At 72.7% G+C, this 57,671-nt stretch carries 53 protein-coding genes; 41 read left to right on the plus strand and 12 right to left on the minus strand.

The genetic code is table 11. The features are described 5' to 3' along the window. Nucleotides 1-109 precede the first annotated feature (109 nt). The 3 genes from manD to FHR78_RS00025 all read right to left on the minus strand — a co-directional run bounded on the left by manD (nt 110) and on the right by FHR78_RS00025 (nt 3,200). Nucleotides 110-1,348 (minus strand): D-mannonate dehydratase ManD, encoded by a 1,239-nt coding sequence (gene manD / locus FHR78_RS00015; RefSeq protein WP_166758517.1) that lies wholly within the window; start codon nt 1,346-1,348, stop codon nt 110-112. Between the two features lie 95 nt (nt 1,349-1,443). Further along, a complete protein-coding gene (locus FHR78_RS00020) occupies nt 1,444-2,313 on the minus strand; it encodes an EI24 domain-containing protein (RefSeq protein ID WP_208392728.1) in 870 nt (289 codons plus the stop codon). A 32-nt stretch (nt 2,314-2,345) separates the two neighbouring features. After that, nucleotides 2,346-3,200, minus strand: a complete 855-nt coding sequence (locus FHR78_RS00025; protein WP_166758518.1) for an aldo/keto reductase — start codon at nt 3,198-3,200, stop codon at nt 2,346-2,348. A 136-nt stretch (nt 3,201-3,336) separates the two neighbouring features. Here FHR78_RS00025 and FHR78_RS00030 point away from each other — a divergent pair, with 136 nt between their 5' ends. Next, nucleotides 3,337-3,843, plus strand: a complete 507-nt coding sequence (locus tag FHR78_RS00030; protein WP_166758519.1) for a hypothetical protein — start codon at nt 3,337-3,339, stop codon at nt 3,841-3,843. A 92-nt stretch (nt 3,844-3,935) separates the two neighbouring features. Here FHR78_RS00030 and FHR78_RS00035 read toward each other — a convergent pair whose 3' ends face one another. After that, nucleotides 3,936-4,811, minus strand: coding sequence for an aldo/keto reductase (locus FHR78_RS00035; RefSeq protein WP_166758520.1), 876 nt, complete (start codon nt 4,809-4,811; stop codon nt 3,936-3,938). Between the two features lie 221 nt (nt 4,812-5,032). On the opposite strand from FHR78_RS00035, the gene FHR78_RS00040 reads away from it, so the two are divergent. The 3 genes from FHR78_RS00040 (at nt 5,033) to FHR78_RS00050 (ending at nt 7,447) form a co-directional block, all read left to right on the plus strand. After that, complete coding sequence (locus FHR78_RS00040) at nt 5,033-5,374, plus strand: PGPGW domain-containing protein (RefSeq protein ID WP_166758521.1); 342 nt, start codon at nt 5,033-5,035, stop codon at nt 5,372-5,374. 45 nt (nt 5,375-5,419) lie between these two features. After that, entirely contained in the window at nt 5,420-6,370 is a 951-nt protein-coding gene (locus FHR78_RS00045) for a DnaJ domain-containing protein (RefSeq protein WP_166758522.1), read from the plus strand. A 180-nt stretch (nt 6,371-6,550) separates the two neighbouring features. Next, nucleotides 6,551-7,447, plus strand: a complete 897-nt coding sequence (locus FHR78_RS00050) for an NUDIX domain-containing protein (protein WP_166758523.1) — start codon at nt 6,551-6,553, stop codon at nt 7,445-7,447. Nucleotides 7,448-7,529: 82 nt separating this feature from the next. Here the strand turns inward: FHR78_RS00050 and FHR78_RS00055 are convergent, their stop codons facing one another. Next, nucleotides 7,530-9,005, minus strand: coding sequence for a S1C family serine protease (locus FHR78_RS00055; RefSeq protein ID WP_166758524.1), 1,476 nt, complete (start codon nt 9,003-9,005; stop codon nt 7,530-7,532). A 234-nt stretch (nt 9,006-9,239) separates the two neighbouring features. On the opposite strand from FHR78_RS00055, the gene FHR78_RS00060 reads away from it, so the two are divergent. The 3 genes from FHR78_RS00060 to FHR78_RS00070 all read left to right on the plus strand — a co-directional run bounded on the left by FHR78_RS00060 (nt 9,240) and on the right by FHR78_RS00070 (nt 11,187). Then, a complete protein-coding gene (locus FHR78_RS00060; protein WP_166758525.1) occupies nt 9,240-9,785 on the plus strand; it encodes an FHA domain-containing protein in 546 nt (181 codons plus the stop codon). Further along, the gene (gene ftsR / locus FHR78_RS00065) at nt 9,785-10,483 is read left to right on the plus strand and encodes a transcriptional regulator FtsR (RefSeq protein WP_166758526.1); all 699 of its coding nucleotides are present in this window, start codon (nt 9,785-9,787) and stop codon (nt 10,481-10,483) included. The genes FHR78_RS00060 and ftsR overlap by 1 nt, the downstream gene beginning before the upstream one ends. 155 nt (nt 10,484-10,638) lie before the next feature. Then, nucleotides 10,639-11,187, plus strand: coding sequence for a MerR family transcriptional regulator (locus tag FHR78_RS00070; protein ID WP_166758527.1), 549 nt, complete (start codon nt 10,639-10,641; stop codon nt 11,185-11,187). A gap of 123 nt (nt 11,188-11,310) precedes the next feature. Here FHR78_RS00070 and FHR78_RS00075 read toward each other — a convergent pair whose 3' ends face one another. Further along, nucleotides 11,311-12,123, minus strand: coding sequence for an AAA family ATPase (locus FHR78_RS00075; protein WP_166759606.1), 813 nt, complete (start codon nt 12,121-12,123; stop codon nt 11,311-11,313). A gap of 166 nt (nt 12,124-12,289) precedes the next feature. Here FHR78_RS00075 and FHR78_RS00080 point away from each other — a divergent pair, with 166 nt between their 5' ends. Then, nucleotides 12,290-12,787 (plus strand): peptide deformylase, encoded by a 498-nt coding sequence (locus FHR78_RS00080; RefSeq protein WP_166758528.1) that lies wholly within the window; start codon nt 12,290-12,292, stop codon nt 12,785-12,787. Between the two features lie 98 nt (nt 12,788-12,885). Here FHR78_RS00080 and FHR78_RS00085 read toward each other — a convergent pair whose 3' ends face one another. Beyond that, the gene (locus FHR78_RS00085) at nt 12,886-14,742 is read right to left on the minus strand and encodes an AMP-binding protein (RefSeq protein ID WP_166758529.1); all 1,857 of its coding nucleotides are present in this window, start codon (nt 14,740-14,742) and stop codon (nt 12,886-12,888) included. Between the two features lie 123 nt (nt 14,743-14,865). Here FHR78_RS00085 and FHR78_RS00090 point away from each other — a divergent pair, with 123 nt between their 5' ends. The 3 genes from FHR78_RS00090 to FHR78_RS00100 all read left to right on the plus strand — a co-directional run bounded on the left by FHR78_RS00090 (nt 14,866) and on the right by FHR78_RS00100 (nt 17,975). Next, complete coding sequence (locus FHR78_RS00090; RefSeq protein ID WP_166759607.1) at nt 14,866-15,816, plus strand: ROK family glucokinase; 951 nt, start codon at nt 14,866-14,868, stop codon at nt 15,814-15,816. 29 nt (nt 15,817-15,845) lie between these two features. Continuing rightward, on the plus strand, nt 15,846-16,535 hold the full coding sequence (locus FHR78_RS00095) for a lysophospholipid acyltransferase family protein (RefSeq protein WP_166758530.1): 690 nt from the start codon (nt 15,846-15,848) through the stop codon (nt 16,533-16,535). Nucleotides 16,536-16,646: 111 nt separating this feature from the next. After that, nucleotides 16,647-17,975 (plus strand): class II 3-deoxy-7-phosphoheptulonate synthase, encoded by a 1,329-nt coding sequence (locus tag FHR78_RS00100; protein WP_166759608.1) that lies wholly within the window; start codon nt 16,647-16,649, stop codon nt 17,973-17,975. Nucleotides 17,976-18,093: 118 nt separating this feature from the next. Here FHR78_RS00100 and pknB read toward each other — a convergent pair whose 3' ends face one another. After that, nucleotides 18,094-20,049 carry a Stk1 family PASTA domain-containing Ser/Thr kinase gene (pknB, locus tag FHR78_RS00105; RefSeq protein WP_166758531.1) on the minus strand — a complete coding sequence of 652 codons (1,956 nt, stop codon included), beginning with the start codon at nt 20,047-20,049 and terminating at the stop codon, nt 18,094-18,096. A gap of 90 nt (nt 20,050-20,139) precedes the next feature. Then, complete coding sequence (locus tag FHR78_RS00110) at nt 20,140-21,498, minus strand: LysM peptidoglycan-binding domain-containing protein (RefSeq protein ID WP_243861993.1); 1,359 nt, start codon at nt 21,496-21,498, stop codon at nt 20,140-20,142. Nucleotides 21,499-21,687: 189 nt separating this feature from the next. Between FHR78_RS00110 and FHR78_RS00115 the strand changes: the two genes are divergently transcribed. After that, complete coding sequence (locus FHR78_RS00115) at nt 21,688-22,044, plus strand: Rv2175c family DNA-binding protein (protein ID WP_347877974.1); 357 nt, start codon at nt 21,688-21,690, stop codon at nt 22,042-22,044. Nucleotides 22,045-22,141: 97 nt separating this feature from the next. Here FHR78_RS00115 and FHR78_RS00120 read toward each other — a convergent pair whose 3' ends face one another. Continuing rightward, complete coding sequence (locus tag FHR78_RS00120; protein ID WP_166758532.1) at nt 22,142-23,263, minus strand: polyprenyl synthetase family protein; 1,122 nt, start codon at nt 23,261-23,263, stop codon at nt 22,142-22,144. A 98-nt stretch (nt 23,264-23,361) separates the two neighbouring features. Between FHR78_RS00120 and FHR78_RS00125 the strand changes: the two genes are divergently transcribed. The 21 genes from FHR78_RS00125 to dnaE all read left to right on the plus strand — a co-directional run bounded on the left by FHR78_RS00125 (nt 23,362) and on the right by dnaE (nt 47,799). Continuing rightward, nucleotides 23,362-23,769, plus strand: coding sequence for a DUF3040 domain-containing protein (locus FHR78_RS00125; protein ID WP_166758533.1), 408 nt, complete (start codon nt 23,362-23,364; stop codon nt 23,767-23,769). Between the two features lie 373 nt (nt 23,770-24,142). Further along, nucleotides 24,143-24,574 (plus strand): division/cell wall cluster transcriptional repressor MraZ, encoded by a 432-nt coding sequence (gene mraZ, locus FHR78_RS00130; protein ID WP_166758534.1) that lies wholly within the window; start codon nt 24,143-24,145, stop codon nt 24,572-24,574. A 101-nt stretch (nt 24,575-24,675) separates the two neighbouring features. Beyond that, the gene (gene rsmH / locus FHR78_RS00135; RefSeq protein ID WP_166758535.1) at nt 24,676-25,626 is read left to right on the plus strand and encodes a 16S rRNA (cytosine(1402)-N(4))-methyltransferase RsmH; all 951 of its coding nucleotides are present in this window, start codon (nt 24,676-24,678) and stop codon (nt 25,624-25,626) included. Further along, nucleotides 25,623-26,207 (plus strand): hypothetical protein, encoded by a 585-nt coding sequence (locus tag FHR78_RS00140; RefSeq protein WP_166758536.1) that lies wholly within the window; start codon nt 25,623-25,625, stop codon nt 26,205-26,207. Before rsmH ends, FHR78_RS00140 begins: the two co-directional genes overlap by 4 nt. 73 nt (nt 26,208-26,280) lie before the next feature. Next, on the plus strand, nt 26,281-28,071 hold the full coding sequence (locus tag FHR78_RS00145; protein WP_347877975.1) for a peptidoglycan D,D-transpeptidase FtsI family protein: 1,791 nt from the start codon (nt 26,281-26,283) through the stop codon (nt 28,069-28,071). A gap of 14 nt (nt 28,072-28,085) precedes the next feature. Then, the gene (locus tag FHR78_RS00150; protein WP_166758537.1) at nt 28,086-29,636 is read left to right on the plus strand and encodes a Mur ligase family protein; all 1,551 of its coding nucleotides are present in this window, start codon (nt 28,086-28,088) and stop codon (nt 29,634-29,636) included. Continuing rightward, entirely contained in the window at nt 29,633-31,042 is a 1,410-nt protein-coding gene (locus FHR78_RS00155; protein WP_166759612.1) for a UDP-N-acetylmuramoyl-tripeptide--D-alanyl-D-alanine ligase, read from the plus strand. Before FHR78_RS00150 ends, FHR78_RS00155 begins: the two co-directional genes overlap by 4 nt. Beyond that, nucleotides 31,039-32,142: a phospho-N-acetylmuramoyl-pentapeptide-transferase gene (mraY, locus tag FHR78_RS00160; protein ID WP_166758538.1), complete on the plus strand. Its 1,104-nt coding sequence runs from the start codon at nt 31,039-31,041 to the stop codon at nt 32,140-32,142. Before FHR78_RS00155 ends, mraY begins: the two co-directional genes overlap by 4 nt. Further along, nucleotides 32,121-33,707, plus strand: coding sequence for a UDP-N-acetylmuramoyl-L-alanine--D-glutamate ligase (murD, locus tag FHR78_RS00165; RefSeq protein ID WP_432207132.1), 1,587 nt, complete (start codon nt 32,121-32,123; stop codon nt 33,705-33,707). The genes mraY and murD overlap by 22 nt, the downstream gene beginning before the upstream one ends. Beyond that, nucleotides 33,664-34,959, plus strand: a complete 1,296-nt coding sequence (gene ftsW, locus FHR78_RS00170; protein WP_166758539.1) for a putative lipid II flippase FtsW — start codon at nt 33,664-33,666, stop codon at nt 34,957-34,959. Before murD ends, ftsW begins: the two co-directional genes overlap by 44 nt. Next, nucleotides 34,956-36,128: a glycosyltransferase gene (locus FHR78_RS00175; RefSeq protein ID WP_166758540.1), complete on the plus strand. Its 1,173-nt coding sequence runs from the start codon at nt 34,956-34,958 to the stop codon at nt 36,126-36,128. The genes ftsW and FHR78_RS00175 overlap by 4 nt, the downstream gene beginning before the upstream one ends. Then, a complete protein-coding gene (murC, locus tag FHR78_RS00180; protein ID WP_166758541.1) occupies nt 36,125-37,555 on the plus strand; it encodes a UDP-N-acetylmuramate--L-alanine ligase in 1,431 nt (476 codons plus the stop codon). Before FHR78_RS00175 ends, murC begins: the two co-directional genes overlap by 4 nt. Before the next feature lie 37 nt (nt 37,556-37,592). Then, nucleotides 37,593-38,729, plus strand: coding sequence for an FtsQ-type POTRA domain-containing protein (locus FHR78_RS15490; RefSeq protein WP_347877976.1), 1,137 nt, complete (start codon nt 37,593-37,595; stop codon nt 38,727-38,729). A 140-nt stretch (nt 38,730-38,869) separates the two neighbouring features. Beyond that, nucleotides 38,870-40,036, plus strand: coding sequence for a cell division protein FtsZ (ftsZ, locus tag FHR78_RS00190; RefSeq protein ID WP_166758542.1), 1,167 nt, complete (start codon nt 38,870-38,872; stop codon nt 40,034-40,036). 3 nt (nt 40,037-40,039) lie between these two features. Next, nucleotides 40,040-40,738, plus strand: coding sequence for an alanine racemase (locus FHR78_RS00195; protein WP_166758543.1), 699 nt, complete (start codon nt 40,040-40,042; stop codon nt 40,736-40,738). Between the two features lie 37 nt (nt 40,739-40,775). Then, nucleotides 40,776-41,321 (plus strand): cell division protein SepF, encoded by a 546-nt coding sequence (locus FHR78_RS00200; RefSeq protein ID WP_166758544.1) that lies wholly within the window; start codon nt 40,776-40,778, stop codon nt 41,319-41,321. A gap of 74 nt (nt 41,322-41,395) precedes the next feature. Beyond that, on the plus strand, nt 41,396-41,686 hold the full coding sequence (locus FHR78_RS00205) for a YggT family protein (RefSeq protein WP_166758545.1): 291 nt from the start codon (nt 41,396-41,398) through the stop codon (nt 41,684-41,686). Nucleotides 41,687-41,841: 155 nt separating this feature from the next. After that, nucleotides 41,842-42,669, plus strand: a complete 828-nt coding sequence (locus tag FHR78_RS00210) for a DivIVA domain-containing protein (RefSeq protein WP_166758546.1) — start codon at nt 41,842-41,844, stop codon at nt 42,667-42,669. 4 nt (nt 42,670-42,673) lie between these two features. After that, entirely contained in the window at nt 42,674-43,321 is a 648-nt protein-coding gene (gene lspA / locus FHR78_RS00215; RefSeq protein ID WP_208392729.1) for a signal peptidase II, read from the plus strand. Further along, the gene (locus FHR78_RS00220; RefSeq protein ID WP_166758547.1) at nt 43,318-44,241 is read left to right on the plus strand and encodes an RluA family pseudouridine synthase; all 924 of its coding nucleotides are present in this window, start codon (nt 43,318-43,320) and stop codon (nt 44,239-44,241) included. Before lspA ends, FHR78_RS00220 begins: the two co-directional genes overlap by 4 nt. 42 nt (nt 44,242-44,283) lie before the next feature. Continuing rightward, nucleotides 44,284-47,799, plus strand: a complete 3,516-nt coding sequence (dnaE, locus tag FHR78_RS00225; protein WP_166758548.1) for a DNA polymerase III subunit alpha — start codon at nt 44,284-44,286, stop codon at nt 47,797-47,799. An 86-nt stretch (nt 47,800-47,885) separates the two neighbouring features. Here the strand turns inward: dnaE and FHR78_RS00230 are convergent, their stop codons facing one another. Beyond that, nucleotides 47,886-48,407 carry a flavin reductase family protein gene (locus tag FHR78_RS00230; protein WP_166758549.1) on the minus strand — a complete coding sequence of 174 codons (522 nt, stop codon included), beginning with the start codon at nt 48,405-48,407 and terminating at the stop codon, nt 47,886-47,888. 83 nt (nt 48,408-48,490) lie between these two features. Between FHR78_RS00230 and hisD the strand changes: the two genes are divergently transcribed. The 3 genes from hisD to FHR78_RS00245 all read left to right on the plus strand — a co-directional run bounded on the left by hisD (nt 48,491) and on the right by FHR78_RS00245 (nt 51,420). After that, nucleotides 48,491-49,801, plus strand: coding sequence for a histidinol dehydrogenase (gene hisD, locus FHR78_RS00235; RefSeq protein ID WP_166758550.1), 1,311 nt, complete (start codon nt 48,491-48,493; stop codon nt 49,799-49,801). Between the two features lie 99 nt (nt 49,802-49,900). Continuing rightward, nucleotides 49,901-50,383, plus strand: a complete 483-nt coding sequence (nrdR, locus tag FHR78_RS00240; protein ID WP_166758551.1) for a transcriptional regulator NrdR — start codon at nt 49,901-49,903, stop codon at nt 50,381-50,383. Further along, entirely contained in the window at nt 50,380-51,420 is a 1,041-nt protein-coding gene (locus FHR78_RS00245; RefSeq protein ID WP_166758552.1) for a quinone-dependent dihydroorotate dehydrogenase, read from the plus strand. Before nrdR ends, FHR78_RS00245 begins: the two co-directional genes overlap by 4 nt. A 114-nt stretch (nt 51,421-51,534) precedes the next feature. On the opposite strand, the gene FHR78_RS00250 is transcribed toward FHR78_RS00245, so the two are convergent. Further along, a complete protein-coding gene (locus FHR78_RS00250) occupies nt 51,535-52,110 on the minus strand; it encodes a DUF3043 domain-containing protein (RefSeq protein ID WP_347877977.1) in 576 nt (191 codons plus the stop codon). Nucleotides 52,111-52,152: 42 nt separating this feature from the next. Between FHR78_RS00250 and FHR78_RS00255 the strand changes: the two genes are divergently transcribed. From FHR78_RS00255 to FHR78_RS00275, 5 genes are all read left to right on the plus strand, one after another. Beyond that, nucleotides 52,153-53,568 carry a dipeptidase gene (locus FHR78_RS00255; protein ID WP_166758553.1) on the plus strand — a complete coding sequence of 472 codons (1,416 nt, stop codon included), beginning with the start codon at nt 52,153-52,155 and terminating at the stop codon, nt 53,566-53,568. A 109-nt stretch (nt 53,569-53,677) separates the two neighbouring features. Beyond that, a complete protein-coding gene (erpA, locus tag FHR78_RS00260; protein WP_166758554.1) occupies nt 53,678-54,058 on the plus strand; it encodes an iron-sulfur cluster insertion protein ErpA in 381 nt (126 codons plus the stop codon). 201 nt (nt 54,059-54,259) lie between these two features. Next, nucleotides 54,260-55,147, plus strand: coding sequence for an aa3-type cytochrome oxidase subunit II (gene ctaC, locus FHR78_RS00265; RefSeq protein ID WP_347877978.1), 888 nt, complete (start codon nt 54,260-54,262; stop codon nt 55,145-55,147). Nucleotides 55,148-55,160: 13 nt separating this feature from the next. After that, the gene (gene ctaD / locus FHR78_RS00270) at nt 55,161-56,903 is read left to right on the plus strand and encodes an aa3-type cytochrome oxidase subunit I (protein WP_166758555.1); all 1,743 of its coding nucleotides are present in this window, start codon (nt 55,161-55,163) and stop codon (nt 56,901-56,903) included. 4 nt (nt 56,904-56,907) lie between these two features. Continuing rightward, a complete protein-coding gene (locus FHR78_RS00275) occupies nt 56,908-57,324 on the plus strand; it encodes a cytochrome c oxidase subunit 4 (RefSeq protein WP_166758556.1) in 417 nt (138 codons plus the stop codon). Nucleotides 57,325-57,671: the final 347 nt, after the last annotated feature.

Raw genomic sequence — 57,671 nt, forward strand, 5'->3', positions numbered from 1 at the left:
CGGTCGCCCATGCGGGGGCGCCTCGCGCGGGCCCCGCCCCCCCCCCCTTTGGCCCCCCCCCCCCCCCCACCCGCGGGGGTCCACCCCCCACTTCGGGGTGCGGGGCCGCCTACCAGTCGTGCACGGTCCCGTCGGCCAGGCGGTTGTACGGCAGGTAGGCCTGCTCGTACGGGTACTTCCCGGCCTCGTCGACGTCGAGCTCCACGCCGATCCCGGGCTGGTCGCCGGGGTGCAGCATGCCGTCCTCGAAGGTGAAGCTCTGCCGGAACACCGAGTCGGTCCTCGAGCCGTGCTTCATGTACTCCTGGATCCCGAAGTTGTGGATCGCCAGCCCGAGGTGCATCGCGGCGGCCATCCCGACCGGCGAGATGTCGGTCGGCCCGTGCATGCCCGACTTGATCTGGTACTGCGAGGCGTAGTCGAGCACCTTGCGCAGGTGGGTGATCCCGCCGGTGTGGGTCACCGCGCTGCGCACGTAGTCGATCAGCTGCTCGCGGATGATCTGCTGGTAGTCCCACACGGTGTTGAAGATCTCGCCGATCGCGAGCGGCGTCGTCGTGTGCCGGCGGACGAGCCGCAGCGCCTCCGGGTTCTCGGCCGGCGTCACGTCCTCGAGCCAGAACAGGTCGTAGGGCTCCAGGCTCTTGCCGAGCTGTGCCGCCTGGATCGGCGTCATGCGGTGGTGGCCGTCGTGCAGCAGGGGGATCTCGGGCCCGAACTCGTTCCGGACGGCCTCGAAGACGGTGGGCACGTGTCGCAGGTACGACCGGGTGTCCCAGTCCTCCTCGTTCGGCAGGGAGCCCCGCTGGGCGGGCTCGTGGTCGTAGCGGACGCCCGCGTTCGCGTCGAAGGTGGCGTTCGAGGCGATGCCGTAGATCGAGGCGAGCCCCGGCACGCCGGTCTGCACGCGGATCGCCCGGTAGCCCTGCTCCTGGTGGTCGCGGACGCTGTCGAACAGCTCGTCGAGGTCCTTGCCGGAGGCGTGGCCGTAGGTGAGCAGACCGGTGCGGGACGCGCCGCCCAGCAGCTGGTAGAGCGGCATGCCGGCGACCTTCGCCTTGATGTCCCAGAGCGCGACGTCGACGGCGGCGATCGCGGCCATCGTGACGGGGCCGCGCCGCCAGTAGGCGCTGCGGTAGAGGAACTGCCAGGTGTCCTCGATGCGCGCGGGGTCGCGGCCGAGCAGCAGGGGCACGACGTGCTCGTCGAGGTAGGCGACGACCGCGAGCTCCCGGCCGTTGAGGGTGGCGTCGCCGAGCCCGGTGACCCCTTCGTCGGTCGTCAGCTTCAGCGTGACGAAGTTGCGGTCCGGGCTGGTGACGACGACCTCGGCCTTGTCGATCCTCATCTGGTCTCCTTCGACGGTGCGGGCACGGGGGCGACCCGCCGCCCGTCGGCGGTCCGGCGTCGTCGCCCTCTCCGACAGCCTGGCGCACGACGCGCTCAGGCGCCAGGTGCCGTCGTCCCCGTCGAGGCCGAGGAGGCGTCGGCCGGCCCGTCGGGGACGAGACCCGCCCCGGGCACACCGGCTCGCACCCCGGCCGGCGCGCCGCCTCCGGTGCCGTCCTCCGCCCTGGCCGCGTCGCGGGCGAGCAGCGTCGCCGCGGCGACCGCGGCCGGCATGACGACGACGGCGCCGAGGGGGACGAGGAAGGAGAGCCAGGTCGCGGTGCCGAGGCCGAGGGTCCGCGCCCGGTTCACGGAGAGGGCGCGTCGCCGTTGGCGCAGCGTCCGGCCGCGGGCGTCGAAGGCCCAGCCGGTCAGCTCGACGGCGAGGAACCACCCGCCCGTGAGCGCGCCGAGCACGGGCACCACCGTCTGCCCGACGACGGGGACGAAGCCCCCGACGAAGAGGCACGCCCCCACGGCGGCGGCCGCGGCGAGGAGCCGCAGCGAGTCGCCGGCGCTCCGCAGCAGGCCCCGCCAGAAACCGCGGTCGTCGTCGGGCGGTGCGTCGCCCTCCTGCTGCTCGACCCGCCGCCAGATGCGCTCGTAGAACGGGTCGCCGACGAGCAGGGTGACGGCCGTGAAGGTGACCACGGCCAGCAGAACCGAGAGCAGGGCGATCGCGGCGGCGACGCCGGTGCGCACGACCAGGCGGCCGGCGTCGGGCCACCGGTCGGCGAACGGCGTGGCCGCGACGGCGAGGTCGTCGGCGACCCCGTTCACGAGCACCAGCAGGCCGACGAAGACGGCCCCGACGATCAGGGCGGGCACGGCCCCGAGCAGCATCAGCCGCGGCGACGAGCCCCAGAGCCGCAGGCCGCGGCCGAGCAGGGCAACGCCCGACCCGAACTCGCGGAGCGCCGACACGTCAGCGTCCCCCGGCCGTCCGGCGGCCCACGTCAGCGCACCTCGAGCGGCACCGGGCCGGTCGGCGCGGGGAAGGCCCGCTCGAGCTGCGCGACGGCCTGGTCGTCGATGTCGACGGCGAGCGCCGCCGCGTCCTCGCGCACGTGCTCGACGCTGCCGGCCTTGACGGCGAGCAGCACGTCGGGCGCGAGGCGCAGCACCCAGGCGACCGCGAGCTGGGCGGGCGTCACCCCCAGCTCCGCCGCCACGGAGGCGACGACCGGGTGGTCGAGCAGCTCGCCGTGGTCGACGGGGGAGTACGCCATGAGCGGCGTCCCCGTCTCGCGCAGGCGCGGCAGGAGGTCGTGCTCCGGGCCGCGACGCGCGAGGTTGTAGAGCACCTGGTCCGTCTGCGGCACCGAGGACGATCCGGTGACGCGGGCGAGGTCGTCGAGGTCGTCGACGTCGAAGTTGCTGACGCCCCAGCCGCCGATCGCGCCCTCCGCGACCAGCGCCTCCATGGCCTCGACGGTGTCCTCGAGCGGGTTGCCGCCACGCCAGTGCAGCAGGTAGAGATCGAGCCGGTCGGTGCCGAGGCGGGCGAGGCTGGCGTGACAGGCCTCGACGGTGCCCCGGCGGCTCGCGTTCGAGGGCAGGACCTTGCTGACGAGGAACACCTCGTCGCGCCGTTCCGCGATCGCCTCGCCGACGAGCGTCTCGGAGGCGCCGTGCCCGTACATCTCGGCCGTGTCGACGAGGGTCATGCCGAGGTCGAGGCCCTCGCGCAGCGCGGCCAGCTCGCCCTCGCGGCGGCGGGGGTCGTCGCCGAGCTCCCAGGTGCCGAGGCCGAGGGCGGGCGCGGTGCGCCCGTCGGGGAACGTGACGCGGGGGTTCTCGTGCGCAGACATGCGCCCAGTGTGCCCTCCGCGTCGTCCCCAGGCCCGGCGTCGTGACTCCTCCACAGGGCGGCGCCGCCGCGACGGTCGTCCCCAGTCGAGGAGGTGCGGGTCGACCCTGCGTCACCGCTCCGGCACCGTGGTCCCCATGACCACCACAGACCGGACCGTCCCGCCCCTGCCCAGAAGCTCCTCCGAGTCCGCCCTCGCCCAGTGGGCGAGCGTCGTGTGCGACGAGCCCTGCGACGAGGACCTCGCCTACGTCGTCCTCTTCGACGCGCGGGGCCGCCTCTGCGCGTCCGTCATCCGGCTCCGCGGGCTGCCGCGGCTGCCGTACGGCCGTGACGTCGCCGTCCTCGAGCGGGTCGTCCGTGACCAGGCGAGCGACGTGCGCGCCCGGTCGGTCGTCCTCGTCTGGCAGCGCGAGCGCGAGACGGCGCTCGACGAGCTCGCCGTCTCGACCTGGGCGAGCGGCCTCGACGACCGCCTCCGTCGGGGTCCGTTGACCCTCCGCGGCCAGGTCCGTCGGTCGCCCGGCGGCTTCGACCCAGCCCCGCGGCTCGAGGGGCGCGTGACGGCGTCCGACCTGCCCGACGGGTTCGACGTGCCCGGCGAGGGCCCCGAGCTCATCCCCATGCGCAACCCGCACCACTGACACGACTGCCCGCCCGGCGCCTCTCGGCACGGGGCGGGCAGCGATCGTCGACGGTCGGCGGGCCCCTGTCGGGGAGCCGGCTCGTCGGTCCGTCAGGCGGCGTCGGCGGCCGCGTCGAGCCTCTGCACCTCGTCGGCCGAGAGCTTGATCGTGGCGGCGGTGGCCGAGTTCATGATCGTCTGCGGGCGCGTCGACCCCGGGATGGGGATGACGAGCTCCGAGGCGTGCAGCTCCCAGGCCAGGGTGAGCACCTGGGGCGTGATGCGCCGCGCGTTGGCGATCTCGGCGAACACGGCGTGCCGCGACCCGAGGTCCGCGGCGCCCGAGATGCCGCCGAGCGGGCTCCACGGCAAGAAGGCGATGCCCATCTCGTCGCAGAGCGCGAGCTCGTCGCGACTCGACCGGAACGCGGGCGAGTACTGGTTCTGCACCGAGACGAGGCGCCCGTCGAGCACCTCGTTCGCCTCGCGGATCTGGTCGACGGTCGCGTTCGAGATGCCGGCCATGCGGATGACGCCCTCGTCGAGCAGCTCCGCCAGGGCGCCGACCGAGTCGGCGTACGGCACGGCGGGGTCCGGGCGGTGGAACTGGTAGAGGCCGATGGTCTCGACGCCGAGCCGGCGGGCCGACGCGCGCGCCGCCTCCTTCAGGTAGGCAGGGTCGCCGTTCTGGGCCCAGGCGCCGGCCTCGGGGCGGAGGTGCCCGCCCTTCGTCGCGACGAGCACGTCCGACGTGTCGCCGTGGAAGCTCTCGAGCGCCCGGGCGATGAGCGACTCGTTGTGGCCGATCTCGTGCGTGCCGGGCTGGTGGTACGCGTCGGCGGTGTCGATCAGGGTGATGCCCTGCTCGAGCGCGGCGTGGATCGTGGCGATCGCCTGCTTCTCGTCCGGGCGGCCCTCGATCGACAGGGGCATGCCGCCCAGGCCGATCGCGCTCACCGTGACGTCTCCGATGGTCCTCGTCTTCATGGGTCCTCCTCGTGCCGCGGCGTCGCGGCTCTCGTGGTCGTCGCGGCCCGTCCGTCCCGGGCGGGCCTGCCCTCCCTGGGTACGCCCGATCCGCGCCGGGCGTTCACAGGAACGGTGCACCCGGCGGGACGCCGCCCGTCGGGCGACGCCGCCCGCCGGTGCCCAGGTGCCTGGCAGGAGCCACGGCGGAGCCTGCCAGGCCGGTCGCCTACGGTCGTCTCATGACCTCCGACACGGCCCTCGCCGCAGCCCGCCCCGCCGGCCGGCGCGAGCGGGCACGGGCCCGCTGGCGTGCCGCCCGGCTCCGGCTCGACGCCTACCCGCGCCTCCGCGTCGCCTACAAGGTGGGCGTCGCGCTCGTCGGCGTCCTCGTCATCGTCGTCGGGCTCGTCCTCGTGCCCCTTCCCGGGCCGGGCTGGCTGATCGTCTTCGTCGGCGTGGCCGTGCTCGGCACCGAGTTCCCGGCCGCCCACCGGGTCACGCAGGCGGTGCGTCGCCTCGCGCGGCGGGCGCTCCTCCGGTGGCGCGCCTGGCGCGCGAGCCGGGCCGCCGCCCGCGCCTGACGGCGAGCGACGGAACCCCCCAGCCCGGGCCGGTATCGTCGAGACGTGACGCCCAGTCCTGCCTCCGCGACCGCCTACGAGGTCCTCGGCGTCCCGCCGTCGGCCTCCGACGACGAGCTGCGACGGGCCTACCGTCGCCTCGCCCGCGAGACGCACCCCGACCTGGGCGGCAGCGCCTCCGCGTTCCGCGAGCTCCAGATCGCGTGGGAGGCGGTGGGCACGCCCGAGGCGAGGGCCGCGTACGACCGGCGCCGCCCCTCCTCCTCGTCCCCCTCGAGCCGTGCCGGCTCGTCGTCCACGGCGCCCTCGCCCGGGTGGGCCCCGCCGCCGCGCGACCCGCAGCGCACCGACTCCCGTCCCCGTGCCCGCGTGCACGGGCACCCCGGCGGCGCGAACCGCGAGCGCTACCTGTCCCTGATGCGCGAGTGGGTCGGGCGCGGCGTGCCGCTCGACGACCCCTACGACGAGGCCCTCGTGCGCAGTGCCCCGCCCGAGATCCGGCACGTGCTCGCCGACGCCCTCGCCGAGGAGGCGACGGTCGCCGTCGTGACCGAGCTCGGCATCGGGTTCACCATCTGGAGCGACGTCGACGCCGGGTCCGAGGGCAAGCTCGACCACATCGTGCTCGGCCCGTCCGGCCTCTTCGCGGTGCAGTCGTCCGACTGGGGCAGCGAGGTCACCGTGTCCAAGGGCGAGCTCGTCGGCCCCGGCATCCCGCTCGACGAGCAGCCGGTCCGCGACCTGACGCGGCAGGCCCGTGCCGTCCGCCGCGAGACCCGGGTCTCGTTCACGCACCAGCTCGTGGTCGTCCCGGACGACGACCTCCCCACCGCCCTCGAGCAGGTCGGCCGCGGACGCCGGGGCAGCACGTGGGTGCTCCGTCGCTCGCTGCTGGCGCACGTGCTCCGGCACGGGCCCGAGCTCGGCGACCGCACGGGCCTCTCCGACGTCTTCGAGGTCCGGGAGCGCCTGCAGCAGGCGGTCCGGTTCGTCTGAGGCGGGCGCGGGGGAGGGCTGGCCCGACATCGGGTTCCGGGCCAGCCCCGTCGGGTCGTTCGGAGTGCCCGCCGCACCGGTTGGGTCGCGGCCCGGCCCCGGTCCGGGGGTCGGCCCGGGCGCGGTCGTGCCCCCGTCGCTCCGGGCGCCCTCCCGGGCCGGACGTGGCAAGCTCGACGGGTGACCATCCACGGACCTGCCGACGGCTGGGTCGAGAGCCCCGACGGGCGTCGCTTCTGGGGGCGTGCCGGCGCCGCGGGCCTCCTCGCCGTCGACGCCGACGACCGCGTCCTCCTCCAGCACCGCGTCGAGTGGAGCCACTTCGGCGGCACCTGGGGCCTGCCGGGCGGGGCCCGTGAGTTCGACGAGACCGCCGTCGACGGCGCCCTCCGCGAGGCGGGCGAGGAGGCGGCCGTGCCCGCCAACGCCTTGCGGCTCCGCTCGCAGTCCGTCCTCGACCTGGGGTTCTGGTCGTACACGACCGTCGTCGCGGCCGTGACGCGCCCCTTCGAGCCCGTCATCTCCGACGCCGAGAGCCTCGAGCTCCGCTGGGTGCCGCGCCGCGACCTCGACGAGCTCCCGCTGCACCCGGGGCTCGCCGCGTCCTGGCCCGGCCTGCGCGCCCAGCTCGACCTCGACGTCCACCTCGTCGTCGACGCGGCGAACGTGGTCGGGTCCCGGCCCGACGGCTGGTGGCGCGACCGCGCAGGAGGCGCCGCCCGCCTCCTCCGCTCCCTGGCCGACGCGCTCGGCGCGGGCCTGCCCACGGACCTCCTGCTCGACGCCGCGGCCGACGGCCCCGGGGCCGCCACGTCGTGGTGGCCGACGACGACGGTCGTGCTCGAGGGGGAGGCCCGGGCCGCCGCCGACGTGGACGGGCTCACCGTCCGTCGTGCGCCCGGCGAGGGCGACGACGCGATCGTCGCCGAGGTCGAGCGACGCGTCGCCGAGGCCGGCGACCGCGGCTCGACGCCCCGCGTGGTCGTCGTCACCGCCGACCGCGGCCTGGCCGAGCGCGTCGGCGCCGCCGGCGGCAGGGTCGTCGGCCCCCGGCGCCTCCTCGACCTGATCGGCTGACGGCGTCCGGGCGCCCGTCTCCCCGAGCACGACGGAGGCCCTCCCGTCCTGAGGGACGGGAGGGCCTCCGGTGCGGCCGCGGTCAGGCGGCGGGGCCCTCGCCCAGGGCGACCGTCGCGGTGTGGCTCGTGCCGGCCGCGTCGGTCCACGTGAGCTGCACCTGGTCGCCCGCGTCGTGCGCCTGGACGGCGGCGGTCAACGCGGACGCGTCCGCGACGGGGGTGCCGTCGAGGGCGGTGACGACGTCGCCCGCCACGAGGCCGGCCGCCTCCGCGGCGCTGCCCTGGACGGTGCCGGCGATCGGGACGCCCGTCCCGGTTCCCGTCGCCGTGCCGGAGATCTGCGCGCCCAGGAAGGCGGGCAGCCCGATCTGGACGGTCGAGCCGCCCTCGCCCGAGGTGATCTGCTCCGCGATCGACAGCGCGTGCGAGATCGGGATCGCGTACCCGGTGATCGGCGTCGTGCCCGAGGAGGCGGCGGTCACGATGCCGACGACCTCGCCGTCCGCGTCGCGCAGCGGCCCGCCGGAGTCGCCCGACACGACGTCCGACTGCAGCTCGATCAGGCCCGACAGGGACTCCGTGCCGCTGCCCGTCTCGCTCTGCACGGTGATCGCCTGGTCGGTGGCGAGCACGCTGCCCTCGGCCGTGACGAGGTCGCCGGTGCCCCCGGCGTTGCCCGTCGAGTGCACGGCGTCGCCCACGGCCACGTCGCCCGACGCGTCGAAGTCGACCGGCGTCAGGCCGCTGGCGTCCTGCAGCTGCAGCACCGCGACGTCGTTCGTCGCGTCCGTCCCGACCACCCGGGCGGTGTAGGTCTGGCCCGTGGTCTCGTCCGTCACCTCGATGCTGGTGGCGCCCTGCACGACGTGGTTGTTCGTCAGCACGAGGCCGTCCGCGGTCATGACCATCCCGGTGCCCGCCGACCGGTACGAGGAGTCGTAGTCCAGCGTGCTGACGATCGTGACGACGCCCTGGGTCTCCTCGGCCGTGGCGGCGGTGGCCGAGGTCTGCGAGCCGGTGCCGCCCTGCGCCTGGCCCTGGCTCTGGCCCTGGCCCGGCAGGAGCTGGCCCTGCGACGACGAGCCGTCGGAGCCGCCGAAGGGCGAGCCCTGCGAGGGCAGCTGCTGGGGGACGAGCTGGTAGGTCTGCTGACGCGCCTCGGCCGCCGCGAGGCCGACCGAGTGGCCGAGCGACCAGGCGCCGACGCCGGCGCCGCCGACCCCGAGCACGAGGGCCGCCGCGGCCCCGGTCACGAGCACCCAGCGGCCCGGTCGGCGGCGCGCGGGTCGCGGGCCGAACGCCGGGGGGACGGCACCGGCCGCGGCGGCGGCGGCCGGGTCGTGCTGCGGCGCGGTCGGCCCCGGGGCGGGCGCGGAGACCCAGCGGGCGTCCGAGCCGCCGGTGACGTGGGGGAGGGTGTGCGCCTCCGCCGGGGCGGACTCGTCCGCGGTCGGGGCGGGGGCGGGGGCAGGGGCCGTGTGGTCCGTCGGCTCCGGGGTCGTCGCGGGCGTCGGCTGGTCAGCGGTGCGGTCGGCGTCGCTCTCGCGGTCGTTCATGGGGTGCCTCCTGAGGCGGTGGTCGAGGTGATGAGGACCATGGAACGGCCCGACCCCATCGATTCCCTATGAACGGCCGAGGAGGCGGTCGTGAGTTCTCGGAGGAACAGCCGACAGCCTCGCCCCGTGTCCGCCCTGCGGCGGACGCGACTCGTCCCCAGGGCGCCACCTGTCGAAAAGCGTTGCGGTCGGATGCCGCCGATCCGATACGCTGGAGGCCGAAGGAGGTCCACGATGGCAGAGCCGGTTCACCACGTGCCCGACAAGCACAGCCCCGACGAGCACAGCCCCGACGGGCACGGCCCCGACGCGCACGCCGCAGGGCAGCAGGGCGTCCCCGGCTCCTCCCGCGAGGTCGACACCACCCTCAGCTTCAACGAGGAGTACCAGGCGCAGCTCGCGGCCCTCCAGGGCGGCGCCACCACCGACGAGGGCGAGGCCGTCGCGGCGCTCCCCTCCGGCTCCGCGCTGCTCGTGGTCCGCCGCGGCCCGAACATCGGCGCGCGGTTCCTCCTCGACTCCGACGTCACCGTCGCCGGTCGCCACCCCGACGCCGGCATCTTCCTCGACGACGTGACGGTGAGCCGCAAGCACGCCGAGTTCCGTCGCTCGGGCACCACCTTCACGGTCGCCGACCTCGGCTCGCTGAACGGCACCTACTTCGACGGCGTCCGCATCGACGAGGCGCTCCTCAGCGACGGCGCCGAGGTGCAGGTGGGCAAGTTCCGTCTCACCTTCTACGCCTCGCGCGTCGACCTGGCCACCCTGGCGCTCCAGTAGTGCCCGGCACCGCCGCCGCCCGCTCGTCGTCGACCGGGCCGGCCGACCTGTTGACGATCGGGCAGGTCCTGGCGCGTCTCAAGCCCGAGTTCCCCGACCTGAGCAACAGCAAGCTCCGGTTCCTCGAGGAGCGCCAGCTCGTTACGCCCGTCCGCACGGCGTCCGGGTACCGCAAGTTCTCCTCCGCCGACGTCGAGCGCCTCCGGTTCATCCTCGGCCTCCAGCGCGACCACTACCTGCCGCTCAAGGTCATCCGACAGCACCTCGACGACCTCGACGCCGGGCGCCCGTCCACGCTCCCGGCCGGGTCCGCCCCGGTCTCGATGCTGTCGACGGTGCGTCGGCTGTCGCGGGCCGACCTCCTGCGCGAGACGGGCGCCTCCTCGGCGCTGCTCGACGACGCGATCGCGTCGTCGCTCGTCCCGCCGGCCGAGACCTACGGCGACGAGGCCGTCGCGGTGCTCACCGCCCTCGTCGAGCTCGGGCGGTCGGGCATCGAGCCCCGGCACCTGCGCAGCTTCCGGGCCGCGGCCGAGCGCGAGCTGAGCCTCATCGAGAGCGCCCTCTCGTCGGTGGCCCGGCGTCGCGACGCGGCCGGCCGGGCACGCGTCGCCGAGCTCTCCCGCGAGCTCGCGGGGCAGCTCGAGGTCGTGCGCACGTCGCTCATCCGCTCGGCCCTCGACCGCCTCGACACGTAGACGCCGACGACCACGACGAATATCCTCGACACGCCGACTCCTCGACGCGGATGTCGCCTCGACGGAGGCCCGATGTGGGTACCGTGGGACCAGGTCGAACCATCAACCCGGTGTTGAATGTTTCGGGTCAGATCGACGACGTGGAAGGCAGCCAGATGAACGAGACAGGTTCCCCTGAGGGATCCCGCTACGAGCGGGGCCTGCTCTTCACCGACGGCATGCCCGACCTCGACATAGACAGCGGCTACCGCGGCACCGTCGCCGCCCGGGCCGCCGGCATCAGCTACCGCCAGCTCGACTACTGGGCGCGCACCGGCCTCGTCGAGCCCACCATCCGCGGCGCCGCCGGCTCCGGCTCGCAGCGCCTCTACGGCTTCCGCGACATCCTCGTCCTCAAGCTCGTCAAGCGCCTCCTCGACACCGGCATCTCGCTGCAGCAGATCCGCACCGCGGTCAACCAGCTCCGCGAGGCCGGCGTCAACGACCTGGCCCAGACCACCCTGATGAGCGACGGGGCGAGCGTCTACCTCTGCACCTCGAACGACGAGGTCATCGACCTCGTGAGCCGCGGTCAGGGAGTCTTCGGCATCGCCGTGGGCAAGGTGCTCCGCGAGGTCGAGACCAGCCTCGTCGAGCTCGACAGCACGCCGGCCGTCGATCCGTCCGACGAGCTCGCCGCCCGCCGGGGCGACCGCGCCAGCTGACTCGCGGCCGGCCGCTTGAGGCCGCCGGCACGACCCGGGCCGACCGGGTCGACCGCCGCGCGCAGCTGGCGCGGCTGACTCAGCGCGGCTGCCTCAGAGCGACCGGCTCAGCGCCCGGTCGGCTCAGCGCGTGGCAGGCTCGGCGTAGTCGCCGATCTTCGCCGTGCGCATGATGCGCTCGAGCAGCTGGTCGAAGTTGCGCGCCATCTCCTGGGCGCTCTCGCCCGGCCAGACGTGCAGGGGCTTGGCGGCGCCCTGGGCCTGCTGCAGCGACGTCCGCTCGGGCAGCTGCGGGCTCAGCACGAGGGGGCCGAACATGTCGCGCAGCTCCTTGATGCGGAACTGGTGCTCGATCGACTGCACGCGGGCACGGTTGACGATGATGCCGAGCGGCTGGAGGCGCGGCGAGAGTCCCCGACGGATCTCCTCGATGGCGCGCAGGGCACGGTCGGCCGCGGCGACGCTGAAGAGACCGGGCTCGGTGACCACGGTGACGCGGTCGGAGGCGGCCCAGGCGGTGCGCGTGAGGGCGTTGAGCGAGGGAGCGCAGTCGATCAAGACGAGGTCGTAGTCGGCCTCGACGTTGGCGAGCGCCTCCTCGAGCTTCCAGATGTCGCGGATGGACGGGTGCGGGCCGTCGAAGTTGATGGCGGACGGGCTGCCGATCATGACGTCGATCTTGCCCGTGCGGCCCTTGGTCCAGCCGCTCGGGGCGATGGCCGCGCGGACCGTCTTCTCCTTGGGGGACGCGAGCACGTCGGCCACGTTGAGGTGGCCCGCGACCGTGATGTCGAGGCCGGTGGAGACGTCGGACTGCGGGTCGAGGTCGACCACCAGGGTGCGGAGGCCCTTGGCGAAGGCCGCCGACGTGAGCCCGAGCGTCACGGTCGTCTTGCCGACGCCGCCTTTGAGAGAACTGACGCTGAGTACATGCACGACGACGACGATACCGTCACTATTCTTGAAGCGCCTGCACGCCACGTCGCCCGACGTGCGATCCCGGCAGGCTCTGCCCGGCCGTGGCGGCCCGGTCCCGATCCCCGGCGCGTCCGCCCGGCAGGCCCCGTCCGTCCCCGTCCCCGTCCTCCTGGAGGTGCTCGTCGTGAGCGTCCGACCCATCCGACTCTTCGGCGATCCCGTGCTCCGGTCGCCCTCCGACCCCGTGCGCATCGGCGATCCCCGGCTCGCCTCGCTCGTCGACGACCTCCTGGACACCGTCCGCGAGCCGGGCCGCGCGGGGGTCGCCGCACCCCAGATCGGCGTCGGCCTGCGGGCCTTCAGCTACAACGTCGACGGCGAGGTCGGCTACGTCCTCAACCCCGAGGTCGTCGAGGCCTCCGGCGAGCGGGAGCTCGTCGACGAGGGCTGCCTGTCCGTGCCCGGGTTCTGGTTCCCCACGCCGCGGTGGTCGTACGCCAGGGTCGAGGGCGTCGACCTCGACGGCGCGCCCGTGGTGCTCGAGGGCACGGGGCTGATGGCTCAGGCGCTGCAGCACGAGACCGACCACCTGGCCGGCACGCTCTACGTCATGACGCTCGAGGGCGAGACCCGCCGCGAGGCGCTGCGCGAGATCCGGTCGAGCGACTGGTGGCGCGCCTGAGCCAGAGCGACCGGCGGCGCGCCTGAGCCGACGCCGCGCCGGACGCGGCAGGCCGGCACGGTGCCCGAGCGCCGCCCGGCCGGCCGCGTCCGCGGGGGTCAGCGGGCGGTCGGGCCCGCCCCGTCGGCTCCGTGCACGGTGCGGACCGAGTCCGTGTTCGGGTACACCGAGTAGAGGTCGGCGATCTGGCCCGCGAAGTCCTGCAGCACCACGGCCCGCTTCACGCTCATCTTCGGGGTGAGGTGGCCTCCGGCCTCCGTCAGCTCGACCGGCAGCACGACGAACTTGCGGATGGACTCCGCGCGCGAGACGGCCTCGTTCGCGACGTCGATCGCCTTCTGCACCTCGGCGAGCACCTTCGGGTGCGTCGCGGCCTCCGCCAACGGCATGTCGGCGGCCTCGCCGGCGTTGTTCAGCCAGACGGGCAGCATCTCCGGGTCGAGGGTGATCAGCGCCGAGACGAACGGTCGCTGGTCGCCGACGACCACGACCTGGCCGACGAGCGAGTTCGCCCGGATCGGGTCCTCGAGCGCGGCCGGGGCGACGTTCTTGCCGCCCGCCGTGACGATGATCTCCTTCTTGCGGCCCGTGATGGTGAGGTAGCCCTCGTCGTCGAGCGAGCCGAGGTCGCCCGTGCGGAACCAGCCGTCCTGCAGCACCGCGGCCGTCTCCTCCTCGTTCTTCCAGTAGCCGGCGAAGACGTTCTCGCCCTTGACGAGAACCTCCCCGTCGTCGTCGATCCGCAGCGAGACGCCCGGCAGTGCGGGGCCGACGGTGCCGATCTTGAACCGCGACGCGAGGTTCACCGAGGCGGGCGCGGTCGTCTCGGTCAGCCCGTAGCCCTCGAGGATGCGGATGTCGAGGCTGCGGAAGAAGTGGCCGAGCCGGGTGCCGAGCGGCGCCGACCCCGACACGGCGTAGCGGACGTTCCCGCCCATGGCCTTCCGCAGCTTGCCGTAGACGAGACGGTCGAAGAGCGCGAAGCGCAGCCGCAGGCCGAGGGGCACGGTGCCCTCGTCGAGCGCGCGCGAGTGGGCGATCGCCACCGCGACCGCCTGGCGGAAGATCGCGCCCCGGCCCGAGGCCTCGGCCTTCTGCTCCGCCGAGTTGTAGACCTTCTCGAAGACCCGCGGGACGGCGAGCAGGAACGAGGGGCGGAAGGAGGCGAGCGAGGGGAGGAGCTGCTTGGTGTCGGCCTGGTGCCCCACCTTCACCCCGGCGTGCACCGAGAGCACGGCGATGAAGCGGGCGAAGACGTGGGCCGTCGTGATGAAGAGCAGGGTCGACGACCCCGGGGCGACGACGTCGCCCATGGCCACCGCGGCGTTGCGGCTGGTCTCGACGAAGTTGGCGTGCGTGAGCATGCAGCCCTTGGGGCGGCCGGTGGTGCCCGACGTGTAGATGATCGTCGCGAGGTCGTCCCCGCGGGCCAGCGTGCGCCTGCGCTCCAGCTCGTCGTCCGAGACGCCGCGGCCGGCGAGGGCGAGCTTGTCGAGGTCGCCGAGGTCGATCTGCCAGACGTGCGCGACGTCGGGCAGCTCGGGGTGCACCTCGTCGAAGCGCGCGAAGTGGTCGGGCGTCTCGACGATGACGGCGACGGCGCCGGAGTCGCTGAGGTTCCAGTGCACCTGGCTCGGGGACGACGTCTCGTAGACGGGCACGAGCAGGGCGCCGGCGAACCAGACGGCGAAGTCGACGAGCGTCCACTCGTACCGGGTGCGGCTCATCAGGCCGACGACGTCGCCGGGCTCGATGCCCGAGGCGATCAGGCCCTTGGCGACCTCGCGGACGCGCGAGGCGAACTCGGCGGCCGTGACGTCGGTCCAGCCGCCCGTGCCGTCGGGGACGGCGAAGAGGGGGTCGTTCGGCGTCGCCGCGGCCCGCTCGACGAGCAGGTCGGTCGCGTTGGCGGACGGGTCCGCGGGGACCACGAGGGGGACGGTGTGTTCGTTCACGGCAGCTCCTTCGGCACCGAGCAGGGTCCGACGAGCTTAGCGGGAGCCGCTCCACGGCGGTCGGGGCCGCCGCCGGGAGGTCGTGGACCGCCCCGGGCGCGCCCGAGGATAGACTCGGTGCTCGTGCAGGCAATCGGTATCGACATCGGCGGAACGAAGATCGCGGGCGGGGTCGTCACCGAGCTGGGCGAGATCGTCGCCGAGGCCCGGGTCCCCACGCCCGCCGGCGACGCCGGGGCCATCGTCGACGCGGTCGTCGACATGGTCCGGCAGCTCCAGGCCCAGCACCCCGAGGTCGTCGCGGCCGGCGTGGCCGCCCCCGGCTTCATCGACGCCTCCCAGTCCGTCGTCTACTACACGCCGAACATCCCGTGGCGCAACGAGCCGCTGCGCGCCCGGCTGTCCGAGAAGCTCGACCTGCACATCACCATCGACAACGACGCGAACGCCGCGGGCTGGGCGGAGTTCCGCTTCGGCGCCGGCCGACTGGCCAGCGACATGACGATGCTCACCATCGGCACGGGGGTCGGCGGGGCGATCGTCGCCCAGGACCGCCTGCTCCGCGGCGGCTTCGGCACCGGCGGCGAGCTCGGCCACATGCGCATCGTCCCCGACGGCCTGCCCTGCGGCTGCGGTGCGCGGGGCTGCATCGAGCAGTACGGCTCGGGTCGTGCCCTGCTGCGCATGGCCGGCGAGGTCGCCGACCTGGGCGGCGTGGGGTCGGCCCTCGCCGCCGCCCGCGCGGTCACGGGCGAGCTCACCGGGCACGACGTCGCCGCCCTCATGCAGGCCGGCGACCCGGGGGCCCTCGAGGCCCTGCGCCAGCTCGGCACCTGGCTGGGCCAGGCGGCGGCCTCGCTGTCGGTCATCCTCGACCCGCAGGTCTTCGTCTTCGGCGGGGGAGTCGCGCAGTCCGGCGAGCTCCTGCTCGCGCCCGTGCGCAAGGCGTACCACGAGCACCTGCCTGCTCGTGGCTTCCACCCCGAGCCCGACTTCGTCATCGCCGAGCTCGTGAACGACGCGGGCGTCGTGGGCGCCGCCGACCTCGCCCGCCTGCACGCGTCGAGTCGCTAGACTCCGACCGCTCGAGAGGGAGGGCACCGATGCTCTACTGGTTCCTGAAGACGTTCGTGGCGAGTCCGCTCGTCCTCACCGTGTTCCGTCCGTGGGTGCGCGGCCTCGAGAACGTGCCCGCGTCGGGCGCGGTGATCTTCGCGAGCAACCACCTGTCGTTCGTCGACTCGATCTTCCTGCCGCTGGCGCTCGAGCGGCGCATCTCGTTCCTCGCCAAGAGCGACTACTTCACCGGGTCCGGCGTCAAGGGCTGGGCCATGCGCCTGTTCTTCACCGCCACCGGCCAGCTGTCCATCGACCGGTCCGGCGGCAAGGCCTCGGAGGCGTCGCTCGCGACCGGCCTCTCGGTCCTGCGTCGGGGCGAGCAGCTGGGCATCTACCCCGAGGGCACGCGCAGCCCCGACGGCAAGCTCTACCGGGGCCGCACGGGCGTCGCGCGGATGATCCTCGAAGGGCACGTGCCGGTCGTCCCGGTCGCCATGATCGACACCGAGAAGGTGATGCGGACGGGCACCAAGATCCCGAAGATCCGCCGCGTCGGCGTCGTGTTCGGCGAGCCGCTCGACTTCAGCCGCTTCGAGGGCATGGAGGGCGACCGCTTCATCCTCCGCTCGATCACCGACGAGATCATGTACGAGCTCGGCGCCCTCAGCGGCCAGGAGTACTCCGACGTCTACGCCTCCTCGGTCAAGGAGAAGCGCGTGGGCCTTCCGCGATAGGCTCGACCGCCGGGATCGATCGGTCCCTGGCCCGCCCGACACGCAAGGAAGACCGTGGTCCCCATCGCCGAACCGTCCGCAGGCGTCGCCCCCGACGCCCCCGCCTCCGACGTGATCGACGGCCTCGACTACTGGCGCACGCTCCCGATCAAGCAGCAGCCTGCCTGGCCCGACCCCTCGGCCGTCCAGGCCGCGTCGGCCGAGATCGCCGCCCTGCCCCCGCTCGTCTTCGCCGGCGAGGTCGACACGCTGCGCGACCGCCTCGCGGCCGCCGCCCGCGGCGACGCGTTCCTGCTGCAGGGGGGCGACTGCGCCGAGACCTTCGCCGGGGCGACCGCCGACCAGATCCGCGACCGCGTCAAGACGATCCTGCAGATGGCCGTGGTGCTCACGTACGGCGCCTCCGTGCCCGTCATCAAGATGGGGCGCATGGCCGGGCAGTTCGCCAAGCCCCGCTCGAGCGACTCCGAGACCCGTGACGGCGTCACCCTCCCGGCGTACCGCGGCGACATCGTCAACGGCTACGACTTCACGCCCGAGTCCCGTCGCGCCGACCCGGCACGACTGGTCAAGGGCTACCACACGTCCGCGTCGACCATCAACCTCATCCGGGCCTTCACGCAGGGCGGCTTCGCCGACCTCCGTCAGGTGCACAGCTGGAACCGCGGCTTCGCCGCCAACCCGGCCAACGCCGCCTACGAGCACCTCGCGAAGGAGATCGACAAGGCCATCCGCTTCATGGAGGCCGCCGGGGCGGACTTCGACGAGCTCAAGCGCGTCGAGTTCTACACCAGCCACGAGGGCCTGCTGATGGACTACGAGCGACCGATGACGCGCATCGACTCGCGCACCGGCGACCCGTACGTCCTCTCCTCGCACTTCGTCTGGATCGGCGAGCGCACGCGCGACCTCGACGGCGCCCACGTCGACTTCCTCTCGCGGGTGCGCAACCCGATCGGCGTCAAGCTCGGCCCGACGACCACGCCGGACGACATGCTCCGCCTGATCGACGTGCTCGACCCCGAGCGCGAGCCCGGCCGCCTCACCTTCATCACGCGCATGGGCGCAGGTGCGATCCGCGAGTCGCTCCCGCCGCTGCTCGAGGCGATCAAGGGTGCCGACGCGACGCCGCTCTGGGTCAGCGACCCGATGCACGGCAACGGCCTCACGACGCCGACGGGCTACAAGACCCGTCGCTTCGAAGAGATCATGGACGAGGTCAAGGGCTTCTTCGAGGCCCACCGCGCGGCGGGCACGCACCCGGGCGGCATCCACATCGAGCTCACGGGCGACGACGTCACCGAGTGCCTCGGCGGGTCCGAGCACATCGACGAGGCGACCCTGGCCACGCGCTACGAGTCGCTCTGCGACCCGCGCCTGAACCACATGCAGTCGCTCGAGCTCGCGTTCCTCGTCGCGGAGGAGCTCGCCGCGAACTAGCCCAGGCCGCGCCTCCCGTCCGAGGCGCCCCTGCACACGACGACGGGCCCGCCTCCCTGAGGAGACGGGCCCGTCGTCGTCTTGCCGTTGCCGGCACCGGGGGCCGCGGCGCCGCCCGTCACTCGACGCGGTAGGTCAGCTTCACGGTCGAGCCCCGGGCGGCGGTGCTCTGCGCAGCCGGGTCGGTCGAGACCACCGGCAGGCGGGCCTCCCAGTCGTAGAAGGCGCACTGGAACGCGGTGCACCGGTCGTAGCTGACCCGCAGCCCGAGCGCCCGCAGCTGGGCGGTGGCGTCGTCGATGGTCTTGCCCGTGACGTCCGGCACCGTGACGGGCGGCGGGCCCTTCGAGACGACCAGGTCGAGCGTCGCGCCGGGGCGCAGCGCGCCCTCCTGCTGTTGCTCGGCCCGGATGACGGCGCCCTGCTCGACGTCGCCGCTGAACTCCGTGCCGGCCTCGGCGCCGACCAGGCCGACCTCCTGGAGGGTGGCCTGCGCCTCCTCGACGGTCTGGCCGACCACGTCGGGGACCGGGCCGAGCGAGACGGTGAGGGTGACCGGCTGTTGCTCGCCGTACTGCGCCGCCCCGGCGAGGTCGACGGTGGCGCCCGTGGCGTCGACGCCGGACACGCCCAGCACGGTGCCGGCGGCGGCGTCGTCGAACTGGGTCACGGAGTCCTGCACGGTGAACGACGACAAGGAGGCGCGGGCCGCGTCCTCGGACTGGCCCACCACGGTCGGCAGGTCGAGCGGCTGCGGGCCCTGCGACACGACGAGCGACACCGTCGAGCCCTTCTGGAGGCGCGAGGCCGAGCCGGGATCGGTCCCGATGACCTGGCCGGCCGGCACCTCGACGGACCAGTCGGCGGCGTCCTCGCCGACGACGAACTCGGCCTCCTGCAGCACCGACGTGGCGGCGGCGGGGTCCTGGCCGGCGACGTCGGGCACGGCGACCTGACTGCCGGGTCCGGCCCCGAACCACCAGCCTGCGCCGCCGGCGAGGACGGCGACGACCAGCACCACGGCGAGCCACACGAAGCCGCGGCGGCGTCGGCGCGACGTGGCCTCCGAGAGGGCGGTGACGGTGTCGACCTGGGCCGGGGCGACCGGGCCGGTGCGGTGCCGGGCCTTGGGCAGCACCTGCGTCTCGCCCGTGCCCCCGCGCGGCAGGACGGCGGTCGCCGAGGCAGGCGGCAGCACCATCGTGCGGCCGAGCGGCGCGCCCGACGGGTCGGCGAGGACGCGCTGCACGTCGAGCAGCTGGTCGAGCAGGGCGCGGGCGTCGCGCGGACGCTGCTCCGGGTCGCGCGCGGTCGCCCAGAGCACGAGCTCGTCGAGCTCGGGCGGCACCGACGGCCGGGCCGCGCTCGGCGCGGGGACGGTGTCGTTCGCGTGCTGGTAGGCGATCTGCATGGGCTGCTCGCCCTTGTAGGGCTGCTCGCCCGTCAGCATCTCGTAGAGCATGATGCCGAGCGCGTAGATGTCGCTGCGGGTGTCGGCGACGCCGCGGGTGACGAGCTCGGGCGAGAGGTACGCGATGGTGCCGAGCAGGGCGGCGCCGGTCGCGGTGTTCGCGGTGGCGGCGCGTGCGAGGCCGAAGTCGCCGATCTTGATCCGGCCGTCGTCGGCGAGCAGCACGTTCTCGGGCTTGAGGTCGCGGTGCACGATGCCGGCACGGTGGGCGGCGGCGAGGCCGGCGAGGACGGCCTCCAGGATGTCCATCGCCTGCTCGCTCGTGAGGACCTTGTGGTCCTGCAGCAGCTCGCGCAGCGTGATGCCCGGCAGGTACTCCATCACGAGGTAGGCGCTGTCGTCGTCCTGGCCCTGGTCGAAGACGTTGACGACGTTGGGGTGGGCGAGGCGGGCTGCCGAGCGCGCCTCCTGGATGAAGCGCTCCTTGAAGGAGGCGTCGTCGGCCAGGTGGCCGTGCATGATCTTGATGGCGACCCGGCGCTCGAGGCGCAGGTCGGTGGCCAGGTACACGGTGGCCATGCCGCCGCGGGCGATGCGCGAGCGGACCTGGTACCGGTCGTCTATGAGACGGCCGATCATCGGGTCAGTGTGGTTCGCGCTCATCGAGGCGATCCTACGAGCCGGAGGGCCCGTGGCCCGTGCGGCTCACCGGCGCGTGTCGAACGCGGCCGCCCGGCCGCCCCGCGGGTCGCGTCAGCCCAGGGTGCTGAGCCACGTGCGGGCGGGACCCTCCCACTTGGCGTAGGCCGTCGGGTGCGCGGAGAGCTGGACGGCCTGGGCGGCGTCCGTCAGCGACATCGAGGCCCAGCCCGCGACGTCGAGCAGGCCGCGCGTCTTGCCGACGTTCGGGTTCGTGCGGCCGCCGAAGAAGAGCCGCGTCGCGTGGGCGGCGTCGGTGAGCTCCGCGGGCGTGCCCCAGCCCGTGCTGGGGCGCTGCTGGAAGAGGCCGAGGGAGTCGCGGTCGCCGTGGTGGATGTTCCGCAGGCTGGACTCCTGGGCCGCCGCGGCCAGCGCGACGACGATCGCCTGGTCGCCGACGCCCAGCTCGCGGCCGACGCGGATGATGACGCGGGCGTTCTCCTGCTGCTCGGCCGAGAGCGAGGTGCCCGTGGCGAGCGGGGCGGCGGACGTCGACGCCGGGGCCACGGCCGGGGCCGCCGAGGGCGCGGAGGCGCCGGGGACCACCAGCGTGCGGCCGGCGTAGATGGTGCTCGTCATGCTCAGGCCGTTGGCGGCGAGGAGCGCCTGGACCGTCGTCCCGGTCTGCTTCGCGATGGACGCGATGGTCTCGCCGCTGCGGATGACGTGGCCCGAGCCGGAGGGCGTCGTCGCCGGGGCGGGCGTCGAGACCGCCGAGGCCGTCGTGGCGCCGCCGGGCAGCGAGAGCACCTGGCCCGGGTAGATGATGCTCGACCAGCTCAGCCCGTTGGCGGCGAGCAGGGCCGCCGTGCCGACGCCGTGCGCGCCCGCGATGGAGCTGAGGGTGTCGCCGCGCGCGATCGTGTAGCTGCCCGCGGCGGCGGCCCGGGGTGCGCTGGCGGCGGGCGCCGGGGTCGAGGCGGCGAGGCTGAGGGTCTGCCCCGGAAAGATGGTCGACTTCCAGCTGAGGCCGTTCAGGGCGAGGACCGACGCGGTGCTCAGGCCGAACGAGGCGGCGATGCTCGCCACGGTGTCGCCCGCGACGACCGTGTAGGTCGAGGGCGCCAGCACGGTGGTCGTCGACGCGGCGACGTCGACGGTCGCGGCCTCGGCCTGCGGTGCCGGCGCCGACTCGGTCGGCGGCAGGGCCACCGGTCGGGGCGCCGTGTGCGGCTTCTTGGCGGGCTGCTGGTCGTGCGCGACCGAGGCGATCGGCCCCGTCATGCCGAGGCTGAGGGCCATCGACCCGACCAGCATGATCGGGACGGTCTGGAGCATGGAGCGCGCGGCCCGCGAGCGGGCGCTCGCTCCGTCGTCGAGGGCCGCGCGTCCGAAGGCGGCGCCGGGGAGGCGGGAGGCGCGGGGCGCGGGGGAGGTCCCGTCGGTGTCGCGGTCCGAGATGCTGTCGTTCATGAGGTGATCCTCGGGTCGTGGCGTCCGACACGTCGACAACCTGATCCGCGACGGCGTGTCTCGTGCTGCCACGGTGGCACAGGAGACCACGGGTGTCAATCGGAGTGGCGCGTGGGACGCATGTGACTCGTGGGACGCGCGGGACGGGGGAGCGACCCCCGCGCGGCCGAGCCGTGGCAAGGTGGTCCCGTGACCGATCTCTCTCAGCAGCCCTGGTTCGCCGACACCGAGTGGCTGACCGTGCCCGACCTGGTCGAGATGCTCGGCCTCAGCGTGAGCCGTGTCCGCCGCCTCTTCGAGGACCACGTCCTCATCTCCACCCGGGTCGACGGCGTGGTCGTCACGCCCGCCGTGTTCCTCGTGGACGGCGAGCCGATGCACGAGCTCCGCGGCACGGCCACCGTGCTCGCCGACAACGGCTTCACCGACGACGAGGCGCTCGATTGGATGCTCTCCGTCGAGGACAGCCTCGGCACCTCCCCGGTCGAGGCGCTGCTCGCGGGCCGCAAGGCCGAGGTCAGGCGCGTGGCCCAGAGCCTGCTCTGAGCCTCACTGCCCGGAGCCTCACCTGCTCTGCGCCTCACCTGCTCTGAGCCTCGCCCCGCCCGGCCCGCCGCCCCGGTCCGCCGCCCCGGGCCGTCGGTCAGTAGGTGCGCTTCGTGACCGTCTCGGCGAGCCGGGCCAGCTGGGTGCGCGCGGACGGTGCCAGGTCGGCCCCGTCGAGGGCCTGCACGGCGTGCTCCACCTGCTCGGCGATCGACCGCTCCACCGCCTCCACGGCTCTGGACTCGCGCAGCGTCGCCTGCAGGACGCCGATCTGGTCGTCGTCGAGGTCGGGGTCGCCGAGGAGCTCGTCGAGCAGCCGCACGGCACCGGCGGGCAGCGTCCGACGGGCCGTCGCGACGAGCACGGTCCGCTTGCCCTCGCGGAGGTCGTCGCCGGCGGGCTTGCCCGTCACCTCGGGGTCGCCGAAGACCCCCAGGAGGTCGTCCCGCAGCTGGTAGGCGATGCCGAGGGGGAGGCCGAAGCCCCGGAGCGCCTCGAGGTCGTGCTCCGTGCCGCCGGCCATGGCGGCGCCGATGGTCAGGGGAGCCTCGACGCTGTACTTGGCCGACTTGTAGACGATGACGCGCTGTGCGCGGGGCAGCAGCTCGGCGTCGGGCACGCTGCGCCAGGCGTTCTCCTCGAGGATGTCGAGGTACTGGCCGACGGTCACCTCGGTCCGCATGCGGTTGAACTCGCGGCGGGCGGAGCGTGCGGCGGCGCGCGACTCGAGGGAGTCGAAGGCCTCGCTGATCTGCTCGTCGCTCCAGGCGAGCAGCAGGTCGCCCATGAGCAGCGCCGACGACGTCCCGAAGCCGACGGGGGAGCCGAGCCAGCCGCCGTCCCGGTGCAGGCCCTCGAAGCGGCGGTGCGCCGCGGGCAGCCCGCGCCGGGTGTCCGAGTTGTCCATGATGTCGTCGTGCACCAGCGCCGCGGCGTGGAAGAACTCGAGGCCGACGGAGGCGGTCATCACGGCGTCGAGGGAGCGCTGGTCGACGGGGGCGCCGAGCGGGTCGAAGCCCGCGTCGCGGCCGGCCACGGAGCGCCAGCCCCAGTAGCAGAACAGGGCCCGGAACCGCTTGCCGCCGCGGAGCAGGTCGCTCGAGAACGCGGCGAAGGGGGAGAGGTCGTCGGCGATGCCCCGCAGGGCCGGCCGGCGGTCGTCGAGGAACCGATCGATGCGCTCTTGAACGACGTCCACTAACCGCGTACTCTCAGCCACGCTGCCTAGCCTAGCCACAGCGCACGGGCATACACTCGCCCGTATCCACACGCGGCGATCCCGAGGCCGCGGGGCCTGTGCTCGAAGGGAACGAAGAGATGCCACTTTCCGAACAGGAGCAACGACTCCTGGAAGAGATGGAGCGGAGCCTCTACAGCAACGACTCCGACTTCGTGGCGACGGTGGGCGGTCCTCGCGGGCGGCCGAACTACACCATGGTCGTCATCGGCGTGCTCGCCGCTCTCGTCGGCATCGCGGTCATCGTCACGGGCGTGATCATCCGCCAGCCCCCGATCGGTCCCCTGGTGGGCGTCGCGGGCTTCGTCCTGCTCGTCGCCGGCGCCGTGTTCGCGCTGGCCCCGCCCCGTCGTGCCGGCTCGGCGCGCCCCTCGGCCCCCACGGCCGGCGCGTCGCGTCCCTCGGCCGCCCGCCCGGCCCGCAACGGCTCGATGATGGACCGCCTCAACGACCGGTGGGAACGCCGACAGGACGGCGACCGCTCCTAGCGGCCTCCTCCGCACCACGACCTCAGGGGTCGGCCTCCGGGCCGACCCCTTCTTCGTGCGCCCGGGGGCTCTCCACTTTCCTCCCCACCCGGGTCCCGGCGGGGCTGAGACTCCGCAGATCGTGGTCAGGGCGCCCGTGGGCACGCCCCGCGCCCCCGTCGGTTCGCCCCGGCGGGGCGCACGCATGCCCGCCGGCGATCCTCCCGTGACCACCGCCTCCACCGTCCTCCACCCCCGTGACCCCCGAAGTGGAGCGGATCGGAGGGGTCCCGACGTCGCATCCGACCACGTCGCTCTGTCGTGGTGGGGGATTGTGGAGTAAAGTGGAAGCACGTGCCACGACCGGGGTGCGGGGCGAGAGGAGGAGCAGCGCATGTTCCTCGGCACGTACTCGCCCAAGCTCGACGAGAAGGGCCGCATCATCCTCCCCGCGAAGTTCCGTGACGAGCTGGCCTCCGGCCTCGTCATGACCCGTGGGCAAGAGCGCTGCGTCTACGTCTTCAGCCAGGCCGAGTTCGAGGACATGCACGCGCGCATCCGCCAGGCGCCGATCACCAGCAAGGAGGGGCGCGACTACATGCGCCTGTTCCTCTCCGGCGCCAGCGACGACGTCCCCGACAAGCAGAACCGCGTCACCATCCCGGCGCAGCTCCGCGACTACGCGGGCCTCGGCCGCGAGCTGACGGTCATCGGGGCGGGCAACCGTGCCGAGATCTGGGCCACCGACGCCTGGAACACCTACTACGAGGCCCAGGAGGCCGCGTTCGCCAACACCACGGAGGAGGTGATCCCCGGGCTCTTCTAGCTCCTCGGCCCTGACTCCCAGCCGTCCGCCCTGGCGCACCTTCCCCGGTGCCAGGTCGAGATGGATGGGGATCAGGGCCCGGGATCCAGGCCCGTGTCGCCATGGCAGACCAGATCCACACCCCCGTCCTCCTCGAGCGCACCCTCGAGCTGCTCGCCCCCGCGATCTCGCGCCCCGGGGCCGTGGCCGTCGACGCCACCCTCGGCATGGGCGGGCACACCGCCGCGATGCTCGAGCGCTTCCCCGACCTCACCGTCGTGGGGCTCGACCGCGACACCGAGGCCCTCGCCATCGCCGGTGAGCGCCTCCGCCCCTTCGGCGACCGCGCCCGACTCGTCCACACGCGGTACGACGGCGTGGCCGACGCACTCGACGACCTCGGCATCGACGAGGTGCACGGGGTGCTCTTCGACCTCGGGGTCTCGTCCCTGCAGCTCGACCGGGTCGAGCGCGGCTTCTCGTACTCGAAGGACGCGCCGCTCGACATGCGGATGGACCCGACGTCCCCGGTCACGGCGGAGACGATCCTGGCCGAGTACCCCGAGTCCGAGCTGCGTCGCATCTTCTACCAGTACGGAGAAGAGAAGCTCAGCCCGCGCTACGCGCGCCGGATCGTCGAGCACCGCACGGAGGCTCCCCTCCGTCGCAGCGGCGAGCTCGTCGACCTGCTCGTCGCGGCCACCCCGATGGCGCTCCAGCGCGCGGGCCACCCCGCGAAGCGCGTGTTCCAGGCGCTCCGCATCGAGGTGAACGGCGAGCTGGCGTCGCTCGAGGCCGCCGTCCCCGCGGCCCTCGACCGCATCGCCGTGGAGGGCCGCGTCGTCGTGCTGGCGTACCAGTCCCTCGAAGACCGCTTCGTCAAGCGAGAGCTGGCCGCCCGCACGACCTCCACCGCCCCCCAGGGCCTCCCCGTCGAGCTGCCCGAGCACCGACCGGAGTTCCGCCTCCTCGTCCGGGGCGCCGAGCTGGCCTCCGCCGACGAGATCGACCTCAACCCCCGAGCCAAGCCCGTGCGACTGCGCGCAGCCGAACGAATCCGGAGAACAGCATGAGCAACGCCGCGATCGACCCGATCCCGCAGCGCCGGCCCTCGGCCGAGCCCCGGCGCGCCCCGGTCGAGATCGTCACGAGCCGTGCCCAGCGCCGCGCCCGTCCGAAGATCGCCTACGCCCTCGTCGCCACCGCGGCGCTCTTCGTGCTGCTGCTCACGCAGCTCGCCATCAGCATCGCCCTCAGCGACGGCGCCTACACCATCTCCGACCTCCAGGCCGAGAAGACGGAGCTGACCCGCGACCAGCAGAAGTACTCCGAGCAGCTCGACGTGCTGTCCTCGCCGCAGAACCTCGCGAACAACGCCGAGCAGCTGGGCATGGTCCGCAACTCGAACCCGGTCTACCTCGACCCGACGACCGGCGCGGTCCACGGCGACCCGGCGCCCGCCGACGGCACCGCCGACGGCACGGACAACCTGATCCCGAACACGCTGCTCGACGGCGTGCCGCTCGCGACCGCCGCGCCCGGCACGGACGCCCCGGCCCCCGACTCCGGGGAGGCGGGCGCGGCGACCGCAGGATCGGGCGACACGTCGGTAGCGTCTGACCCTGACCAGCTCGCGGCTCCCCGGACCCGCTAGCGGTGCGCCCCCGCGGCGCACCAGACGACGACAGCGGCCGGTGCCCCACGGCCTGCCGCGGTGAGGACACCCCGTGAACACAGCCCCTCGCAGCCGCCGGCTCCGGGCGACCCTGGCCATGGCCGTCGTGATCGCCCTGGTCGGGGTCTTCGTCGTGCGCCTGGCCGACATCCAGCTGGTCCAGGCCAGCGAGCTCAACGAGCAGTCGAAGAACAAGCGCGAGATCGAGCAGGTCACCTACGGCGACCGCGGCGACATCACGGCGAGCGACGGCACGGTGCTGGCCGGCAGCGTGACCCGCTACAACATCACCGCCGCCCCCGCCTTCGCGGACGACGTGACGGTCACCGTGACCGACGCCGACGGCGTGAAGACGAAGCAGGCCATGAGCGTCGACCAGGTGCTCGCGAAGGTGCAGCAGATCACGGGCGGCTCGCTCGAGACCATGCAGAAGAGCCTCACCGCGGACCCCGACGCGAACTTCGCGTACCTCGTGAAGGGCGTCGACGTCGACGCCTTCCGCGCCGTGCGGGACCTCAAGAACAGCGGCGTCTCCTGGCTCTACTACGAGCGGCAGGCCGCCCGCACGTACCCGAACGGCGCCGTCGCGGGCAACCTGACCGGCTTCATCGGCACCGACGGCCCCCAGGCCGGGCTCGAGTACAGCGCCGACTCGTGCCTCGCGGGCACGAACGGCTCCGAGACCTACGAGCGCGGCGCCGACGGCGTCCAGCTGCCGGGCAGCACGTCGGTCACGGAGAAGGCGGTGGCCGGGGGAGACCTGCGGCTCACCATCGACAAGGACCTCCAGTACATGGCCCAGCAGGCCGTGGCCGAGCAGGGCGAGGCGATCGGGGCCGAGTCGGCCACCGCCGTCGTCATGGAGGTGGGCACCGGCAAGCTCAAGGCCGTGGCCGACTGGCCCGCCGTCGACCCGAACGACGTCAACCTGACGAAGGACCCCGCCGACCTCGGGTCGAAGGCGTTCACCTCGTCGTACGAGCCCGGCTCGACGTTCAAGGCGATGACGGCCGCCATGCTGCTCGACTCGGGCAAGGCCACCCCGACCAGCCAGGCGACGGTGCCGTACTCGCGGTCGTTCCCCTGGGGCGGCGAGATCCACGACGCGACGTTCCACCCGACCGAGAAGCTCACGCTGACCGGCATCCTGCGCGACTCGTCCAACGTCGGCATCTCGCTGCTCGGCCAGAACCTGAGCGCTCAGGCCCGGTACGACTACATGGTCAAGTTCGGCCTGAACGAGCCCACGGCCGTCGGGTTCCTCGGCGAGCCGACGCAGGGCGTCCGGCAGCCGAGCGCGTGGGACGAGCAGACCAGCATCAACACGATGTTCGGCCAGGGCGTGTCGACGACCGCCCTGCACGTCGCCGGCATCTTCCAGACCCTCGGCAACCACGGCCTCCGCCTGCCCGCGCAGCTCGTCGAGAGCTGCACGGCCCCCGACGGGACCGTCTCGATGACCCCGTCGGGCGACAGCGTCCAGGCGGTGTCCGCCTACGCGGCCGACACGACGGTGAACATGCTCGAGAGCGTGGTGTCCGCGGGCGACCTCAAGGACGTCCTCACCATCCCGGGCTACCGCGTGGCGGCCAAGACCGGCACGGCCGAGATGGCCCGCTCCGACGGCACCGGCTACGGCTCCGACCGGGTCGTCTCGGTCGCCGGGCTCGCCCCGGCGGAGAACCCCCAGTACGTCGTCGTCGTGACCTTCACCAAGCCCAGTACCATGAAGACGTCGGCCGCCGCGGCGCCGACCTTCAACAAGATCATGTCCCAGGTCCTCGAGATGTACCGCGTCCCTCCGTCGACGGAGCCCGCGCCGGCCATCCCCCAGACCTGGTGAGAGAAGAGGATTCATTGAGCGCCCGGATCCCCCCGGTCCTTCGACCGGAACATCCGTCGGCGAGGTCCCTCGCCCAGCTGGTCAGCGAGTTCGGTCTCGAGCACGAGGGTTCCCTCGACGGCGTCGAGGTCACCGGAGTCACGCTGAGCACGGCGGACCTCCACCCCGGCGACCTGTACGTCGGCGTGCCCGGCGAGCACCGCCACGGTGCAAAGTTCGCGTCGCAGGCGCGTGACGGCGGCGCCGTCGCGCTCCTGACCGACGCGGCCGGCCTCGAGCTGGCCCGCGGCTGCGGTCTCCCCGTCGTCCTCGTCGACTCGCCCCGCGCCGCCCTGGGCGACGTCTCGGCGTGGATCTACCGCACCGGCGGCGAGGACTCGCCCCTGTTGTTCGCCGTGACCGGCACGAACGGCAAGACCAGCACCTCCTACCTGCTCGAGGGCGTCCTGCGGCAGCTCGGGCTCGTGACGGGCCTGAGCAGCACGGCCGAACGGCACATCGGCGACCTGACGGTCGTCAGCCGGCTGACGACGCCCGAGGCGAGCGAGATGCACGCCCTGCTCGCGCGGATGCGCGAGAGCGAGGTGCGCGCCGTGGCCGTCGAGGTCAGCGCGCAGGCGCTCAGCCGCAACCGGGTCGACGGCCTCGTGTTCGACGTCGCGGCCTTCACGAACCTCAGCCACGACCACCTCGACGACTACGCCGACATGGAGGAGTACTTCCACGCGAAGCTGCCCCTCTTCCAGCCCGACCGCGCCAAGCGCGCCGTCGTCTCGCTCGACTCGCCGTGGGGCCACCGCGTCGTCGACAACGCCCGCGTGCCCCTCACGACGATCACGATCCTCCCCGACGTCGAGGCCGACTGGCGCGTCGAGATCCTCGACGAGCAGGCCGCCTGGACCGAGTTCCGCCTGACCGGGCCGGAGAGCCGCGAGCTCGTCACCCGGGTGCCCCTGATCGGCTGGCACATGGTGGCGAACGCCGCCCTCGCCGTCGTCATGCTGGTCGAGGCCGGCTTCGAGCTCGGCGCGATCTCGCAGGCCCTCGAGGCGGACGGCGGCATCGTCGCCTACCTCCCGGGCCGCACCGAGCGCGTCTCGGGCGACCGCGGCCCGAGCGTCTACGTCGACTTCGGCCACAGCCCCGACGCGTTCCTCACGACCCTGGCGGCCGTGCGCCGCTTCACCCCGGGCAAGGTCGTCATGCTCTTCGGCGCCGACGGCGACCGGGACAAGACCAAGCGCGCCGACATGGCCCGAGTGGCCGCAGAGGGGTCCGACATCCTCGTCGTCACCGACCACCACCCTCGCTTCGAAGACCCTGCCTCGATCCGAGCCACGCTCGTCGAGGCGGCCCGTGCCGCACGGCCCGGGCACGAGATCCACGAGGTGAGCCCGCCCGAGGCGGCCATCCGCACGGCGGTCTCGCTCGTCGGCGAGGGCGACTCGATCCTCTGGGCCGGCCCCGGCCACCAGGACTACCGCGACATCCGCGGCGAGCGGACCCCGTACTCGGCCCGCGACGAGGCCCGTGCCGCGCTGCGAGAGGCCGGGTGGGCCGAGTGATCGCGCTGACCCTCGCCGAGCTCGCCGAGATCGCCGGAGGCGCCCTGCACCTCCCCGAGGGCGGTCCCGAGCGCGACCAGGTCGTCGACGGCTCCGTCGAGACCGACTCCCGGCTCGTCACGTCGGGCTCCGTCTTCTTCGCGCTCCGGGGCGACGAGACCGACGGCCACCTGTTCGCCGGCTCCGCCGTCGAGTCGGGCGCGGCCGTCGTCGTCGCCGAGCGCCGTCTCGACCTGCCCGTGCCCGTCGTCGTCGTCGACGACGGCGTCGTCGCCCTCTCCCGCCTGGCGGCGGGCGTCGTCGAGCGCGTCCGCCGCGGCGGGCGCCTGCGCGTCGTCGGCGTGACCGGCTCGAACGGCAAGACGAGCACGAAGAACATGCTCCGGGCGGTGCTCTCGGACGTCGGGCCCACCGTCGCCCCCGAGGGGTCGTTCAACAACCACGTCGGCGCCCCGATCTCCATGCTGCGCGTCGACCTCGACACCGAGTACCTGGTGGTCGAGATGGGCGCCTCCGGCCCGGGCGAGATCGCCCGCCTGGTCGAGATAGCCCGTCCCGACACGGGCGTCGTGCTCAAGGTCGGCCTGGCGCACGCCGGCGGCTTCGGCGGCATCGAGGGCACCCGCGCGGCCAAGGCCGAGATGGTGACCGACCTGCCCGAGACGGCCACGGCCGTCCTCAACGTCGACGACGACCGCGTCGCCGGGATGGCCGCCGACACCGCGGCGCGCGTGGTCGGGTTCGGGCTGACCGACTCGGCCGCCTACCGGGCGACCGACCTCGAGGTCACCCGGTCGGGCACCTCCTTCGTGCTCGAGCACGACGGCGTCTCGCGACCCGTGTCCCTGCGCATCCTCGGCGAGCACCACGTCATGAACGCCCTCGCCGCCCTCGCCGTGGCGGGGGAGTGGGGCCTCGACCTCGACCGGGCCGTCCAGGTCCTCGAGGGCGTCGCCCGTGCCGAGCGCTGGCGCATGGAGGTCCTCGAGGCCGGCGACGGCGTCACGATCGTCAACGACGCCTACAACGCGAGCCCCGACTCGGTCGCGGCCGCGCTCAAGACCCTCGCGCAGATCGTCCCCGAGGGCGGCCGCTCGGTCGCCGTGCTGGGCGAGATGGCCGAGCTGGGCGACCTCGCGCGCGAGGAGCACGACCGTGTCGGGCGCCTCGTCGTCCGGCTCAACGTCGGCCAGCTGGTCGTCGTGGGCCACGAGGCCCGCCACATCCACGTCGCGGCCGGGCTCGAGGGCTCGTGGGACGGCGAGTCCGTCCTCGTCGACACCATCGACGAGGCCTACGAGCTGCTGCGCGGCACCCTCCGCGACGGCGACGTCGTGCTCGTCAAGTCGTCGAAGTCGGCCGGCCTCCGCCACCTCGGCGACCGTCTCGCGGGGGTGACCGCGTGAAGGCGCTCCTCATCGCCGGCGCCGTGTCGCTGGTCTTCACCCTGCTGATGACGCCGCTGTTCATCCGGCTCTTCCACCGCCTCGGCTGGGGCCAGTTCATCCGGGACGACGGCCCCCAGTCGCACCACACCAAGCGGGGCACGGCGACGATGGGCGGCATCGTCCTCATCATCGGCACCGTGCTCGGCTACTTCGTGGGCCACCTCGGCGCCCAGGACGAACTGACCAACAGCGGCCTCCTCGTCCTGTTCATGATGGTCGGGCTCGGCGCCGTCGGGTTCCTCGACGACTTCCTCAAGGTGCGCAACCAGCGCAGCCTCGGGCTCGGCGGCTGGGCGAAGATCGCCGGCCAGGTCGTGGTCGGGGCGGTCTTCGCGGTGCTCGCGCTGTCGTTCCCCAACGAGAACGGGCTGACCCCCGCGTCGACCATGATCAGCGGCATCCGCGACATCTCGTGGCTCGACTTCATGTTCTTCGGCACGATCGTCGGCGGCGGGCTGTTCCTGATCTGGGTCGTGCTGATCACGGTGAGCACCTCGAACGGCGTGAACGTCGCGGACGGCCTCGACGGCCTCGCGACCGGGGCCTCGATCCTGGCCATCGCCTCCTACATCTTCATCGGGTTCTGGCAGTTCAACCAGTCGTGCTTCAGCACGCGGCTCGACGAGGCCACGCGGTCGGCCTGCTACTCGGTGGCCGACCCGCTCGACCTCGCCGTCGTCGCGGCCGCGATCTGCGGCGGCCTGATCGGGTTCCTCTGGTGGAACACGTCGCCCGCCCAGATCTTCCTCGGCGACACCGGCTCGCTCGGCCTCGGCGGCGCCCTCGCGGCCCTCGCCATCCTCAGCCGCACCGAGCTGCTGCTCGTCCTCATCGGCGGCCTCTTCATCGTCGTCACCGGGTCGGTGATCCTGCAGCGGGCGTACTTCAAGATCACGCACGGCAAGCGGATCTTCCTGATGAGCCCGCTCCACCACCACTTCGAGCTCAAGGGCTGGGCCGAGGTGACCGTCGTGGTCCGCTTCTGGATCATCGCGGGGCTGTTCGTCGCGGCGGGCGTGGGCGTGTTCTACCTCGAGTGGATCTCGCGGACCTCGTGACGACCGCCGCCTCCGACCCCGTCCTCGCCGCGCGGCTCGACGGCCTCACGAGCTGGCACGCCGACTGGTCCGGCCTGCGCGTCCTCGTCCTGGGCCTCGGCGTCACGGGCTTCGCCGTCGCCGACACGCTCGCCGAGCTGGGCGCGCGCGTCGTCGTGCTCGCGCCGACCGTCGACGACGACCGCGCCGAGCTGCTCGGCCTGATCGGCGCCGAGCTCGTGCTCGACCCCGACATGGCGTCCGTGCCGCAGCGCGTCGTCGACTTCGACGCCGAGCTCGTCGTGCTGTCGCCCGGCTTCGCGCCGCACCACCCGCTGGCCGTCGCGGCCGTCGAGTCCACGGCGGCCGTCTGGGGCGACGTCGAGCTCGCCTGGCGCCTGCGCGACAAGACCGCGCGCGTCGCCGACTGGCTGCTCGTCACGGGCACGAACGGCAAGACCACGACGACCCAGCTCGCGACCGCGATGGCCCTGGCCGACGGCCGTCGGGCCGCCGCCGTGGGCAACATCGGCGTCCCGGTGCTCGACGCCGTCCGCGACCCCGAGGGCCTCGACGTCCTCGTCGTCGAGCTGTCGAGCCACCAGCTGCACTGGCTGCCCGTCGAGGGCCCCGGGGCCCTGCGGCCGCGCGCCTCCGTCTGCCTCAACCTGGAGTCCGACCACCTCGAGTGGCACGGGTCGTTCGACGCCTACCGCGACGCCAAGGCGCGCGTCTACGAGAACACCGTCGTCGCCTGCGTCTACAACAAGGCCGACCAGGCCACCGTCCGCATGGTCGAGCAGGCCGACGTCGCCGAGGGGTGCCGCGCCGTCGGCTTCGGGCTCTCCGCGCCCGGCCCGAGCGAGGTCGGCATCGTCAGCGGCGACGAGGGCGGGGTCCTCGTCGACCGTGCGTTCCTCGCCGAGCGCCGTCACCGCGCGCTCGAGCTCACGACCACCGGCGAGCTCGAGGCCGCGGGCCTCGGCGCGGACCACCTCGTCGAGGACGTCCTCGCCGCGGCGGCGCTCGTCCGTGCCGTCGACGTCGACCCCGTCGCGGTGCGCGACGCGCTGCGGGCCTTCCGCGTCGACCACCACCGCACGGAGGTGGTGGCCGAGTCGGCGGGCGTCGTGTGGGTCGACGACTCCAAGGCCACCAACCCCCACGCCGCCCACGCGTCGCTGGGCGCGTTCCCGTCGGTCGTCTGGGTCGTCGGGGGCACCTTCAAGGGCGTCGACCCCGAGCCGCTGGTCCGCGACGCCGTCGCCGGCCTCAGGGCGGCGGTGCTCATCGGGGTCGACCGGGTCGGCCTCCGGGAGGCCTTCCGGCGACACGCCCCCGAGCTGCCCGTCTTCGAGGTCGTCGAGACCGACACTGAGCGGGTGATGCCGACGGCGGTCCGCCTGGCGGCGGCCGCGGCGAGGCCGGGCGACACCGTCCTGCTCGCCCCCGCGGCGGCGTCCTTCGACCAGTTCACCGACTACACCGCACGCGGCCGGGCCTTCGCGGCCGCGGTCGCACACCACCTGGGAGGTGACGCTGATGGCGCAGAAGCCGACCAGCCTCCCGCGTCGCCGGCCGACTGAGTCGACCGGCCCGCGGGACGCGGACGCCCACGGCCGCCCGGGGGCGCACGGCGGCCGCCAGGCCGCGGCCGTCGTGGCCGTCAAGAAGCTCTTCGCCGCCGAGACGGGGTCGTTCTTCCTCATCCTCGGCACGACGCTGTTCATGGTCGTGCTGGGCCTCGTCATGGTGCTCTCGTCGTCGTCGGTCGAGCAGTACATCGCCTCGAAGCACACGTCGTTCTTCGGCGCCTTCGTGCGGCAGGGCATGTACGCCGCGATCGGCATCCCGCTCATGCTGATCGCGTCGAGGCTCCCCGTCTCGTTCTACCGCCGACACGCGTGGAAGATCCTCGGCGCCGCGGTCGTGCTCCAGCTGCTCGTGTTCACCCCCCTCGGCTACGAGGTCGGCGGCAACCGGAACTGGATCCGCCTGGGCGAGAGCATCTCCGCGCAGCCCTCCGAGGCCGTCAAGCTCGCCCTCGCCGTCTGGCTGGGCATGATCCTCAGCGTCAAGCGCGACCTCCTCGACGATTGGAAGCACCTGGCGATCCCGCTCGTCCCCGTCGTGGGCGTCGCCGTGGGGCTCGTGGTGCTGGGCGGCGACCTGGGCACGACGATGGTCATGCTCCTCCTCGTCTTCGCGGCCGTCTGGTTCGCCGGCGTCCGCCTGCGGTACCTCGCCGTGCCGGTGCTGTTCCTCGCGGCGGCCATCCCGCTGATCGCGTCCGGGTCCGCCTCGCGCAACGAGCGGATCGCCGCCTGGATGTCGGGCTGCACCGACTCCAGCGACTACCAGGCCGCCTGCTGGCAGACGCTGCACGGCACCTGGGCCCTCGCCTCCGGCGGGCTCTTCGGCGTCGGCCTCGGCAACTCGAAGTCGAAGTGGTCCTGGCTGCCCGAGGCCGACAACGACTTCATCTTCGCCATCATCGGCGAAGAACTGGGCCTGATCGGGGCGATCGTCGTCCTCGCCCTGTTCCTGGTGCTCGCCGTCGGCTTCGTCAAGATCATCCGACGCACGAACGACCCCTTCGTCCGGGTCGTGACGGGCGCCGTGACGGCGTGGATCATCGGACAGGCCCTCATCAACATCGCGGTCGTGCTCGGGCTGCTGCCCGTGCTCGGGGTGCCCCTGCCGCTGATCTCGGCGGGCGGCTCCGCGCTCATCGTCACGCTCGTGGCCATCGGCGTGGTGCTCTCGTTCGCCCGCCGTCCGGAGGAGCAGACGCCCGTCCGGCAGGCCCCCGGCCAGCGGGTAGGGTCTCTCCGGTGACGACGTACCTCCTCGCCGGCGGCGGCACCGCCGGCCACGTGAACCCCCTGCTCGCCGTCGCCGACCGCATCCGCGACACCGAGCCCGACGCGACCGTGCTCGTGCTCGGCACGGCCGAGGGCCTCGAGGCCCGGCTCGTGCCCCTGCGCGGCTACGAGCTGCTGACCGTGCCCCGCCTGCCGTTCCCGCGCAGTCCCTCGCGGGCGGCGCTGCGGTTCCCGTCGGCCCTGCGCGGGGCCGTCGCCGGCGTGCGCGAGCTGCTCGACCGGCACGACGTCGACGTGGTCGTCGGCTTCGGGGGCTACGCCTCGGCGCCGGCCTACGTCGCCGCCTGGCGCTCACACGTCCCCCTCGTGGTCCACGAGGCGAACGCGAAGCCGGGCATCGCCAACGTCCTCGGCTCGTGGTTCACCCGGCACGTCGGCGTCGTCCACCGGTCGACGCGGCTGAGGCACGGCCGGCAGGTCGGCATGCCCCTGCGACGCGAGATCGAGCAGCTCGACCGGCGCGACAGCCGGCAGGAGGCGGTGGCCGAGTTCGGCCTCGACCCCCGCAAGCCGACGCTGCTGGTCACCGGCGGCTCGTCGGGCGCCCGTCGCCTCAACGAGACCATCGCCCGCTCGGCGACCAGCGTGCTCGGCGCGGGCTGGCAGATCCTGCACGTGACGGGGCAGAAGTCCGACCTCCGCAGCACCGACCTGGCCGACCACCACCTCCTGCCCTACTGCGACCGCATGGACCTCGCCCTCTCGGCGGCGGACCTCGTCGTGTCGCGCGCCGGCTCCGCGACCGTCAGCGAGCTGACGGCGCTCGGCCTGCCCTCGGTCCTCGTGCCCTACCCCGTCGGCAACGGCGAGCAGGTGCACAATGCCACCGACGTCGTCGCCGCCGGGGGAGCCGTGCTCGTCGCCGACGCCGACTTCACGCCCGACTGGGTGCGCTCGACGCTCGTGCGCCTGCTCCAGGACAGGGCGGGCATCGCCGACATGGCCGTCCGGGCCGGGACGGTGGGCGTGCTCGACGGGACCGACCGCACGGTCGAGCTCGTGCACGAGGCGCTCCGTGCCGGCCCGGCGCGCGGCGCCGCCCACGTCCGCACCCGCACGGCCGACCCCGCCCACCACACCGAGACGACGAGCACCGAGAGAACGAGCACCGAGCAGTCATGATCAAGCCCGACCTCCAGCAGCAGATCCCCGCCGAGCTCGGCCGGGTGCACTTCGTCGGCATCGGCGGCTCCGGCATGAGCGGCATCGCCCGGGTGTTCCTCGCCGCGGGCCACACGGTGTCCGGCTCCGACATCCGCGAGACCGCCGCAGTGGCGGCCCTGCGCGAGCTCGGCGCCACGATCGCCATCGGGCACGACGCCGCGAACGTCGGCGACGCCGACACGCTCGTCGTCACCGGCGCCCTCTGGCAGGACAACCCCGAGTACCAGCTCGCCCTCCAGCGGGGACTGCCCGTCCTGCACCGCTCGCAGGCGCTCGCGTGGCTCATCGGCGGGCACCGTCTCGTGTCGGTGGCCGGGGCCCACGGCAAGACGACGTCGACCGGCATGATCGTGACGGCCCTGCTCGCCGCGGGCCACGACCCCAGCTTCGTCAACGGCGGCGTCATCCAGTCGCTGGGGCTCAGCGCGCGGGGCGGCTCGGACGACCTCTTCGTCGTCGAGGCGGACGAGTCGGACGGCTCGTTCCTGCTCTACGACACCGCGGTGGCCCTCATCACGAACGTCGACGCCGACCACCTCGACCACTACGGCTCGCACGAGGCCTTCGACGCCGCGTTCGTCGAGTTCGCCACGGCTGCGCGCGAGCTCGTGGTGGTCTCGTCGGACGACGCCGGCGCCCGCCGCGTCACCGCCGCGCTCGAGCACGACCACGTGGTGACGTTCGGCGAGCACGAGTCGTCCGACGTGCGGCTCTCCGACGTCGCGTCGGAGGGGCCCGTGTCGTTCACGCTCCACCACGCGGGCTCGAGCTGGCCCGTCCAGCTGCGCGTGCCCGGGCGCCACAACGCCGTGAACGCCGCCGGGGCCTTCGCGGTGCTGGTCGGCCTGGGGGTCGACCCCGAGGCGGCCGTAGCGGGGCTCGAGACCTTCGGCGGCACCGAGCGCCGCTTCGAGCTGCACGGCACGGTGCGCGGGGTCAGCGTCTACGACGACTACGCCCACCACCCGACCGAGGTCGCGGCCGCGCTGCAGGCCGCCCGCTCGGTCGTCGGCGAGGGGCGCCTGATCGCCGTGCACCAGCCGCACCTCTACAGCCGCACCCGCATGATGGCGGGCGAGTTCGCCGAGACCTACGAGCGCCTGGCCGACCACACCGTCGTCCTCGACGTCTACGGCGCCCGCGAGGACCCGGAGCCCGGGGTCACGGGCGCGCTCGTCTCGGAGCGCTTCGCCGACCCGTCCCGCGTCGACTTCGTGGCCGACTGGCAGGCCGCCGCCGACCGCACGGCCGAGATCGCCCGCGACGGCGACTTCGTCATCACCCTGGGCTGCGGCGACGTCTACCGCATCGTCCCGCAGCTGCTCGGCTCGCTCGACGCCGCCTCGGCGCCCGACGCGTCGACCGCGGAGGAGACCGGAGCGTGACCGCACGTCGGTCCCGGCCGACGGGACGAGGCCGCGCGTGAGGCGCCCCGAGGGCTTCGACCCGGGCGCGCAGGGACCGGACGGCACGGACGAGCACGAGGAGGCGCCCCGCGCGACGTCCCTCCGCGACCGGCTGGCGGCGGTGCGGCCCCGGCGCGAGCGGCCGTCGTCCGACGACGCGCCGGCGGAGGCCGGCACCACGGCCGACGCCCCTCGCGTCGACGACCGCACGGCGTCCGGCAGCGCCCCGGCCGCGCCCGTCGTGCTCGGCACCGGCACCGGCAGCGCGACGCGCCCTGACCGCGCGCCGACGCACCCCGACGAGACTGCCGACCGGTCGGGCACCCCGCGCATCGAGCCCGCGGGCGGCGCCGCCGAGGCGCGCCGCCGCGCCGTCGAGGCCCGTCGGGCCGCGCGTCGTGCGTCGGGGGAGCGGAGGCGCACCGAGCGCACCGAGGTCCGTCGCTTCACGAGGCGGTCGAGGCACCGCCGCACCGCCTGGATCACCGTCGGCGCCGTCGCCGCGCTCCTCGTCGCCTCCGTGGGGGTGGCGGTGTTCTCGCCCCTGCTCTCGCTCGAGCAGGTCCAGGTCGAGGGCACGGAGCGCGTCGACGCGGCCGAGGTGCAGGCCGCCGTGTCGGGGCAGCTCGGCACGCCGCTCGCCCGGATCGACTTCGGGCGCATCACGACCGAGCTCGAGCGGTTCCCCCTGATCGCGAGCTACGTGACCGAGACGGCCCCGCCGCACACCCTGGTCATCCGCGTCACCGAGCGCCAGCCGATCGCGACCGTGCCCTCCGGCGACGGCTTCGACCTGGTCGACCCCGCGGGCGTCGTCGTGCAGCACCTCGACGCCCGGCAGGAGGGGGTGCCCCTCGTCGACGTCGGTGGAGCGGCCCTCGACGGGACGGCCTTCCGGTCCACCGCCGAGGTGCTGCTCGCGCTGCCCCAGGCGCTGCGCCAGACCGTGGACTCGGCCACCGCCTCGACGGCGGACGACGTCACCCTCTCGCTGACGACGGGGGAGCAGGTCGTGTGGGGCAGCGCCGACGACTCGGCTGCCAAGGCCCAGGTGCTCGCCGGGCTGGTCGCGGACCAGGCGCGGCGCGACCCGTCGGCCTCGGTCGAGTTCGACGTGTCGGCGCCCGACAACGGCATCATCCGGACGCGATGACGCGCCGTGCGTTCGCGACACGCCTGTCCGGCTGGTCCTCGCGTCCCGCGGCGGCACCTACCGTGTGACTGCAGCACTTGCATACCATGTACAACCTTAACCTTCAACTTGCGAGTTAAGGTTCAAGCGGAGGCCCGGACGTGACAACGAACCATAACTACCTAGCCGTGATCAAGGTCGTCGGTGTCGGCGGCGGTGGCGTCAACGCCGTCAACCGCATGATCGAGCTCGGTCTCCGCGGAGTCGAGTTCATCGCCATCAACACCGACGCCCAGGCGCTCCTCCTCAGCGACGCCGACGTCAAGCTCGACGTCGGCCGCGAGCTGACGCGCGGCCTCGGCGCCGGCGCGGACCCCGAGGTAGGCCGTCGCGCCGCCGAGGATCACGCCGAGGAGATCGAGGAGGCGCTGGCCGGCGCCGACATGGTCTTCGTCACCGCGGGCGAGGGCGGCGGAACGGGCACCGGCGGCGCACCCGTCGTGGCGCGCATCGCCAAGTCGATCGGCGCCCTGACCATCGGCGTCGTCACGAAGCCCTTCGGCTTCGAGGGCAAGCGCCGCCAGGCGCAGGCCGAGGCCGGCGTCGCCGCGCTCAAGGACGAGGTCGACACCCTCATCGTCGTCCCGAACGACCGCCTCCTCGAGATCTCCGAGCGGGGCATCTCGATGGTCGAGGCCTTCGGCACGGCCGACCAGGTGCTGCTCGCCGGCGTGCAGGGCATCACCGACCTCATCACCACCCCCGGGCTCATCAACCTCGACTTCGCCGACGTCAAGTCGGTCATGCAGGGGGCAGGGTCCGCCCTCATGGGCATCGGGTCCTCGCGCGGCGCGGACCGGGCCATCAAGGCGGCCGAGCTCGCCGTGGCCTCGCCCCTCCTCGAGGCGAGCATCGACGGCGCCCACGGCGTCCTGCTCTCCATCCAGGGAGGGTCGAACCTCGGCATCTTCGAGATCAACGACGCCGCCCGCCTGGTGCAGGAGGCCGTCCACTCCGAGGCGAACATCATCTTCGGAGCCGTCATCGACGACACCCTCGGCGACGAGGTGCGCGTCACCGTGATCGCCGCCGGCTTCGACGGGGGAGAGCCCACGGCCAAGACGAAGGACCGCCGCTCGAGCTTCGTCGAGTCCGACTCCGCACCGGCCGCGGCCGCGACGCCCGGCGTCTCGGCCATCGCCGACTCGGGCAGCTCGCACGACACGCCGTCGTGGCGCCGACCCGACGAGCACACGGCCACCCAGGCCGTCGACCCCGCCTTCGACGGCGGCGACGACGACCTCGACGTGCCCGACTTCCTCAAGTAGCACGTGACGGACGGTCTCGACCTCGGAGGCGACCTCGGCGAACGACTCGCCAGGGTCGCCTCCGGCGTCGACGACGCCGTCCGTGCCGCGGGGCGTCGCCCGGACGAGGTGACCACCATCGTGGTCACCAAGTTCCACCCGGCGTCGGTCGTCCGCGCGCTGCACGCCCTCGGCGTGCGCGACGTGGCCGAGAACCGGCACCAGGAGGCGCAGGCCAAGTCGACCGAGACGGCCGACCTCGAGGGGCTCCGGTGGCACTTCGTCGGGCAGCTCCAGTCGAAGAAGGCGCGACAGGCTCGGCGCTACGCCGCCGCGGTCCACTCCCTCGACCGCGACAGCGTCGTCGACGCCCTGGCGGTCGACGACGGACGCGTGCTGGACGGCTTCGTCCAGGTGTCGCTCGACGGGCAGGAGGGGCGCGGCGGCGTGCCCGAGTCCGACGTCGAGAGGCTGGTCGAGCGACTCCTGGCGGCGGACGGCGTCCGGCTCCGGGGCGTCATGGCCGTGGCGCCGCTGGGCGAGCCGGCCCGCCCGGCCTTCGCGCGCCTCCGTGGGGTCTCCGAGCGCGTGCGCTCGCTCGCCCCCGAGGCCGTCGCGATCTCGGCCGGCATGTCGCACGACTACGCAGACGCGGTCGTCGAGGGGGCGACACACCTGCGCATCGGGACCGCAATCACGGGTCCGCGGCCCGAAGCCGGTTAATCTCGGTCACAACGCCCCACGATCCGGAGGACACCCCATGGCCAACCCCCTGCGCAAGACGATGGTCTACCTGGGCCTCGCCGACGAAGAGCTCGAGTACGACGAGCAGGAGCAGCGGCAGCAGCCGGCCCAGGCCGCCCAGCCCGCTCCCCGCCAGACGGCTCCCGCGCCCCACGCCTCCCCGGTGGCCCCCGTCCCCGCCCCGGCTCCCGCCCCTGCCGCGACCCGCGCCCCCGTGACGCCCCTGCGTCGCAGCTCGACCTCGACCTCGACCTCGAAGAACCCGGTGCCCCACGACATGAACGAGATCCTCACCGTCCACCCCCGCGAGTACAAGGACGCCCAGGCGATCGCCGAGAGCTTCCGCGACGGCATCCCCGTCATCATCAACCTCTCGCAGATGACCGAGGCCGACGCGCGTCGACTGGTCGACTTCGCCAGCGGACTCTCCCAGGGCCTGTTCGGCAAGATCGAGCGCGTGACGAACAAGGTCTTCCTGCTGTCGCCCGCCCACATCGCCGTGAGCGGCGAGCAGGCCGAGGTAGAGTCCGACATCGAGGCGTCTTTCTTCTCGCAGTCCTGACCGGCGGCGTCCCGACGCCCCGACTCCTCTCCGTGGCCCGTCCACGCCGACCAGTGTGAGCTGATGACACCCCGATGACGTCCCTGATCGCCGCGATCGCCTACTACGCGCTGCTGCTCTTCTTCCTGCTGATGTGGGGACGGTTCGTCCTCGACCTGGCCCAGTCGTTCAGCCGGGGGTGGCGGCCGCGGGGTCCCGTCCTCGTGCTCGCCGAGATCGCCTACACGGTCACGGACCCTCCCATCAAGGCCGTGCGCCGCGTCCTCCCGCCCGTGCGGCTGGGGTCCGTGGCCCTCGACTTCGGGTGGAGCGTCATCATGCTCGCCGTCGTCATCCTGATGGGCGTCGCGAGCCGACTCAGCTGAGGGCGAGCCGCTGGCCTCTCCGCACGCGCCGACAGGCTAGGCTGGTGCGAGGGCGTCCGCGCCCTTGCTGCCCCTCGGGGCCAGCGTTCGCTACGGTGTAGTCGAACGACACAGACCACGATCATGAGATCCCACAGATTCACGAGGTGACGGCAATGGCTTTGACGCCTGAAGACGTAGTCAACAAGCGGTTCCAGCCGACGAAGTTCCGCGAGGGCTACGACCAGGACGAGGTCGACGACTTCCTCGACGAGGTCGTCGCCGAGCTGCGACGACTCGGCCAGGAGAACGACGAGCTGCGTCAGCGGCTGACGGCCGCCGAGTCGCAGGGCGGCCAGTCCGTGCCCGCACCGGTCGAGTCCGCCGCGCCGGTCGCCGCGTCCGAGGCGGCTCCCGCCTCTGCTCCGGCACCCGTGTCGGCCCAGGCCCCGGCCTCGGTGCCCGCACCGGCGTCGGTGCCCGCGCCCGTCGAGTCGACCCCCGAGCCCGAGCCCGAGGTCGCCCCCGAGCCCGTCGCCGCGGCGGCCGTCACGCCGGTCCCGGCCTACGCCGGCCCCAGCGCCGACGACACCGAGAGCACGAACAGCCTGCTGCAGCTCGCCCGTCGCCTCCACGAGGAGCACGTCCGCGAGGGCGTCGAGAAGCGCGACGCGCTGATCGCCGAGGGGCAGTCCACGTCGGCCCGCCTCGTCGCCGAGGCCGAGGCCAAGCAGCGCGACGTCGTCGCCGAGGCCGAGGCTCGCTCGCGTGAGGTCGTGGCCGAGGCCGAGACCAAGCGCCGCGAGGTCCTCGAGCAGCTGGCCACGGAGCGCACGGGCCTGGAGCGTCGCATCGACGACCTCCGCACCTTCGAGCGCGACTACCGCCAGAAGCTCAAGGGCTACATCGAGGGCCAGCTCAGCGACCTCGAGGCCGAGTCCGGCGAGCAGCAGCCCGCGAGCGGCTTCGCACCGGCCAGCGCCCAGGGCTTCGGCTCCAACTAAGGTCTTGGCGCAGAGCACTCCTCCGACGAAGGTCAGCGTCCGCATCATCGCGGCGCTGGCCTTCGTCGCTGTCGCGGCCTACCTGCTCGACCAGGTCACGAAGCACCTCGTGACCTCCCGGCTCGTCGAGGGCGACAGCGTCGACGTGCTGGGCGAGTTCTTCCAGCTGCACTTCGTCCGCAACCCGGGGGCGGCGTTCTCGCTCGCCAGCGGCACGACCTGGATCTTCTCCATCGCGGCGTCCGCCGTCGTGGTGGCCATCGTCGTGTTCGCTCGCCGCATCCGGTCGAGGGCCTGGGCGGTCATGCTCGGCATGCTGCTCGGCGGCACGCTGGGCAACCTGACCGACCGTCTCGTGCGAGAGCCGTCCTTCGGCCAGGGCCACGTCGTCGACTTCCTCTACTTCCCGTCGCTCCTGCCGGCCATCTTCAACGTGGCCGACATCTTCATCGTCTCGAGCATGGGCCTGCTCCTGCTGCTGACGCTGCTCGGGGTCAACCTCGACGGGACCCGGGGCGCCAAGGCCGAGCCCGAGCGCGGCGAGGTGCCGGCACGCGAGGCCGAGGGCACGGACGCGACCGCGCCCGCGACCGGGACGACGCCTCCTGCGGCCCCGACCGTGCCCCCGGCGACACGACAGGAACGACCGTGACCGAGAACCGGCAGCTGCCCGTCCCCGACGGGCTCGCGGGCGAGCGCGTCGACGCCGCCCTCGCCAAGCTCCTCGGCTTCAGCCGCACCTTCGCCGCCGAGGTCGCCGCCTCCGGGGGAGTCACGGTCGACTCCCGCACGGTGGGCAAGTCCGACCGGCTCGAGGCCGGCGCCTGGCTCGACGTCACCTGGTCGCCCCGTGAGGCCCCGACGGTCGTCGCCCGTGACGTCCCCGGGCTCGGCATCGTGCACGACGACGACGAGATCATCGTGGTCGACAAGCCCGTCGGCGTCGCGGCCCACCCCTCTGTCGGCTGGACCGGCCCGACCGTGCTCGGCGGCCTCGCCGCCGCCGGCTTCCAGGTCGCGACCTCGGGCGCGGCGGAGCGCGCCGGCATCGTGCACCGCCTCGACGTGGGCACGAGCGGCCTCATGGTCGTCGCGAAGACCGAGCGCGCCTACTCCCAGCTCAAGGACGCCTTCCGTGAGCGCACGGTCGAGAAGATCTACAACGCCGTCGTGCAGGGCCACCCCGACCCCCTGACCGGGACGATCGACGCGCCCATCGGCAGGCACCCCTCGTCCGACTGGAAGTTCGCGGTCGTCGTCGACGGCAAGCCGTCGGTCACGCACTACGAGACGGTCGAGGCGTTCCGCTCCGCGTCGCTGCTCGAGATCCACCTCGAGACGGGCCGCACCCACCAGATCCGCGTGCACATGGCCGCACAGCGCCACCCGTGCGTGGGCGACGCGACGTACGGCGCCGACCCGACCCTGTCGGCGACGCTCGGCCTCGGGCGGCAGTGGCTGCACGCCGTCCAGCTCGGGTTCCGCCACCCCGGGACGGGCGAGCCGGTCGTCTACCGCTCCTCGTACCCGGACGACCTGCAGCACGCTCTCGATGTCCTCCGTGCCGGTTAGGCTGTTCCCCTACTCCTGAACCACCACCAGACGAGGAGCCGCGTGGCCTCGAAAGATTCCTTCGTCCACCTGCACGTCCACAGCGAGTACTCGATGCTCGACGGGGCGGCGCGCGTCAAGCCGCTGATCGCCGAGGCCGCCGCCCAGGGCATGCCCGCCGTCGCGGTCACCGACCACGGCAACGTCTTCGGCGCCTACGACTTCTGGAAGACCGCGACCGACGCGGGGGTCAAGCCGATCATCGGCACCGAGGCGTACGTCACGCCGGGCACCCACCGTGGCGACAAGACCCGTGTCCGCTGGGGCGACGGTGGCCGGGACGACGTGTCGGGCGCCGGCGCGTACACGCACATGACGCTGCTCTCGCAGAGCACGGCGGGCATGCACAACCTCTTCCGGCTCTCGTCGCGGGCGTCGCTCGAGGGCTACTACTTCAAGCCCCGGATGGACCGCGAGCTGCTGTCGCAGTACTCCGACGGCCTCATCGCCACGACGGGCTGCCCGAGCGGCGAGGTCCAGACGCGGCTGCGGCTGGGCCAGTACGACGAGGCGGTCAAGGCCGCCGCCGACTTCCGCGACATCTTCGGCGCCGAGAACTACTTCGCCGAGATCATGGACCACGGCCTGGGCATCGAGCGGCAGATCATGGGCGACCTGCTCCGCCTCGCGAAGGACCTCGGCCTGCCGCTCGTCGCGACGAACGACCTGCACTACACGCACGAGCACGACGCCACGAGCCACGCGGCCCTCCTCTGCGTCCAGTCGGGCTCGACGCTGAACGACCCGAACCGCTTCAAGTTCGACGCCGACGAGTTCTACCTCAAGTCGGCCCAGCAGATGCGCCACCTGTTCCGCGACCACCCCGAGGCCTGCGACAACACGCTCCTCATCGCCGAGCGCTGCGACGTGCAGTTCAACACCTCCGCCAACTACATGCCGCGCTACCCCGTGCCCGAGGGCGAGACGGAGGAGACGTGGTTCATCAAAGAGGTCGAGAAGGGCCTCGTCTACCGCTACCCGGCAGGCATCCCCGACGACGTGCGCAAGCAGGCCGAGTACGAGATCGGCGTCATCACCGGGATGGGCTTCCCGGGGTACTTCCTCGTCGTCGCCGACTTCATCAACTGGTCGAAGGAGAACGGCATCCGCGTCGGGCCGGGGCGTGGCTCGGGCGCCGGGTCGATGGCCGCCTACGCGATGCGCATCACCGACCTCGACCCGCTCCGGCACGGCCTCATCTTCGAGCGCTTCCTCAACCCCGACCGCGTCTCCATGCCCGACTTCGACGTCGACTTCGACGACCGTCGTCGCGGCGAGGTCATCCAGTACGTCACCGAGAAGTACGGCGACGAGCGCGTCGCCCAGATCGTCACGTACGGCACCATCAAGGCCAAGCAGGCCCTGAAGGACAGCAGCCGGGTGCTCGGGTTCCCCTTCGGCATGGGCGAGAAGCTCACGAAGGCGATGCCGCCCGCCGTCATGGGCAAGGACATCCCGCTGACGGGCATCTTCGACAAGTCGCACGAGCGCTACAAGGAGGCCGGCGACATCCGCACGGTGGTCGAGACCGACCCGGAGGCCAAGACGGTCTTCGACACGGCGCTGGGCCTCGAGGGGCTGAAGCGCCAGTGGGGAGTGCACGCCGCCGGCGTGATCATGTCGAGCGACCCCCTGATCGACATCATCCCGATCATGAAGCGCGAACAGGACGGCCAGATCGTCACGCAGTTCGACTACCCGGCCTGCGAGTCCCTCGGCCTCATCAAGATGGACTTCCTGGGGCTCCGCAACCTCACGATCATCAACGACGCCCTCGACAACATCCGTACGAACCGCGGCTTCGACCTCGTCCTCGAAGACCTCGAGCTCGACGACCGGGCGGCGTACGAGCTGCTCGGCCGCGGCGACACCCTGGGCGTGTTCCAGCTCGACGGCGGGCCCATGCGCGGGCTGCTGCGGCTGATGAAGCCCGACAACTTCGAGGACATCTCCGCCGTCATCGCCCTGTACCGCCCGGGGCCCATGGGCGCCAACTCGCACACCAACTACGCGCTGCGCAAGAACGGCGCCCAAGAGATCACGCCGATCCACCCCGAGCTCGAAGAGCCCCTGAAGGAGATCCTCTCCACCAGCTACGGCCTGATCATCTACCAGGAGCAGGTCATGGCCATCGCGCAGAAGGTCGCGGGCTTCTCGCTCGGCCAGGCCGACATCCTGCGGCGGGCGATGGGCAAGAAGAAGAAGTCCGAGCTCGACAAGCAGTACGCGGGCTTCGAGCAGGGCATGTTCGACAACGGCTTCTCGGCCGACGCCGTCAAGATGCTCTGGGACATCTTGCTCCCGTTCTCGGACTACGCCTTCAACAAAGCGCACTCCGCGGCGTACGGCGTGGTCTCGTACTGGACGGCCTACCTCAAGGCCCACTACCCGGCCGAGTACATGGCCGCCCTGCTCACCAGCACGGGCGACTCGCGCGACAAGCTCGGCCTGTACCTCAACGAGTGCCGACGCATGGGCATCACGGTCCTGCCGCCCGACGTGAACGAGTCCATCGGGTTCTTCGCGGCCGTCGGCGACGACATCCGGTTCGGCATGGGCGCGGTGCGCAACGTCGGCTTCAACGTCGTCGACCACGTCATCGCGGCCCGTCAGAAGGAGGGCGCGTTCACCTCGTTCCACGACTTCCTCCGCAAGGTGCCCCTGCCGGTGGCGAACAAGCGCACCGTCGAGTCGCTCGTCAAGGCCGGCGCCTTCGACAGCATGGGATCGACCCGCCGGGCCCTGGTCGAGGTGCACGAGTCGGCGGTCGAGGCGGCCGTGAACGAGAAGCGGGCCGAGGCGAACGGTCAGGTCGGCTTCGACTTCGACTCGCTCTGGGACGAGCCCCAGGACGTCCAGCACGTGCCCGAACGGCCCGAGTGGTCGAAGCGCGACAAGCTGGCCTTCGAGCGCGACATGCTCGGCCTCTACGTGAGCGACCACCCGCTGGCCGGGCTCGAGCTGCCGCTGGCCAAGCACGCCAGCACGACCGTGACCGACATCCTCTCGAGCGAGCCGTCGACCATCGACGGCGAGACCGTGACCATCGCCGGGCTCATCACGAGCGTCCAGCACCGGGTCGCCCGCAACTCGGGCAACCCGTACGGCATCGTGACGGTCGAGGACTTCGGGGGAGAGATCTCGGCGATGTTCCTCGGCAAGACCTACCAGGAGTTCGGGCCCTCGCTCGTCGGCGACTCGATCATCGTGCTCAAGGGCCGGGTCAGCGTGCGCGACGACGGCATGAACATGCACGCCGCCAGCATGTTCATGCCCGACCTCGGCGTGGGCGCCTCCCATGGCCCCCTCGTGCTGCAGATCCCCGAGCACCGCGCCACGACGGACACCGTCACCGAGCTGGCGGCCGTGCTTGGCCGGCACTCGGGCGGCACCGAGGTGCGCCTGCGCCTCGTCAAGGGCGCCGCGGCCCGCATGTTCGAGATCCCCATGCCGGTCGACGTGACGGCCGACCTCTACGGCGAGCTGAAGAGCCTGCTCGGTCCCGGCTGCCTGGTCTGAGACGGGTGCCCGACGGACCTCGGTCCGTCGGGCCCCGCGTCAGCCCCGCCGCGGCGCTGCCGGCGCGCTGCCGGAAGGTCGTCCGATCAGGCGTCGAGGTGGACGGGCCGCAGCCAGCGGCGGTCGTGGTAGAGCAGGGCGTCGTCGTCGGCCCCCACGCCGCCCTCCTCGATCTGGACGACGACCACGGCGTTGCCGTGCACGTGCACCCGCTCGACGATCCGGCCGGTCATCCAGGCGGTCACGTCGTGCAGCAGCGGCAGCCCGTGCGGCCCCTCGCTCCAGTGGTCCCCGGCGAAGCGCTCGGCGGCGGGTCCGGCCATGCGCTGGGCGAGCCCCTTGTTGCGCAGGCCGAGCAGGTGCACGACGACGCGGTCCGTCTCCTCGACGGCCCGCCACGAGCTGGCCGTCCGGGCCATGTTGAAGGTCGCGAGCGGCGGCACGGCGGCGAGTGAGGCCAAGGAGGTGGCGGTGAAGCCGACGGGCGCGCCGTCGGAGTCCCGGGCGGTCACGATCGCCACCCCCGCCGCGTGGCGGCGGAAGCCGGCCTTGAAGGCGGCGAGGTCGGCGGGGTCGGGCTGGGCTGCTGGTGCGGTGGTGTCGGGCATGACGGGTGGGCGCCTCCTGTGCTCTGCTGCCGGGGGCGCGACCGCGTCCGGGCCGACGTGGCTCGGGCTAGGCTCGACAGGCCATGATCCAGACCACAGACCTCCGGGGCCTCAAGCCTACCCACGCCGACCTGCTGGGCCTCGTGCCCCGGTCGCACGTCGACGTCGCCGCGGCGACCGGCGCCGCCGCGCAGATCGTCCAGGCGGTGCGCGAACGCGGCGCCGACGCCCTCCGTGACCAGGCCGAGCGCTTCGACGGCGTCCGCACCGACGTGTTCCGGGTCGAGGCCGCGGCCATCGCCCGCGCCGTCGACGAGCTCGACCCCCTCGTCAAGGAGGCGCTGGTCGAGTCGATCGCTCGGGTCACCGAGGCCAGCCGGGCCCAGGTCCCCGCCGGCTCGGTGACGGTGCCCGCACCGGGCGCGCGCATCGAGCAGCGCTGGCAGCCCGTGGCGCGGGCCGGCGTCTACGTGCCCGGCGGCAAGGCCGTCTACCCCTCGAGCGTCGTGATGAACGTCGTCCCGGCCCTCGTCGCCGGTGTGGACTCGGTGGCGCTCGTGTCGCCGGGGCAGCGCGACTTCGGCGGTGCCGTGCACCCCGTCATCCTCGGGGCCGCCGGTCTGCTCGGCATCGACGAGGTCTACGTGATGGGCGGGGCCGGCGCCGTCGCCGCCCTGGCCTACGGCGTGCCCGAGATCGGGCTCGATCCCGTCCAGGTCATCACGGGGCCGGGCAACAACTACGTCGCGGCCGCCAAGCAGCTGGTGCGCGGGCGGGTCAGCATCGACGCCGTCGCGGGCGCCACCGAGATCCTCGTCATCGCCGACGACTCGGCCGACCCGACGCTCGTGGCCGTCGACCTCATCAGCCAGGCGGAGCACGACGAGGAGGCGGCCGCCGTCCTCGTGACGACGTCGGCCGAGCTGGCCGACCGGGTCCGGGACGAGCTCGTCCGGCTCGTGCCGCGGACGCTCAGCGCCCAGCGCGTCCAGACCGCGCTCGACGGCCGCCAGTCGGCTCTCGTCCTGGTCGACGACCTCACCGCGGCGATCGACTTCAGCAACGCGTACGGGCCCGAGCACCTCGAGATCCAGACCCGCGACGACGACGCCGTGCTGGCGGGCATCACGAGCGCCGGCGCGGTCTTCGTCGGCCCCAGCACCCCGGTCAGCCTGGGCGACTACCTCGCGGGGTCGAACCACGTGCTGCCCACGGGCGGCCAGTCCCGGTTCTCGTCGGGTCTCGGCGCCTACACGTTCCTTCGCCCCCAGCAGATCGTCCGCTACGAGCACGACGCGCTGGCCGAGGTCGCCGACCGGCTCGTCGCCCTGTCCCGGGCCGAGCTGCTCCCGGCGCACGGCGAGGCCGTCGCGGCGCGGCTGCAGGCGCCCTGAGGCGTGGCCCCGGCCGCGCCTGTGGAACGGGCGCGGCGACGATGCGCCTGACGTCGGGCGACCGGGTGCCGCACGGGCTCCCAGTACGCTGAGGGCACCATGTTCTGTCCTTTCTGTCGTCACCCCGATTCCCGCGTCGTCGACTCCCGCACGAGCGACGACGGCACGTCGATCCGCCGGCGGCGCCAGTGCCCGAACTGCGGTCGCCGCTTCAGCACGACCGAGACGGCGAGCCTCAACGTCGTCAAGCGCAACGGGGTGCTCGAGCCCTTCAGCCGCGAGAAGATCATCTCGGGGGTGCGCAAGGCCTGCCAGGGCCGGCCCGTCACCGACGGCGACCTGGCCGTCCTCGCCCAGCGGGTCGAGGAGGCGGTGCGGGCGTCGGGCACCTCCCAGATCGAGGCCAACGACATCGGGCTGGCCATCCTGCCACCGCTCCGTGAGCTCGACGAGGTCGCCTACCTACGCTTCGCCAGCGTGTACCAGGCCTTCGACTCCCTCGAGGACTTCGAGGCGTCGATCACGCAGCTCCGCGACGAGCACCGCGACCGCGTCCGCACCCCGCGATCGGCCGACGAATGAGGTCGGCCTACCGCCTGCTCTTCGACCTGGTGCTGTCGAAGATGGACCCGGAGGACGCCCACCACCTCGCCTTCCGGGTCATCCGGGCCGTCCCGCGCCTCGGGCTCGCGCCCCTCGCCCGTCGTCTCACCGGGCCGCACCCGTCGCTCGCCGTCGAGGCCCTCGGCCTCCGGTTCCCGTCGCCCTTCGGCGTCGCGGCGGGCTTCGACAAGGACGCGCGGGGCATCGCCGGCCTCGGCGCGCTCGGCTTCGGCCACGTCGAGGTGGGCACCGTCACGGCCAGGCCCCAGCCCGGCAACGAGCGGCCCCGGCTGTTCCGCCTCGTCCCCGACCTCGCGGTCGTGAACCGGATGGGCTTCAACAACGGAGGCGCGGCCAGCGCGGGTGCCGAGCTCCGGCTCGCCCGACGTGCCCCCGTCCGCCCGGTGATCGGCGTCAACATCGGCAAGAGCCGTGTGGTCGAGGTCGACGACGCGGTCGAGGACTACCTCGTGAGCACCCGCCTGCTCGCCCCGCTCGCCGACTACCTCGCCGTCAACGTGAGCTCGCCGAACACCCCCGGGCTCCGCGGCCTGCAGGAGCTCGACAAGCTCGCGCCCCTGCTGCGGGCCGTCCACGGCGCCGCGGGCGACACCCCCGTGCTGGTCAAGATCGCTCCCGACCTCGACGACGAGGGCATCCGGCACATCGCCGAGCTGGTCACCGAGATCGGTCTCGGCGGCGTCGTCGCCACGAACACGACGCTCTCCCGCGCAGGGCTGCGCACGCCGTCGGCCACGGTCGAGGCGGCCGGGGCCGGGGGGCTCTCGGGAGCCCCCCTCGCGGCTCGGTCCCTCGAGGTGCTCCGCGTGCTGCGCGAGGTGCTGCCGGCCGAGACCTGCGTGGTGTCCGTCGGGGGAGTGACGACGGCGGCAGACGTGCAGGCCCGGCTCGACGCCGGGGCCACGCTCGTGCAGGGCTACACGGCGTTCCTCTACGAGGGGCCGCTCTGGGCACGCCAGGTCAACCGGGGGCTGCGCGCGCTGCGTCGGTCCTGACCCGGACCGGCCGTGCGGGGGACCGCCGGCACGACGAAGCCCCCGACCGGTCGGTCGGGGGCTTCGTCGTGCGTGCGTCGAGACCGCGCGGCAGGACCGGGCGGCGGTGCCGGGTCAGAGGACGGGGAACTCGCGTCGCCGGACCTGCGGCTTGGGCAGTCGCATGGGCTTCATCTGCATGGCCCGCATGGCGGTGTACCAGCGGTTGCCCTTCTGCAGCCCCTCGTCGCCGAACTTCGCGCGCAGCTGCGACGAGACCCGCTGGCCGGCGAGCAGGCAGTCGGCCACGGCGAGGATGAAGAAGCCCCAGAGCACGAACAGCGTCGTGGTCTGGACGGCGACGTTCTGCACGATGCTCATGACGATGACGAGCACCATGACGGGGATCATCGCCTCGCCGACGCTGTACCGAGCGTCGACGTAGTCGCGGATGAACTTGCGCTGCACGCCCTTGTCGCGCTCGGGGAGGAACTTCTCCTCGCCGTTCGCGAGGCCGACGCGCTGGCGTTCGCGCTGCTCGGCGAGACGGGCCCGCTGGGCCTTCTGCGCCTCCTTGCCGGTCGCCACGAGGGGCCGCTGGTTGGCGGCCTCACGCTCTCGCCGGGTCGGCGTGGGCCGGCCCTTGCCGGTCGTCGTCGACTCGACGTCGTCGACGGTCGTCGTGGTGATCTTGTCGGGTGCCTTGGCCACAGGGAAGTCCTCGGGGTTGAACGAGTTCCTAAGATTACCTGCATGACCGACTCGCAGCACCCCGTGACCCCGACCGACCCTCGTACTGTCAGCGAACTCGCGGAGGCCGTGCAGGGCGGCTTCCCCGCCGCTGTGGCCGACCTCGGCGGGCTCGTCCGCATCCCCTCCGTCTCGTGGGACGCGTTCGACCCGGCCCACGTGGCGACGAGCGCCGAGGCCGTCGCCGAGCTGGTCCGCGGCACCGGCCTCTTCGAGACGGTGCAGGTGAGCCGGGCGCCGATCGGCGACACCGGCCACCTCGGCCAGCCGGCGGTCCTGGCCCGCCGCCCCGCCCGCGACGGCAAGCCCACCGTGCTGCTCTACGCCCACCACGACGTCCAGCCGCAGGGCGACGACGCCGACTGGGACTCGCCTCCCTTCGAGCCCACCGTCAAGGGCGACCGGCTCTACGGCCGCGGCGCCTCCGACGACAAGGCGGGCGTGATGACGCACGTCGCGGCCCTGCGAGCCGTGCGCCAGGTGCTGGGCGACGACCTCGGCGTCGGCGTGGCCGTCTTCATCGAGGGGGAGGAGGAGTTCGGCTCCCGCTCGTTCGCCGACTTCCTGCGCCAGCACCGCGACGACCTCGCGGCCGACGTCATCGTCGTGGCCGACTCGGGCAACTGGAGCACGACCGTCCCGGCGATCACGGTGGGCCTCCGGGGGAACGTGACCTTCCGCCTCACGGTCCGCACGCTCGCGCACGCGTCCCACTCGGGCATGGTCGGCGGGGCCGTGCCCGACGCGATGCTCGCGATGGTGAAGCTGCTCGCCACGCTGCACGACGACGCCGGCAGCGTCGCCGTCGCCGGTCTCCGCCGTCGCGAGGCCGAGCACCCCGAGCAGACGGAGCAGCAGCTGCGCGACGAGGCGGGCCTGCTCGAGGGCGTCACGCCGATCGGCACCGGGCCGCTCCTGAGCCGGGTGTGGTCGCAGCCGTCCATCACGGTCACCGGCATCGACGCGCCGAGCGTCGCGAACGCCTCCAACACGCTCGCGCCCGAGGTGTCGGTGCGGATCAGCGCGCGCATCGCCCCCGGCCAGGCCGCCTCCGAGGCCTACGAGGCCATCGAGGCGCACCTCCGCGGCCACGCGCCCTTCGGCGCGCACGTCGAGATCGACGACGTCGACCAGGGCGACCCGTTCCTCGTCGACACCTCCGGCTGGGCGATCGCCGAGGCCACCACGGCCATGACCGAGGCCTGGGGCGAGGCGCCGCTGCAGACCGGCATCGGCGGGTCGATCCCGTTCATCGCCGACCTCGTCGGCACGTTCCCCGAGGCCCAGATCCTGGTCACGGGCGTCGAGGACCCCGACACCCGGGCCCACAGCCCGAACGAGTCCCAGCACCTGGGCGTGCTGCACCGCGCCGTGCTCAGCGAGGCGATCCTCATCGCCCGTCTCGACGCTCGGGGCTGAGGCCGCCCCGTCGACGGCGCACGTCGACGCCCCCAGGAACAAAACCGGGGGAGGGCTGCTTACACTGGACGACGACGCGTGCCCCTGCGCACCGACCCGAGGAGGTTCCATGACCGACACCGCGATCCCCGCCGTCGAGACGGCCGCCGGCGACACGACGACCGCCCACGGCGTCACGCTCACCGACACGGCAGCCGACAAGGTGAAGAGCCTCCTGACCCAGGAGGGGCGCGACGACCTCCGCCTGCGGGTCGCCGTCCAGCCCGGCGGCTGCTCGGGCCTCATCTACCAGCTGTACTTCGACGAGCGCCTGCTCGAGAACGACGCGACCGTCGACTTCGACGGCGTCGAGGTCGTCGTCGACAAGATGAGCGTCCCGTACCTCGACGGCGCGGCCATCGACTTCGAGGACACCATCCAGAAGCAGGGCTTCACCATCGACAACCCGAACGCCCAGGGCAGCTGCGCCTGCGGCGACAGCTTCCACTGAGCCGGGAGGCGCGACGCGCCTCCGCAGACCACCACGAGAGGGACCGCCGTGAGGCGGTCCCTCTCGTGCGTCCAGGTGCCTCGTGCTCGAACGACTCGGCGACGTCCGGTGCAGAGGCCCGGTCAACCTGCGAGTAGGCTAGGGAAGTCCCGTCCTAGACTGGGAAGACCCCCTAGCTGTCGTGTCATCCGAGAGGTAACAGTGCGTTCTAACCGCCGTCTTCGTTGGGCCGCCATCCCCGTGGCCGCCGTCATGGCCCTCGTCCTCGCGGGATGTACCCCCGAGCAGCTCCAAGGCTTCCTGCCCACCACCGCGGGCACCACGAACCACGTCGACAGCATCATCGGCCTCTGGGTCACGTCGTGGATCGTCCTGTTGATCGTGGGCGTCATCGTCTGGGGCCTCGTCATCTGGACCTGCATCGCCTACCGCCGACGCAAGGGCCAGACCGGCCTGCCCGTCCAGCTGCGCTACAACATGCCGATCGAGATCTTCTACACGGTCGTGCCGCTGATCCTCGTGCTCGGCTTCTTCGCCTTCACCGCCCGTGACCAGGCCGCCATCGAAGAGCCCACGGCGAACCCCGACGTGAAGATCGACGTCTACGCCAAGCGCTGGGCCTGGGACTTCAACTACATCGACCAGCAGCACGAAGACGACAGCGTCTACTACCAGGGCATCCAGGCCCAGGAGCTGCCCGACGGCGAGGTCGACCAGGACCAGCTCCCGGTGCTGTACCTGCCCGTCGGCAAGACCGTGCAGATCGACCTCAAGTCGCGCGACGTCGCGCACTCCTTCTGGATCGTCGACTTCCTCTACAAGAAGGACACGATCCCCGGCAAGACGAACTTCATGTACTTCACGCCCGAGAAAGAGGGCACGTTCACGGGCAAGTGCGCCGAGCTCTGCGGCGAGTACCACTCCCTGATGCTGTTCAACGTCAAGGTCGTGTCCGAGGGCGAGTACGAGGACTACCTCGCGACGCTCGCTGACGAGGGCAACACCGGCCTCCTCGGCGACCAGTACAACACCAACACCAACCAGCCGAACAACGAGGCGCCCGTCGCCGCCGGTTCGGACGAGAAGTAAAGGCACGGGTTCGATGACAGCCACCGCCACCCGCCCCACCACAGGCGGAACGTCCTCAGGTCAGAACTTCGGCGCCTCGAAGGTCGGCCGCAAGGGCAACATCGTCGTCACGTGGGCGACGTCGACCGACCACAAGACCATCGGGTACATGTACCTGATCGCGTCGTTCCTCTTCTTCTGCCTCGGCGGGGTCATGGCGCTGCTCATCCGCGCCCAGCTCTTCGCCCCCGGGCTCGAGATCGTGCAGACGAAAGAGCAGTACAACCAGCTCTTCACGATGCACGGCACGATCATGCTGCTCATGTTCGCGACGCCGCTCTTCTCGGGCTTCGCCAACGCCCTGATGCCGCTCCAGATCGGCGCCCCCGACGTCGCGTTCCCGCGCCTCAACGGCTTCGCGTTCTGGCTGTACCTCTTCGGCTCGCTCATCGCGGTGGCCGGCTTCCTCACCCCCCAGGGCGCCGCCTCCTTCGGCTGGTTCGCCTACGCGCCGCTGTCGGACACGACGTTCTCACCAGGGCTCGGCGGCAACTTGTGGGTCTTCGGACTCGGCATGACCGGGTTCAGCACGATCCTCGGCTCGGTGAACTTCATCACCACCATCGTGACGATGCGCGCCCCCGGCATGACGATGTGGCGCATGCCGATCTTCACCTGGAACACGCTGATCACCTCGATCCTCGTGATCATGGCGTTCCCCGTGCTGGCCGCGGCGCTCTTCGGCCTCGGGTTCGACCGGGTGTTCGACGCGCAGGTCTTCAACCCCGCCAACGGCGGCGCCATCCTCTGGCAGCACCTCTTCTGGTTCTTCGGCCACCCCGAGGTCTACATCATCGCCCTGCCGTTCTTCGGCATCGTGTCCGAGGTCTTCCCGGTCTTCAGCCGCAAGCCGATCTTCGGCTACAAGACACTCGTCTACGCGACGATCTCGATCGCCGCGCTCTCCGTCACCGTCTGGGCGCACCACATGTACGTGACGGGCTCGGTGCTGCTGCCGTTCTTCTCGCTCATGACGATGCTCATCGCGGTCCCCACCGGCGTGAAGATCTTCAACTGGATCGGCACGATGTGGCGTGGCTCGGTCACCTTCGAGACCCCCATGCTGTGGGCGATCGGGTTCCTGATCACCTTCACCTTCGGCGGGCTCACCGGTGTCATCCTCGCCTCCCCGCCGCTCGACTTCCACGTGTCCGACACGTACTTCGTCGTCGCGCACTTCCACTACGTGGTGTTCGGCACGGTCGTGTTCGCCATGTTCTCGGGCTTCTACTTCTGGTGGCCCAAATGGACGGGCAAGATGCTCAACGAGCGTCTCGGCAAGATCCATTTCTGGATGCTGTTCATCGGGTTCCACACGACGTTCCTCGTGCAGCACTGGCTCGGCGTCATGGGCATGCCCCGCCGCTACGCCACGTACCAGGCCGAGGACCACTTCACGTGGATGAACCAGCTCTCGACGATCGGCGCCATGCTGCTCGGCATCTCGATCCTGCCGTTCCTCTACAACGTCTACGTCACCGCGCGTCGTGCGCCCAAGGTCGAGGTCAACGACCCGTGGGGCTACTCCCGCTCGCTCGAGTGGGCGACCTCGTGCCCGCCGCCGCGTCACAACTTCACGTCCATCCCGCGCATCCGCTCGGAGTCGCCGGCGTTCGACCTCAACCACCCCGAGGCCGGCATCCCGGTCGGCATCGGACCGGTGAAGGACGCCCCCGAGGCCCCCACGTACGACGCATCCAGCAACGAGGTGAAGTAGTCCGATGAGAACCAACGCGACCCTGTTCTGGATCCTGGCGATCTTCTTCTTCCTCATGGACGCCGTGTACGTCATCTGGAGCCTCATCGACGTCGGCAAGGTCGAGTGGGCCGGCACGATGGGCATCGGCCTGGCCGGCGCCCTGGGCGTGTTCCTCGCCTTCTACATGGGCCGGTCGCACGCGGCCCAGGGCGGCGAGCTCGCCGAGGACCGCCCCGACGCCAACATCGACGACGGCGACCCCGAGCTCGGGCACTTCAGCCCGTGGTCGTGGTGGCCCATCGTCCTCGCCTTCGCCTGCGGCCTGATCTTCCTCGCCCTGGCCGTCGGCATGTGGATCATCTACATCGGCGGGGCCCTCGTGGCCGTCGCCCTCGTCGGCTGGGTCTACGAGTACTACCGGGGCAACTTCGCCCACTGACCCACGGTCTCGACCGATGCCGCTCACCCTCCGGGGTGGGCGGCATCCGTCGTTCCGGGGGGTGCAGGGTCTTGACCGGTGCTCCGTCAGGGCCATGGGAGACGGGGCCTCGTCGACGCGCACCGGGCCGCACGCACGGGGGAACGTCGGCAGACTCGTCCCCGACGGAGACGCTCCGAGGCGAGAGCCTCGGCGGTCGCTCCAAGGGCGATCTCCCCGGTCGCGACGCCGACACTGTTTCACCGGCCGGAGTGTTCCCTCGGCGGCCCCTGTCGGCTCTGCAGGAGCTCATTCGTCGTCTGCGGGGCCTCGGAGATGAGGTGCTCCCCACGGACGCCCCTGGTGCC

It is taken from the genome of Frigoribacterium faeni (assembly GCF_011761235.1).
In the GTDB taxonomy this organism is placed as follows: domain Bacteria; phylum Actinomycetota; class Actinomycetes; order Actinomycetales; family Microbacteriaceae; genus Frigoribacterium; species Frigoribacterium faeni_A.

Coding starts and splice junctions, on each gene's coding strand:
- FHR78_RS00200 (WP_166758544.1), top strand. CDS start 40,776: ATGGCCAACCCCCTGCGCAAGACGATGGTCTACCTGGGCCTCGCCGAC.
- murC (WP_166758541.1), top strand. CDS start 36,125: ATGATCAAGCCCGACCTCCAGCAGCAGATCCCCGCCGAGCTCGGCCGG.
- FHR78_RS00125 (WP_166758533.1), top strand. CDS start 23,362: ATGCCACTTTCCGAACAGGAGCAACGACTCCTGGAAGAGATGGAGCGG.
- FHR78_RS00210 (WP_166758546.1), top strand. CDS start 41,842: ATGGCTTTGACGCCTGAAGACGTAGTCAACAAGCGGTTCCAGCCGACG.
- FHR78_RS00055 (WP_166758524.1), bottom strand. CDS start 9,005: ATGAACGACCGCGAGAGCGACGCCGACCGCACCGCTGACCAGCCGACG.
- mraZ (WP_166758534.1), top strand. CDS start 24,143: ATGTTCCTCGGCACGTACTCGCCCAAGCTCGACGAGAAGGGCCGCATC.
- FHR78_RS00035 (WP_166758520.1), bottom strand. CDS start 4,811: ATGAAGACGAGGACCATCGGAGACGTCACGGTGAGCGCGATCGGCCTG.
- FHR78_RS00110 (WP_243861993.1), bottom strand. CDS start 21,498: ATGAACGACAGCATCTCGGACCGCGACACCGACGGGACCTCCCCCGCG.
- FHR78_RS00095 (WP_166758530.1), top strand. CDS start 15,846: ATGCTCTACTGGTTCCTGAAGACGTTCGTGGCGAGTCCGCTCGTCCTC.
- FHR78_RS00275 (WP_166758556.1), top strand. CDS start 56,908: ATGAGAACCAACGCGACCCTGTTCTGGATCCTGGCGATCTTCTTCTTC.
- FHR78_RS00245 (WP_166758552.1), top strand. CDS start 50,380: ATGAGGTCGGCCTACCGCCTGCTCTTCGACCTGGTGCTGTCGAAGATG.
- ftsW (WP_166758539.1), top strand. CDS start 33,664: ATGGCGCAGAAGCCGACCAGCCTCCCGCGTCGCCGGCCGACTGAGTCG.
- FHR78_RS00070 (WP_166758527.1), top strand. CDS start 10,639: ATGAACGAGACAGGTTCCCCTGAGGGATCCCGCTACGAGCGGGGCCTG.
- erpA (WP_166758554.1), top strand. CDS start 53,678: ATGACCGACACCGCGATCCCCGCCGTCGAGACGGCCGCCGGCGACACG.
- rsmH (WP_166758535.1), top strand. CDS start 24,676: ATGGCAGACCAGATCCACACCCCCGTCCTCCTCGAGCGCACCCTCGAG.
- FHR78_RS00025 (WP_166758518.1), bottom strand. CDS start 3,200: ATGTCTGCGCACGAGAACCCCCGCGTCACGTTCCCCGACGGGCGCACC.
- FHR78_RS00060 (WP_166758525.1), top strand. CDS start 9,240: ATGGCAGAGCCGGTTCACCACGTGCCCGACAAGCACAGCCCCGACGAG.
- FHR78_RS00205 (WP_166758545.1), top strand. CDS start 41,396: ATGACGTCCCTGATCGCCGCGATCGCCTACTACGCGCTGCTGCTCTTC.
- manD (WP_166758517.1), bottom strand. CDS start 1,348: ATGAGGATCGACAAGGCCGAGGTCGTCGTCACCAGCCCGGACCGCAAC.
- hisD (WP_166758550.1), top strand. CDS start 48,491: ATGATCCAGACCACAGACCTCCGGGGCCTCAAGCCTACCCACGCCGAC.
- FHR78_RS00230 (WP_166758549.1), bottom strand. CDS start 48,407: ATGCCCGACACCACCGCACCAGCAGCCCAGCCCGACCCCGCCGACCTC.
- FHR78_RS00140 (WP_166758536.1), top strand. CDS start 25,623: ATGAGCAACGCCGCGATCGACCCGATCCCGCAGCGCCGGCCCTCGGCC.
- nrdR (WP_166758551.1), top strand. CDS start 49,901: ATGTTCTGTCCTTTCTGTCGTCACCCCGATTCCCGCGTCGTCGACTCC.
- pknB (WP_166758531.1), bottom strand. CDS start 20,049: ATGAGCGCGAACCACACTGACCCGATGATCGGCCGTCTCATAGACGAC.
- FHR78_RS00030 (WP_166758519.1), top strand. CDS start 3,337: ATGACCACCACAGACCGGACCGTCCCGCCCCTGCCCAGAAGCTCCTCC.
- ctaD (WP_166758555.1), top strand. CDS start 55,161: ATGACAGCCACCGCCACCCGCCCCACCACAGGCGGAACGTCCTCAGGT.
- FHR78_RS00255 (WP_166758553.1), top strand. CDS start 52,153: ATGACCGACTCGCAGCACCCCGTGACCCCGACCGACCCTCGTACTGTC.
- FHR78_RS00040 (WP_166758521.1), top strand. CDS start 5,033: ATGACCTCCGACACGGCCCTCGCCGCAGCCCGCCCCGCCGGCCGGCGC.